Genomic DNA, 57,671 nt, shown 5'->3' on the forward strand with positions numbered 1-57,671 from the left:
TCGTCGTGCTCAATATCGGTTACGATCTTGGTGTTTTAACGCCTGAAATCTTTGCCATGATGGTGATTATGGCGCTTGTCACTACCTGCATGACCGGCCCGGCGCTTGATCTTGTCAACCGGTTCCTGCCCGAAAAAAATCCAGAGCTGCCAGAATCTGTGATCGAAACCGGTAAATATACTATTCTGGTATCTTTCGGCAGTCCGCAGCGCGGCAGATCAATGCTTCGTCTGGCACATAGTTTTATCAAAAAAGCACCGTCGAATGCAAGCATCACGGCTCTGCATTTGTCGCCGAGCAATGATCTGAACCAGTTTAATTCGGACGAATACGAACAGGAAAGTTTTGAACCGATCAAACAGGAGGCGAGCAAGCTGAATCTTCCGGTGGTCACGATGTTCAAACCTTCCCAGAATATCGACCGGGATATCATCGAAACAGCGAACGTGGGCAACTTCGATCTGCTGCTGGTCGGGATTGGGCACAACGTTTTTGAAGGGACCATTCTGGGCAAAGTACTTGGTTTCACTACCAAAATCATCAGCCCTGAAAGACTGTATGACACCATTACGGGTAAGGAAAGATTTTTTGATTACAGCGTTTTCGACGACCGTACCAAACATATCATCAAGTCGGTAAGAATTCCGGTTGGTATTTTTGTTGAAAAAGAGCTTACTAAAATTGAAAACATCTTCATCCCGATATTCTCCCTGAGCGATAGCTTCCTGCTGGTGTTTGCGCAGAAACTTATCCATCACAGCGAAGCCCGGGTGATTATTCTGGATGCAAGCGGGGTGATCCGGCAAAATCCCGAATTGAAAGAAACCATATCGGCCATTGAGCAGATTGCACCAAACCATATTGCCCTGTACCACGACAAAAAGATCGAAAAGGAATTCCTCGAACAGCAGGATCTGATGCTGATCAGCATGGACAGCTGGAAAAAAGCCGTTGAGACGCACAGTTTGTGGTTATCACATTCGCCGTCGGTGTTAATGATAAGATCCTGACATGAAGCCAAAAATCCATCCCGGCCGGGATGGATTTTTTTATTTGTAGTTTTTGAGAATGCCAATTTTTTCTACCGGCAAAGTTTGCCAGCCCGGAGGTGTCATCATTTGGGTGTCATCCGGAATAAAATGGCGACTGTCCATCATTTTCCAGTTATAGGGATAAACATCACCGACCCGATTGCTATCTGACCAGTTGTACCAGCTATCCTCCCCTTTTCGGGTTGTTTTCACTTTTACAAAAACGTTACTTTCAAAAAATAACCGCTTCGGCACCGACGGATACTGTTTCCAGTAGCTGGCAAGTTCGGGATACCGGGTTGCGTATGGCGGCTGATCAAATTTTACTGTATTTAACCGTTTTTCAATAATCCCATCTTTGGCAAGCGTAGCTCTCGACCAGTTCTGAAAACGGTTGTCTACGTGAATTCCCAGCGGACTGTCAATAAAGAGATTATTTCGGTAAACGATATCCTGGCCGCCCCCGATCAGCACCGGAATCGTACCGGCTTTGAAAAAAATATTGCCAAAAACCTCCATCCCGCAGGCACCATCGTCGTGGTATATGGCCGAAGTTCTGTGGTTATTTCCCAGGTGATGGAAATAGTTAAACCTCAGTTTGTGACCCCTTTCAGACGGATCACGGCCGTAATAAAACGCTCCCTGGTCATCAATTTCCCGGCAAACGTCATAGATATTATTGTATTCCAGCACATGATCATTCCCATGCAGCAAAATGGCCATGCTTGGCGCATTATAAATCTCGCAATTCAATATTTGGTTTCCAACCCCATCAATGCTCACCGCCGGCCTGTAAGATTTTTCGATACGGTTAAAATCATGAATCCGGCAATTTTCAACACTATTACCCGCAGGTGTTAATGTTTTTCTGTCTCCTCCTCCGAGACTGACGCCGCCTGCGCCGGTGTTGTAGATATGGCAGTTTACAATCCGGTTATTCCTGCCGCCCTGACGATTAAACGTAGTGTTTTCGTACAAATGCTGATCCAGACTTCCCAGCAGCCGGGATGCTTCCTGTCCGCTTCCTTCATGTTTCTGGCTTTCAAACGGTGTTATGCCTTTTCCAATAGAAACGGCAACAGAACCCAGGTTTCTGAAAACACAGTCCGAAATAAGGCAGCCTTCCGACCTTTCCAGATATACACCCATGCCGCGCGAAACCTCGAACGATATGTTTTTAATCGTGATATTCCTCGCGCCTTCAATGGCCACCATCGGCTCTTTCAGCAATGATAAATCCAGTTTTGTGATTAAAGACGGAAGGTAAAAAAACAGCAGGCCCAGTTCGCGATCCAGATAATATTCACCGTTCTGATCAATCTCTTCCTGCACATTGTAGGCATACCAGCGGTTCCAGGCTTTCCCCGATTCAAATCCGTAAAGGTGAGGTTGCACTGTTGTGAAAGTGCGGGCAATGGTATCAATTCCCGCCAGTTTAACGGCATCTTCCGCATAGCCATAATTGAAATATCCCGAGATCCAGATGTCATTGGAATGTTTCCAGGTGGCCGGCCTCGATACGCCGTAACCGAATTTTCCGCCGCGGTTGGTCTGGTCTCCGTTTCTCACAATGGACCCTTTATCGAGCACATTACCCATCATCACCGTCGAGTCATTCGGCCACCGGGCGAGCTGGCCAGGGTTATCGTTGATAAACAATTCCAGCCAGGAAGGGGCATAAGGTCTCGAAAAACCTACACTACGCAGGTCGCCGAAATCAGTGATACCGATCTCATTCAGATTTAAAACGCCTATTTTATTTTGCAAAAACTCGGGGAATTCATTTTTGTATTCCGTTCGCCCCAGTCTCAGCACCTTGGTAGGATTAACCGTGATGCCACCCGTAAAAACCACAGATTCTCCCTGCCAGGGCATAATGATCAGATCTTTATCACGCTCATTGAATTCCAGTGTCTGGCTAAAAACATAGGTCCCTCCTCTCAAATAAATAATGGTCGGCTGAGTTTTCGAGGCAAATTCCCTGGACGCATTTCTAGCACGGGCGATGGTAGCAAAGGGGCTTTCTTTTGTCCCGGCATTGTTATCGTTTCCATTTAATGACACAAAAAAGGTATCAGCAGCCCGGCTCGCTGAAAAAACGAGAACCAGCAAAAACATAAACACAATTTTATTACTCCCCGCACTGATACTTCTGTTCATAAAGGATTCTTTTGGACTTAAATCTTGTTAGGGTGTTCACACCTCGGGTACAAAATTCTATTACCCGGAGCGTTTCTGCAACTTTAAATTTTATTAACTACTCCGTGGTTCAATACTTATAACGATGTGCAGCAGCAAATGATACCGGATTTCAAAATTAAGTCAAACTTCTGAACAGATATGTCTAAGCTTTTTTCTCCGCTTGCAATTAAAAGTATTCAATTCAAAAATCGTATTACCGTTTCTCCCATGTGCCAGTACTCCTCCGTGGATGGCTTTGCTGACGACTGGCACCTCGTTCATCTGGGAAGCAGAGCCGTTGGAGGCGCTGGGCTTATTATCTCGGAAGCCACAGCGGTTTCACCCGAGGGACGCATTTCACCCGACGACCTGGGTATCTGGAAAGACGAACATATTGAAAAATTAAAACAGATAACCTCTTTCATCAACCAGCAGGGTGCCGTGCCCGGTATACAGCTCGCGCATGCCGGACGTAAAGCCAGTACTGCCGCAGCCTGGAAAGGACGTGGGAAAGTTGAGCCCGGGGATGGTGGCTGGACACCGGTTTCTGCTTCGGCGATTGCCTTTTCGGACACCTATCCCATGCCCGACGAGTTGGATCATTCCGGTATTGAAAAAATAATCCGGGATTTTACAGATGCTGCGAAACGCGCGCTGGCCGCCGGTTTTAAGGTGATCGAATTGCACGCGGCGCATGGCTACCTCATCCATCAGTTCCTGTCTCCGTTGAGTAATCAGCGGACCGATACATACGGCGGAAGCTTCGAAAACAGGACGCGTCTGTTAATGGAAATTATTGGTAATGTTAAAACGGTCTGGCCGTCAGATCTGCCAATTTTTGTTCGGATATCCGCCACGGACTGGGCGGATGGCGGTTGGAATCTCGACGACTCCGTCGAATTATCTCTACAACTTAAATCGGCAGGTATAGATCTAATTGATGTATCCACCGGCGGATTGGTTTCTTATGCTAAAATTCCGGTCGGCCCGGCCTATCAATTACCTTTTGCTTCGAGAATAAAAAAGGAAACGGGGATTTTGACCGGAACGGTGGGGATGATCACCAGTGCAACGCAGGCGGAAACCATTCTCGTAAACGAGGACGCCGATATGATCATTATGGCGCGTGAACTTTTAAGAAATCCCTACTTCCCGCTCCATGCAGCACATGAGCTGAGAGATCAGATCAACTGGCCAATCCAATACGACAGAGCAAAACACTAATTGACTTATTGCTAAGTAATTAAATTTATTTATGCTTCATCTTACAACCCAGACAGTTGCAAGATGAAGCATAAATATCCGATCAGTTATTTACATTCTTCTTCACAGCGGAATCTCCCTTCATACCCTGATCATTCTGGTAATAGAGGTAACCTTCCGTTTTATTTTCCGTGGTTTTAGCCTTTTTTGCCCTTCTTTCCATCTGCCGCGCGCACGACGAACACAGAAAACTCCCTGTTAATAAGGTCATTGCTAATATCAAAGTTATCTTTTTCATTGTGATATCAATTAAGAGTAAGTCTAAACACAGTAACCAAGCGTAGTCTTTACAGCAAAAAAGATACCATCACCATTTGCAGGGCGATTGGGGAAAACGGCCAGAAAAATTCCGGGAATAATTTTTTAACGGTTAAAATAAAAATTCAAAAACTTCATCAAAAAAAACCGTTATGTCTGAATTAATCACCTTTTTGCAGGTTATCGGAAACCTTTTTCTGGCGGCAATTATTTTTTCAGCGTTGATTTTTACCACATTCTACTACATAGTGGGATATGTGGTCAGGGAAATAAAAACGGCGCCATTTCATAAAAAAGGCGCCATTTTAAAAAGAAGATAACTGTTGCTCAAACATGCGCATTTCAATGGTAAGTGAGCCATTGAGCCGGTTGGACAATACCGTTTATGAAATCAGTTTTTGACGCAGCAAAAACTCAAGCTGATTGTTTGCATCGATCAGTTTTTCGAGTAAATCCCGGTTTTTCTCCCGCAAACTAAAAATTTCGTAAGCATTTTTGATGATAATCCGCAGCTGCTGCTCATCCCACGGTTTATTCAAATAGTAATAAATGTGGCCCTTGTTAACAGCGTCAATAACAGCGGTAATATCTGAGTATCCGGTCAATAGAATCCGGATCGGATCAGTGTATTCCTTTAATACTTCAATTAAGAAATCAACGCCGGTCATCTCCGGCATGCGTTGATCTGTGATAATGACATGTACCTTATTTGACTTAAGAACTTCCAGTCCCTCCTTGCCCGAAGTTACGGTTAGTACGTTAAAATCTCTTCTGAATGCTGCTTTAAAAGAATTCAAGTTATTTACTTCATCATCCACATAGAGGATACTTATTTTCTCGGGGCTTTCCATTTTTAAGGTTGTAAACTCTGAAATAAACTTATAAATTCATGTTTCTAAAAATACAAGATTATTTTCAAAATACGTAATAATATTTCTACGGTAATTTTAATGTATCCGTACAAATATATATGTTTGATTATAAATTAACATATTCTAAAAATAATAGAACTAAACAACGGTGCTATTGTTCTTAAAACAACATGATCCATTCTCTGAATCTTATTTGCACGATATGAAATACTTCACCAGCGGTTACCTTGCCGGGGTATTATTGGAATAACTTGTCCGCTAGATTATTGTTCTTCTAAAATTATGTTTAGATTGTCAGACCTAAGCGACTTTTTATGAAAATTTCCTGAAAATATAACTGCTCAACGCAAGCTTAAAAGATGTACCACGATTTAGAGTTAAGTAAAACCTATTTGCCTGTTTTGTTTGAATTGCGTCAGGAGGCTGATAAAGAAAAGTTCAACGAAATTATTTCAGCTAATACGGATAAGATAGTTCTTGATTTATTTTCTTCCCAAAAAAAAGAGTTATTTAAGATCAGAAACCCTAAACAAAGACTGAGCCCTGCGGATACTGATGCATTATATACCACATGGATTGAAGGAAAAGTAGCTGATCATGAAGGCGTTTGGGTTTACTACCCCTGGTTAAACCGCCTGATTCACATACTAAACAGGGAAGAGTTTATTGAGCTGAGAACCAGCCGTAATCAATTCAAAATAACACCGGCAGAGCAACAAAGCCTCTTCGGAAAAACCATCGGAATAATAGGACTTTCCGTAGGTCACGCCGTGGCGCTGAGTGTTGCCACGGAAAGAATATGCAGCAAGCTGAAACTTGCTGATTTTGACACGATTGAATTAAGTAACCTGAACCGGATCAAAACCGGAATTCAGAATATAGGATTAAACAAATGCGTGGTCACTGCGCGTGAAATCGCAGAAATTGACCCGTTCCTGGAAATCGAATGTTATCAGGAAGGGATTACGGATGATAACCTGGAAGCTTTCCTGCTCGAAGGCGGCAAACTGGATATCCTTGTTGACGAGTGCGACGGACTGGAAATAAAAATTGCCTGCCGCCAAATGGCAAAACATCACGGGATCCCGGTGGTTATGGAAACCAGCGACAAAGGCATGCTGGATGTAGAACGTTTTGATCTCGAAACAGACAGGCCTATCCTGCACGGATTTTTGAACGACATTCCGGCAGAAAAACTGAAAAATATTAGTCCCGAAGACCGAATACCACTGGTGCTGAAAATCATCGACGCCAGAAACAGTTCGCTCAGAGGACAGCTCTCGCTGATAGAATTAGGGCAAACGATAAGTACCTGGCCACAGCTGGCAAGCGCCGTGACACTCGGCGGTGGTGTGGTCACCGATGTTTGCAGAAGGATCCTCCTCGACCAGTACAATGAGTCGGGAAGATATTATGTAGACCTTGAAAAGATCATCGGCAACAAAAATACAGCCGGTAAATCTGACGAAAATGCCAATCCTTATGAGTCGTTTTCACTTGAAGAAGCGATCCAAGTCGCAGATTCCCTGCCTTCTCCTGACGACGCCTTCACGCCCGACACCAAAATCATCGCTGAAATTGTAGAAGCTGCCGGTTTGGCTCCTTCCTCGGCCAATGATCAGCCCTGGAAATGGTTGTTCAGAGGCAGCAGATTATATCTTTTTCACGATGCGCAGCGTTCCTTTTCATTTGCCAATTTCGGCGATATTCCCGCGCATATCTCGTTTGGGGCAGCGTATGAGAATCTTGTGTTGAAAACGCATCAGTACGGTCTGAAAATAAAAAGTGAGGTTTTCCCGCTGGAATCACACCAAAGCCTGATCGCGCTAATTGATTTTTATCAGGATGACGAGGATAAAAATTTCGCAACCGTGTACTCCCCGGAATCGGTTGCGTTTATAGCGGACAGGTCTTCAAACCGAAATGTATCCACACCAGTTGAAATTTCTCAAGAGGTTTTGAACAATCTGACAGAAGCGGTTCAAAGCGTAAACGGCAGTGAAATTCATTTCATTACAGACCGTGAGAAAATTAAAGCACTTGGGCAGATTATCGGCGAGAGTGAGCGATTGACGCTTCTGAACAGCGAAGGACATAAAGATTTTTACCAGCGGAATATCCGCTGGACACCTGATCATTCCGAAAAAACAGGCGATGGTCTCGATTTGCGGAACCTGGGCATGGCCCCCGCACAGATTGCAGCTTTTTCAATTATCAAAGACCCGAAAATTGCGGAAGTTCTGAAAACAATCGGAGGCGGTAATGCGTTGGTCGACGGGATGATCAGAACCACGAGCCTCGCCTCAGGAATAGGTTTGATCGCTTTCCCTGGTGCAAAACCAGCGGACTATTTTTCGGGCGGTGTGGCCATGCAGAGACTCTGGCTTATGGCCGAAAAATTAGGCTTTTCCATCCATCCGTTGAACGCTCCGCTGAATCTGTTTGCAAGATTAAGCGCCAATGGCAGTGGCGGACTTGACAGCCAGGAAATAGAAAATGTAAAAAAACTTCGGGAAAAATTCCTGGATATAATCCCGGTGGGAAGTAATATGGCAGAAACTTTTCTTTTTAAAATTGCCAAGGCTGATAAGCCGGCAATCAAATCAAAACGTCTACCATTATCTGAGATATTGTTTATTGAAAACAACAAATTGTAATGATAGCGAAAATCAGAGCTTTCAGGTCGCCGGATGATGTTGAAACAAGTCTCAAGTACGTAGACGGACATAGAAAAGTTTTAGAGTCATATGGTGTCAAAAAAGTGACATCAGCCAGTGTTGAATGGCTCCATGATCCGCAAACCTACGTTGTGCTGGTTGAATCGGAAGACGGCGAAAAAATATACGGAGGTGGCCGTATCCAAATCCGCACCCAGGAAATGAAAATGCCGATGGAAGACGCCATTGCCAAAATTGACAAGGGCATTTATCAGTACGTCGACAAAATCGGGAATGAAACGATCGCTGAATTTTGCGGACTTTTCAATTCAAAAGAGGTGGCAGGGTATGGCATCGGGAGTATTTTCCTTGGCCGTATCGGCGTAGCCATCGCAACGCAGGTCAATGTAAAGTATCTCATGGCGCTGTGTTCTCCCGCAACTTTAAGAAATTGTGCCCGTGTTGGCTTTGAAATTATAAGAGATTTGGGAAATAATGGTACCTTTTACTACCCAAAAGAAGGATTGATAGCAACAGCGCTCATTATCAAGGATATTCACAATTTACCCAGTGCGCACGAGGAGGAAAGGGAGCGGATCTTTGATCTTCGCCTGAATCCTGTCCAGGAAGCTATTGAAAAAGGTCCCAAAGGAGAAATGGATATTATTTATCATACTAAATTATAAAAGTCATTACGATGAATTTCATCAGAACCGTTTTTTTTACTTTTCTGCTCATTTCCTCTTTTCAGCTGAAAGCCGAGGAGGTGGATTTTCGGGGAAGAGATATTTTGATCGGTAGATACCTTGAAATTGCAGAAGATACTAAAAATGAATTTGTATTTCCCAACTTCCCTTCCTCAGCGAAATTTGAAAAAAGTAATGACGAAACACCCAATCTTGGGCTCAGCAAGTCAACTTACTGGATTCGTTTTACGGTAAAAAATCTAAGCGAAGAGTCCAAAGTATTTCTGGAACTCGCCTACCCCATGCTACATTCCAGCGAATTATATTCTCTGGATTCGGGGAAAATTGATAACAAATCGATTCTGGAAACTTATTCTTTCAACGAAAGAGAAGTCAACCATCAAAGCATTGTTTTCAAATTACAAATCGAGAAGGGCAGTTCTAAAACCTATTACCTTAAAATAAAAGGCGGCAGGCAAGTGGTGCTTCCGCTGATTCTGAGAACAGAAAACGGTTTCTTTCAGGCAGCGTTGCTGAGTGAAATTATTACAGGTATTTTCATTGGTATCATCCTTGTGATGATTCTTTACAACCTCTTTATTTACTTTTCAACGCGGGATAAAAGTTATCTTTATTACGTTTTATACATCTTTTTCATAGGTCTCGCGCAAACGACGCTAAACGGATATACTTTCAAATACCTGTGGCCGTCGGCACATTATTTCAATAATTCCGCGATTGTCTGGTTCTCGTCGCTGGCCGGGATTTCGGTTATTTACTTTATCCGGGAGTTTCTTCATATATCCGAACGTGCGCCGATATGGGGGAAACTTTTAAACGTTATCGTTGCGCTGTATGTGGTTGCAGTATGTCTGGTGGTCACAGGAAACGGAATATTAAGTTACCGCTTTCTCGATCTCGCTGGTTTCACGGGTGCTATTCTGACGTTCATTACCGCGTTGAAATTGTCATTGAAGGGATATCGTCCTGCAAAATTCTTCCTTCTGGCCTGGTCTATTTTCCTGCTGGGGCTGATCCTGTTTATCATGCGGAACCTCAACCTGCTTCAATATAATTTGTTCACGAATTATACGATGCAGTTTGGAACCGCCATTGAAGTTATTCTCTTTTCTTTCGCCCTTGCCGACAAGATCAATATCCTGAAAAAGGAACGGGAATTTTCTCAGGAACAGGCACTGCGTGTTTCTTTGGAAAACCAGAAAATTGTGAAAGAACAGAATGTCGTTCTTGAAAGAAGGGTTAATGAGAGAACCGTTGAATTAACACAGGCAAACACCGACCTGAACGATACGCTGAACAAGCTGAAAGATGCCCAGACACAATTGATCGAATCCGAAAAAATGGCTTCTTTAGGTCAGTTGACGGCCGGTATTGCGCATGAAATAAATAATCCGATTAACTTCGTGAGCTCAAACATCCGGCCATTGAGAAGAGATATCGACGATGTGATTGAAATTCTGGATGCTTATGATGAAATCCCCGGCATTGATTCCCTGGAAGGAGTGAAACAGAAAATGGTCCAGATCGAAAATCTGAAAAATGAGCTGGATTTGGAGTATATCAAAACAGAGCTTGGCCTTTTGCTGACGGGAATGGAAGATGGCGCGCGCCGTACAGTAGAAATAGTGAAAGGATTGAAAGTTTTTTCAAGAGTAGATGAATCAGACCTTAACTTTGTTAATATAAACGAAGGGATCGAGTCTACCCTGGTTATCCTGAATTATCAGATGGGAACGAATCTCACGCTGGTGAAAGATCTTGGCAGTATTCCGAACGTGGAATGTTACGGAGGTAAAATGAATCAGGTATTTATGAATATCCTTACCAATTCTATTTATGCCGTGCAAAAGGGTAACCTGACCGACAGAACACCGACGATCTGGGTAAGGACATTCCTGAAAGACAATGAACACGTAACCATCTCGATCAAGGATAACGGAATGGGAATGAGTGCCGCCGTTAAGGCAAAAATCTATGATCCTTTCTTCACTACAAAAGACGTAGGCGAAGGTACAGGATTAGGCTTATCAATCGTTTTCAAAATTATAGAAGTACATTACGGGACAATTGAAGTAATATCAGAAGTAAATCAGGGAACCGAATTTGTTATTACCCTTCCGATAACTAAAAAACTAGCCCTACCACAATCTCAATGAGTGATAGAAAAATACGCATATTATACATAGACGACGAAGAGCATAATCTGCAATCGTTTAAGGCATCATTCCGGAAACAATACGACATCACCACTACCATATCGGTTGTAGAGGCTGAGGAAATTATGGAGCAGCAGGAATTCCACGTGATTCTTGCCGACCAGCGGATGCCGGGTATGACGGGGGTTCAGTTTTTTGAAAAAATAAGAAGCAAATTTCCCGAATCAATCCGGATTTTGATCACCGGCCACACCGACATCAGTGCCGCCATTGACGCGATCAACAAGGGAGAAGTTTTCAGGTTTATCGACAAACCCTGGGATTACACGTATGTTGAGAATGCGATAACACACGCTTATGATATTTTCAAGACCAGAGCTGAATTAAAACAACGAAACCTCGACTTACAAAAAGCTTACGAGGAGCTGGATAAATTTGTGTACAGCGCCTCACACGACCTTCGCGCGCCGCTGATGTCGGTGCTTGGGATCGTTAACCTGGCCTTGATGGAAGACGACGTGCAGTCTCAGAATGAATATCTGGACCTGATCAAACAGTCTGTAAAAAAACTGGATACTTTCATTATCAACATCATAGATTATTACAAAAACGCCAGAGGTGTTCAGGCCATTGCCGAAATTAATTTCCAGCAACTGGTAAATGACGTAACCGAAGCGATTAAATTTTTACCGGAGTTCGGAAGAATTAACATGATCACCAATATCAACCAAACCGGCGTTTTTTATTCCGATGCCATGAAGTTGCGTATCATATTTAACAATCTGATTACGAATGCGGTTAAATTTCAGGATGTAAAAAAAGAAAACCCTTTTATCAAACTGACGATCAACGCAACACCCGAGCATACTAAAATCACTTTTGAGGACAACGGATTAGGAATCAAAAAAGATGATGTTGAAAAAATATTTAAAATGTTCTACCGCGCCGGCGCTACCAACAGCGGCTCAGGAATAGGACTATACATTGTTCATGAAGCGATCACGAAACTTGAAGGAACAATAAATGTGACATCGACACTTGGCGAGGGCAGTATTTTTCAAATAGATATTCCTTCAGTAAATAAATAGAAATTATGACTAATCAATTTGATTTTATCTTAATTGATGATAGCGCTTTTGATTTATTTATTTACGAGAAATTAATTTTAAAAAGTGGTATCGGCAATTCTGTAAAGCCTTTTAATGCAGCGCAGGATGCTTTGGATTTTCTTGTTGGCGAAGGTGACAACCTTCCTGAGACCGTTATTTTACTTGATCTCCAAATGCCGGGAATGAACGGTTTTGAATTTATTGACCAGTTCGATCTTTTACCCGAATCGTTAAAAAATAAAATCAGGATCTACATGCTTTCTTCTACAATCGATACACGCGATATAGAAAAAGCCAAAGCGAGCATCCATATTATAGATTTACTTTCGAAACCATTGGAAATCGGCTTGTTAAAGTCTATCTTGCAGGAGTAAAATCTCCGGCACGGTAGACTTTTGCAAAGTCTTACTGCTCACGCGCACACTTTCTCAACGCTTCCATATACACACAACGTTGTTATCTGGTAACTGCCGTATACGTTTTTAAACGGCAGAACTCCCGGTTTTTCCCAATTTGTAACTTAATGCAACACACCAGAGATACACTCTGATTATGTCCGGTTACATCGTTTTCCGTTTTATAACTAAACCACGTTTATTTATAAATAATTTCAAAAAGCAAATACATCCTCTTTATCAGGTATATTTTTAATAAGAGAATACTCTAATTAACATAAACCTTTAATTATTCATAACCCCGCATGAAAACTGACAGTCAAACCTTAACAGAGATTAAAAAATTACATGATCAGTACGTTCAGGAAGTAGAATTTAGTGGTATTAAACCCTTATCTATTGAGATTTACAAATCTCATTCCAAGAATTTTGTCAGGTGGATCGGAGGCGAATTTGTGCCCGGTTCTAAGTTAAAAAAGACGGCAGCCGGGATTGAAGCCCAGTCGGTGGACGGCCTTATTTAATGCAAATCTGACTAAAAGCTGGATTCTTAAAATCCGGTTTCTTCGTCATCCCGATTAATAGCTTACCGCGAGTAGAAATTATCAATTTCTTTACTTAGCTTTGAATAAGGATCTGATTTTACCTTATATCAGCGTTTAAAGACAAATTCAATACCAGGACCATGATACTCGCATTGCTTAACTTTTTTAAAGGACGTTTTGACAAAGAATCCGTTCAAGCTGCAAAATCCAGCGAAAAACGTATGTCGCGCCAGGAAGCATTCCAGCAAATGAGGGAACTTGCTAAAAAATCCGGCAAAAAATAATGGTTAATTATAGATCGTTAATGTACACCATCAACAATTTATAATTAACCATTATCAGTTAAAATATCAGCACCCCTGCCCGTAATAGGCATCCTTCCCGTGTTTACGGAAAAAGTGTTTATCAATCAGACTTTGTTTGATTCTCGTTACTGCCGGATTTATCTGCAAGGTCAGATATGCCATTTTGGCAATTTCCTCTAAAACAATCGCATTGTATACGGCCTTGGCAGGATCCTTCCCCCAGGTAAACGGTCCGTGGCAAGCCACCAGCACCATTTCAACTTCCTCCGGACTTAATGCTTCTTTCGTAAAAAGATCCAGGATCTGGTTGCCGGTTTCATGTTCATAATCTCCCTGAATCATCTCATCTGTCATTACCTCCGTCACCGGAACCGGTGATACCAGGTGGTCTGCATGCGTTGTGCCGAGGTTCGGGATCGCACGGTGAGCCTGTGCCCAGGCAACTGCATAGGTAGAATGTGTATGGCAAACCCCTCCGATCGATGGAAAATTTTTGTACAGCAATGTATGCGTTTTCGTATCCGATGATGGCCGCATGGAGCCTTCCACCAGCACATTATCCAGGTCGACGATTACAATATCTTCCACTTTAAGCCTGTGATAAGGCACTCCGCTGGGTTTGATGGCGATAACGCCGGCAGTACGGTCTATCCCGCTCACATTGCCAAAGGTGACGATAGCGAGCTCCTCCCTTGGAATTTCCATGTTGGCCTCATAGACCAGCTCTTTCAAATAAGTATATGACATTTTCTGTTTATTTGCCTTAGTCCGGTATCCGTTTCACTTGTAATACGCTTCACTCCACCGCAATTCATTTTTGAACTGACGGAGTTTTGTATCCTTGTCAATCACCACCAGCTCAACACCCACCATCTCGGCAAATGCCTCCATATGCTCAGTCGTCAGGTTTTGGCTGTACACCGTATGATGCGCCCCACCGGCATAAATCCAGGCAGCACAGCCCGTTTTCATATCCGGCGCAGGTTTCCAAAGTGCTCTTGCCACGGGCAGCTTAGGCAACGATTCTTCCACGGAAACGGCTTCCACCTCATTGACAAGAATCCGGAAACGATTGCCCATGTCAATAAGCGAAACATTGATTGCCGGTCCCGCTGGCGCATTAAACACCAGACGTACAGGATCGTCCTTACCTCCAATACCGAGTGCATGGATTTCACAGGAAGGTTTACCCGCTGCAATACTTGGGCAAATTTCCAGCATGTGTGAGCCCAGAACCAGGTTATTGGCCGGGTTAAAATGATAGGTATAGTCTTCCATGAAAGAGTTTCCACCTGGCAGTCCGCTGCCCATCACTTTTAGCGCGCGCACCATCGCGGAAGTTTTCCAGTCGCCCTCACCCGCATAACCATAACCCGCTGCCATAAGGCGCTGCGAGCCGATGCCAGGTAACTGTTTCATACCATACAAATCTTCAAAAGTGTTGGTATAACCTTTAAAACCACCTTCTTCGAGAAAGTACTTCATGCCCAGCTCAATGCGTGCAGCATCACGTAAGGCCGTATGTTTTTCACCCCCTTTGTGCAGCGATGCTACCAGATTGTAACTGTTTTCGTATTCTTCCGTAAGCAGATTAACGGCTTCATCCGAAACCTGATTGATAACCGAAACGAGATCGCCAACGGCATAGGTATTTACCGAAAATCCAAAAGCCATTTCAGCGGCGACCTTATCGCCGTCCGTCACGGCAACCTGGCGCATATTATCGCCGAACCGCGCAAATTTTGCACCTTTCATATCGTGTCTTGCCGCAGCCACCCTCGACCAGTCCGCGATTGCATCAATCACGTCATTTTGCTGCCAGTGGCCTACCACCACTTTTCTGTTGAGCCGCATCCGCGTCATGATAAAACCAAACTCACGGTCGCCATGCGCCGACTGGTTCAGGTTCATGAAATCCATGTCGATATCCGCCCACGGAATATCCCTGTTATACTGTGTATGCAGGTGCAGCAATGGTTTTTGCAGGATCTGCAAACCGCGAATCCACATTTTAGCCGGAGAAAACGTGTGCATCCAGGTAACAATCCCGATACAGTTTTCCGCCACGTTCGCTTCCTGACAAATCCGGTGTATTTCATCAGATGACTTTACCACCGGCTTAAAAATTACGCGAACCGGTATTTCAGCTTTCTGATCAAAAAACTCGCTGATGATCTTTGAATGTTCATCGACCTGACGAAGCGTTTCTTCCCCGTATAAATCCTGGCTGCCTGTGACAAACCAAATTTCAAACTGTTTTAAATCCAACATTGATAAGAAATATATATTTTAATAATCTGGAATGGAAAAGCTCCATTTATGCTGTTTTCAAATCGAGTACCTTTCGGGTTTTGGTTTCATTTTCAATGAATCCGCCAGCCAAAAGGTATTTTTTATACAACTTCTGATAAACTTCCGCAACCGCTGGTCGTGGGTGATATTCAGCATCAAACCCTGAGCTCATAGCCTGCTGAGCTTCCGGCAAAGTCGCATGAACACCGGATGCCACGGCAGCAAACATGGCCGCGCCCAAAGCACAGGCCTGATCCGAGGATGCTACCTTGATCGGCATATTCAGGACATCGGAAAGGGTCTGCATCACAAAAGCAGATTTTTTGGCAACGCCTCCAATGGCAATAACTTCATGGATGGGCACACCTTCGCTACGGAAACGGTCTACAATATTTTTTGAGCCATAGGCTGTTGCCTCCACCAGCGCCTTGAAAACACGTGTGCTGTCGCTCGCCAGATTCAACCCAAGGATGGCTCCTTTCAGCGTGTGATTGGCATCAGGCGTACGTCTGCCGTTCAGCCAGTCGATGGCGATGATATCATTTTCAGTAACCGGCAAAAGTGCGGCCTGCTCTGCCAGGTGCGGAAGCAGTTTGCCGGACAGTTCTTTGGAAGCCTCATCGCCTAAAAGCTGAGCGACCGGGGCAATGATCAGTTTGGAAAACCAGGCATAAATGTCGCCGAACGCTGATTGGCCTGCCTCCATCCCCAGCATACCCGGAACAATAGAACCATCCACCTGTCCGCAGATACCATGGATTAATAAGTGGCCGATCTCTTCGTTAGGCGCCACCAGCATATCACAGGTCGAAGTACCGATTACTTTACACAGCGAATACGGTTCAATCAACGCACCAACTGCGCCCATATGACAATCGAAAGCGCCCACCCCGATAACCACATCAGCCGGAATTCCTAACTTTTCAGCCCATTGAGTCGAAATCGTGCCCATTGCTTTATCGGAAGTTTCGGTTTGCGAGAATAACCGTCCGCGCAATCCGCCCAAAAGCGGATCTAGCGCGACAAAGAAATCCTCAGCGGGAAGTCCGTCAAAATCATTGTGCCATAGTGCCTTATGTCCGGCTGCGCATCGGGACCTGCGTATCGTTAAAGGATCCGTTTGCCCTGTAAGCTCTGCCGAAATCCAGTCACAATGCTCAACCCAGGAAAACGCTCTTTCCCGTACCGCCTCGTCCACGCGAAGCGTTTTCAATATCTTGGCCCAGAACCATTCCGAAGAATATATTCCGCCGACATACTTGGTATAATCGGTTTCCCAGCTGTGTGCAAGCTCATTAATTTCTTCGGCCTCGGCGTTCGCGGTATGGTCTTTCCAAAGGATAAACATCCCGTTGGGGTTCTCCGAAAATTCCGGCAGCATGGCCAAAGGCGTTCCCTGCTCATTCACAGCCACCGGCGTTGAACCCGTGGTATCAATGGAAATGCCGGTTATATTTTCCCGAACCTCGGCGCTTACATTTTTCAGTGCTTCCGTCACCGATGATTCCAGCCCTTCCAGATAGTCAAGCGGATGTTGTCTGAAAAGCGAGATCGAAGGATCACAGTATTTGCCCGCTTTCCAGCGGGGGTATTCAAAAACTGCGGTCCCGGCAGTTTCACCGGTCTGTGCATTGACGACCAACGCTCTTACGGAATCCGTACCGTAATCAATTCCAATTACATATTTATTTTTCATATCGAGCCACTGACCGCGAAATAAGGTTTATACAAAAACGATACGTTAAAACTTCCTGAGTGCTTTCCGGCAAGAGCCCCAAATTCGAAACACCGGCGCACTTTATAAAGCATAAAAGCTTTTATAAATAATCAGTTCGTAAATATAATATATTTTATTTATAGTGTATTATTGACACAATTAAAATTATTCTTTATCTAAAAAGCTAAAACGGTTTTTCAAACTATTAAAAAATAGCGTTTTCAGCAGAATCAGGATTGGGCCGGTTTCATGGAATCCGGCATAAAATTCCAGAAAGCGTGAAATTTCTCTTTGTAACGAACCGTATCAAGCTTGTACAACGTCGCTTTTTTAGTGGTCGAATTACTGTTTTTATGCCCTGTATCAATCAGCAAACCGGTAGAAAGCAGTTTACGGCTAAAATTACGTCGGTCGAGCGGTGTGTTGTAAATAGCTTCATACAGTTTCTGTAACTGAGGGATCGAAAAATATTCAGGCAAAAGCTCAAAACCAATCGGGTGCAACGCGGCCTTATAACGCAGGTGCTCGATGGCCCGCATAACCATTTGCTCGTGGTCAAAAATAAGCTGAGGCCGTTTATCCAGACTAATCCAGGAAGCATTGTGACTTCTGACAGCTTCTGCATCGTGCTCTTCAATCTGAATTAAAGCAAAAAACACAACGGAAACCGTACGCTCAGCCGGGTCACGGTTCACTTTCCCGAAAACTTCCAGCTGCTCCACATAAATGTCTTTCAGGCCGGTCAGGTCATACAGGATCCTGGAGGCACCTGCTTCCAGATCTTCTTCTTCTTTCAAAAAACCGCCCATCAACGACCATTTCCCCAATTCAGGTTCAAAATTCCTTTTGATAAGGAGCAATTTTATATCTTTCCCATCAAACCCGAAAATGATGCAGTCAATCGCCAGTAAGATTCTGGACGACAGAGGATAACTATACATATAATTCAAAACTTAAATCCGGACACATTATCCGGGCAAATTAAAAAGTAAATACCAGACTTACGAAATTGAACCAAAAAATTAAGCTTTATTAACCGAAAGTTATCCGATGACATAAAAACAAACCGATTTGTTAATACAAAATTTACCCGGGAGAAGATTATAACATTGATTTTTGCAAAAAATTTTGTCCGCTGACAATTCCTGTTGTTTTAATACCTGAATTTTAATTATTCTTACCGTCAAATCCTGACGCCTTTTTATTTATGAAATCCATTCGTTTATCTGTTCTGGCCTTATTTTTCACCAGCGCGGTTTTTGCACAGAGTCCGGTCCGTTATACCACCGCACAGGCGCATTCGCACAATGACTACGAGCAGAACATTCCTTTTTTACGTGCTTATTACCAGCAATTCGGCTCGATTGAAGCCGATATTTTTTTGAGAAACGACAGTATTTTCGTCGCACATGATCAAAAATATATCACGTTCAAAAATACCCTTGGCAACCTTTATTTAAAGCCACTGCTCGCACAGGTTGAAAAGAACAACGGACAAATTTATCCGGATAAAAAACTGAATCTGCAATTGCTCATCGATCTAAAAACGCCTGGTAAAGAAACCATTCCGGTCTTGATCAGGGAGCTGCAACCTTATTTGAAAGTATTCGCACCAACGGGTCCTGTCAGAATTGTTTTGAGCGGCGATGTTCCCACACCGCAGGAATTCAGCCAGTATCCTGATTATTTGTCGTTCGACGGAAGGCCTGAAATCGATTATTCCAAAACACAGCTTGAAAGGGTTGGCCTGATCAGCCAGTCTTTTGCCAATTATACCAAATGGAATGGCAAAGGAATACTGGTAAAAAAAGAAAAGGAAGCACTGGAAGCTGTCATCAGGCAGGTACATGACCAGGGTAAAAAAATCCGTTTCTGGGGAACGCCGGACAACATTAATGCCTGGAAAATGCTGATGAACATGGGCATCGACTATCTGAACACAGATAAAGTGGAAGAGCTTGGCCCCTATCTGCGAAACCGTGCCGACGCAGAATATATTTCGCCGACAGTCCAGCCCGTTTATAAACCTACCTATCGCAACAATGATAAACTTTCCAAAGTAAAAAACATCATTTTGCTGATTGGCGACGGCATGGGACTAACCCAGATTTATTCGGGGCTGACTGCAAATCATGGCGAGCTTAATCTTTCACAATTTCTCAACATTGGATTTTCAAAAACCAGTGCCGCCGACAGTTATATTACCGATTCTGCTGCCGGAGCCACCGCGATGGCTACCGGTAAAAAAGCCAGAAACCGGGCAATTGGCGTCGATACGAACAATATTCCATTGAAAAACCTGCCCGACATCATCAGACCGCTGGGTATTAAAACAGGATTGATCTCTGCCGGAAGTATTACCGATGCAACACCGGCGGCGTTTTATGCGCATCAGCCGGAGAGAAGTCTGGACAGTCTGATCGCTCATGATTATTTGAAATCTTCGGTAGAAATCATGATCGGCGGAGGAGCTGATATGTTCAACAAGGAAAAGGTTTCCGACTCGCTTCGTGCCAAAGGTTTTCAGGTTTCCAACCACTGGCAGGATCTGGCGTCGTTAAAAGCGCCCTTTGTATTGCTCGACGATGCCAAAACCGTGTCGATGCTGAAAGGCCGGGGTAATTTCCTGACCGAGGCATTTACCAAAACCCAGCAAACGTTATCTAAAAACCCAAAAGGATTTTTCATGATGGCGGAGGGCGCACAGATCGACTACGGCGGACACGTCAATAAGGTACCGTATGTGGTGACCGAAATGCTGGATTTTGATCAGTTGATCGGGGAAGCACTGCGCTTTGCAGACAGCAACGGGGAAACACTCGTGATTGTAACGGCTGACCACGAAACAGGCGGTTTGACCCTGCTGGACGGTGATTTGAAAAAAGGTTATGTGGACGGACATTTCAGCACTAACGACCACACGGCTGTGATGGTGCCGGTTTTCGCCTATGGTCCACACGCATTGGATTTCCGGGGCGTTTACGAAAACACCGAAATTTTCAACAAGATTCTTGCCATTTTTAATAAATACAATAAAAAGTAATACCCGCCCAAATTTCCAAAATTACAGAAGAGGATGTTTCGCTGAGAGACATCCTCTTTTGTTTACCACGGAATATCACCAGTTTTAATCTCGTCAAAATATTTACATTATTTCACTATTTATAGACTATACATAAAGCTAAAACGATTTATTAATTAAAATTATCTTTCTGTTAAATTTCGGAGGTTTCTTAATAAAATCATAATACGAATAAGCAGTTGGGACGGGGTTGGTCAAAATACCTTTGATGAAAATTTATTTTATCAATACCAACCTATGTTAACATCATTACGTAACAAGCCAATCCAGTGGGATAAAATGACCCGGATCGGTTTGATGCATTTATTGTCAACGGCTCTTATAACCGGGGCCGGTTACGCTAACGCTTCGCCTTTTTCTACCAAAAAGGATTTCACGCAAAATTCATCAGAGAGTATCCGACAGTCGGTTGACCGCGGACAGGAAATAAGAATACAGGGTAAAGTTGTTGCCTCCGATGGCAGCGGCGCATTACCGGGAGTCAGTGTCGTTGTTAAAGGAACTGCACAAGGTACTACAACCGACGGCGAGGGGGTTTTCCAGATATCTGTCCCGTCTCCCGAATCTCTGCTGATATTTAGTTTTGTTGGCTATGAACCGCAGGAAGTAATGGTCGGAAATCGTTCTTCTGTTGACATTACCTTAAAACCGGATACCAAAGCGCTTAATGAAATTGTTGTCGTTGGCTACGGCACACAGAAAAAAGCAAACCTGACAGGAGCTGTTGATCAGGTGACGAGCAAAGTGCTGGAAAACCGTGCATTGCCCAACCTTTCACAGGGTTTGCAAGGGGTTATTCCAAACCTTAACCTGACCATGGGTGACGGAAAGCCGACGCAATCTCCGGCATTTAACATCCGCGGTACCACTTCGATCGGACAAGGCGGAAGTGCTTTGGTACTGATTGATGGCGTGGAAGGCGATCCAAGCCGTATCAACCCAAATGACGTGGCCAGCGTTTCTGTCCTTAAAGATGCGGCCTCGGCAGCGATTTATGGAGCAAGAGGTGCGTTTGGTGTGGTTTTGATCACGACCAAAACTCCGCAAAAGGATAGAACAACGGTTAATTACTCGTTCAATCACGCGGTTAAAAGTCCGATTACCGTACCGGATTTCGTGACCGACGGATACACATTTGCCAAAATGTTCAACGAGAGCTGGAGTGCCTGGAATGACTATTCGCAGACTCCCCAGAACGTTAATAAAACAGTAAAGTTCTCTCCGGCTTATCTGGCCGAGTTTGAGAAACGTTCGAAAGATCCAAGTCTGCCGAAAACAGATATTGACCCGGCAACCGGCGAGTATGTTTATTACGGAAATACCGACTGGTACAGCGAGCTTTACAAGAAAAATACCAGCGCGACCGAACACAATTTATCGGTATCCGGTGGGACTGATAAGGCTGACTTTCTGGTAACAGGCCGTTATTTCGGTCAGGATGGGCTTTTCAAGTACAACTCCGATGATTACAAAATCATGAGTTTACGTGTGAAAGGTTCGGTTCAGCTTTACAAATGGCTTAACGTGGCCAACAACGCCGACTTTTCTTCGATGAAATATCACAATCCGCTGAACGTTGGTGAAGGTGGCTCGATCTGGAGAAACATTTCGGACGAAGGCCATACCATGGCGCCGATGTTTAACCCGGACGGAACCCTTACCTATTCCGCAGCTTACACGGTTGGTGATTTCTGGTATGGCAAAAACGGAATTGACATGGATAAGCGTGTTTTCAGAAACACGACCAGTTTTGCCTCCCAGTTTTTCAATGATATATTGAGGATCAAAGGAAATTTCACGTATCAGAATACGGACAATAACGAATACCGCCGTCGTGTTCCCGTTCCTTACAGCCGCAAACCGGGCGTAATCGAATACGTTGGAACCAACTATAATGACCTTCAAAACCTGTTGCGCAATACGCAATACACCGCAACGAATATTTACGCCGAGTTTGAACCAAAAGTGGGTGCGGATCATTACTTCAAAGTTCTGGCAGGTTTTAACCAGGAACAGTCGAAATACCGCGGTTTGCAGGTTGTTCGTAACGGACTTATTTATGAAGATGCGAGCGACATTAACCTGGCACTTGGCCAGTCGATCACAACGGGTGGTGGTTACGAAAAATGGGCTATTGCCGGTGGTTTCTATCGTTTGAACTATTCTTACAAAGAAAGATATCTGGTAGAATTCAATGGCCGGTACGACGGTTCCTCAAAATTCCCGTCCAGCCAGCGTTACGCATTTTTCCCTTCCGTTTCGGCAGGTTGGAGAATCTCCAACGAATCGTTCTGGAAAGCTTCTCCTAAGTTGATTTCTGAACTGAAACTTCGCGGATCCTACGGCTCGCTTGGAAACGGGAATATTGCTTCGTACGCATTCCAGGAGAAATTCGGGATATCGCAATCGGGCAGAATTCTGAACGGCGTTCGCCCTCAGCAGTCAGGGCAGCCAAACGTATTACCAGACGGGCTTACCTGGGAAACTTCCAGCACGGCTGATTTCGGTCTGGATTTATCGATGCTTTCCAACCGTTTGACCTTGAACGCAGATGCCTACCAGAGAAAAACAACGGGCATGTTTACGCAGGGAATGACGCTGCCGGCCGTTTTCGGTACCGATGTACCAAAAGGAAATTATGCCGACCTGACAACACGAGGGTGGGAAGCAGCTATTACCTGGAAAGACCAGTTTACAGTAGGCGCCAAACCATTGAACTACTCTGTTCGTTTGACAGTGGCCGATTACACGGCGAAAATTGACAAGTTTAACAACATCGACAGAAAACTTACCAATTACTACGCAGGTCAGAAAGTAGGAGAAATCTGGGGTTTTGTTACTGACCGATATTTCACCTCAGCAGACGACATCACAAACTCTCCTAAACAGATTTTGTACAAGGCTTCCACAACCGGCAAGCTGCTTCCGGGTGATATCAAATTCCAGGATCTAAACGGCGATGGAGTTATTGACAATGGTGACAACACGGTTGACAAGCCGGGCGACCGGAAAGTGATCGGAAACTCGCTGCCACGTTATACTTATGGCGTGACGCTTGCTGCGGACTGGAATAACTTCTTCATCTCGGCATTTTTCCAGGGTGTTGGCAAGCAGGACTGGTTCCCTGGCTCGGAAGCGGGTAATTTCTGGGGACAGTATAACCGTCCTTATAACAAGATTCCTACCTGGCAGCTTGGAAATATCTGGTCCGAGGAAAATCCTAATGCTTATCTGCCTCGCTACCGTGGTTACACGGCTCAGAATGGTTCGGGAGAACTTGCCCAGGCGCAGACGAAATACCTTCAGAACGTGGCTTACATCCGTATGAAGAATATCCAGATCGGCTATAACCTGCCACAGACTTTGATCAGCAAACTGAAAATGTCCAGTGCGCGCGTTTATGTTTCCGGAGATAACCTCTTTACCTGGTCGCCGCTTTACAAAATCACGAAGGATATTGACGTAGAAAATATCGGCAGATCCGACGCTGTTCTGAACCCCTCAGACGATCCTTCTGACCCGAACAAAGGAAACAGTGGTAACGGTAATAACTACCCGATTTTAAAAGGTTTCACGATGGGATTGTCTGTGACATTCTGATCAGGAGCCGACTTTAAGAATACTATTAAAAACAAATGACAATGAAATTTAAAATTATAGGACTGTTATTCGCGATCGGCCTTCTGGCTGGCGGATGTCAGGAACTGGACCAGGTTCCCCAGTCTACTGCTGATAACAATGCTGTTTTCGGAAGTGAAAAAGGTTTGGATCTGTACAGCAATTCATTTTATGATATCCTGCCTACTGGCAATGACATTATTCGTTCAGACGAAATGAGTGATTTTGGCGCGCGCTCTTCTGTACCTGATTTCCTTCGTGAAGGTGCATATGGCCCACGTCAAAGTACCGGGTGGACGTGGACTGCTTTACGTAACATCAACTATTTCATCGAAAACAATAACCGCCAAACGGTTCCTGCTGATGCAAGAAAACACTACACAGCGCTTGCACGTTTTTTCAGGGCCTTGTTTTATTTTGAAAAAGTAAAACGTTTCGGTGATGTGCCCTGGATTAACAAAGCCGCTGCGGTGGACGATCCTTCTCTTTTCAACGGCCGTGATCCACGTACGATGGTGATGGATTCCGTTCTTGCCGACCTTAACTATGCCTGTGAGAACATCCGTACTACTTCGGACGCAACCAGAAGTCTGATCACAAAATCGGTTGCCTATGGTTACAAATCACGGATCTGTCTTTTTGAAGGTACATTCAGAAAATACCAGACAACGTACAATCTGCAATCAACGTCTGACAAATGGCTGAATGAATCCATTTCTGCATCCGAAAAAGTGATGAAGGAAGGTGGTTTTTCTTTAAATGAAACAGGAGGAAATGAAAAATCTTACCGCCAGATTTTCACCAACAATACGCCTGTGACCAACGAGGTCATGTTGTCCTTTATCTGCGATCCTGCCCTGAGCGTTTACAATGACGCCAACTGGTGGTGGACAAGTGCTACTTATGGTGCGCGTCTGAGCTTTACCCGTACGTTTGTCAATACGTATCTGAATGCGGACGGAACACCTTTCACGAACAAAGCAGGATATCAGACGATCACGTTTGCCGACGAGGTAAAAGGTCGCGATAAACGCCTTCAGCAGACGATCCGTATGGGAAGTTACAAAAGGATTAATGGAGGAAAAGAAGAAGCCGCGCCGCCTGTTTTCTCTTATACCTACACAGGATACCAGCCAATCAAATGGTGCCTTGACGATACTTATTATGACGGCGGAACAAGAAATATCAACTCGATTTCGATCATGCGTTATGCCGAAATCCTGCTGAACTATGCAGAAGCAAAGGCTGAATTAAACAAACTGACGGATCAGGACTGGGCTTCTACCGTGGGGGCCTTACGCAAAAGAGCAGGTATTACCGGTGGTGTCTCGGCGGTTCCAACCGTCGTAGACCCTTATCTGCAAACAAATTATTTCCCAGGCATTTCAGATGCCGCTATTTTGGAAGTTCGTCGTGAGAGAGCGACTGAATTGTGTCTGGAAGGTTTCCGTTTTTACGATATCGTGCGCTGGAAACGCGGCCCGTTGATGGAGCAGAAATGGAATGGATTTTATGTTCCGGCGTTAAATCAGCCGATGGACCTTAATGAGGACGGTAAAATGGACGTTGCGTTTGTAAAAGGTACACCCGCAAATCCGGTTGCCGGCGTAACGTACATCAATGTTGCCGAAACGATCAGTGCCGGTGCCAATCCACAGCGGTTATCCAATGACACATCAGGCGAAATTACCTGGCTGAACACTGTACCGCGCAAATGGGAAGAGAAACATTACCTCTATCCTATTCCCGAGTCCGATCGTTTGTTCAATACTAAATTGGGACAAAACCCAGGCTGGTAATTTTTGAGCTGTCAATTGGCATTTTCCAAGCGACTGAGCTGAAAAGTGTTAGGTAATTCCAATTTTGACATTTACAGCCAACTCAAAAAAATACTGAGTAAAGAGTAATAAAATTTTACTCTTTACTCAGTACCCGTTTAAATTTGTACCGTTTTCAATACTAAATATTAATCAATGAAAAACACATTCCTAACCCTGATCGCTGTTGCGCTTATCGCCACGGCTGGTTTTGCACAAAAAACTTCCACCATTAATATCGCTTCCTATAACCTGCGTTACAACACTCCGAACGACGGAATTAATGCCTGGCCAAACCGTAAGGAAAATGTAAAAGGACTGATACGTTTCCATGAGTTCGATATTTTCGGAACACAGGAAGTGCTGATCGGACAGCTGCGTGATGTAGCCGAACTTAACGAATTTGCTTTCCTGGGAAAAGGTCGCGATGACGGAAAAGAAGGTGGGGAACACTCGGCTATTTTTTATAAAAAAGACCGTTTTAAAGTACTGAAATCCGGTGATTTCTGGTTGAGCGAAACACCTGACAAACCTGGCTTAGGCTGGGATGCAACCTGCTGCAACCGCATTTGCTCCTGGGCGAAATTTCAGGACCTGAACACCAAAAAAGAATTTTACTTCTTTAACGTACACTTTGATCACCAGGGCGTAGAAGCACGTCGCCAGTCGGGACATTTGATGGTAAAGAAAATGAAGGAAATCGCTGGGAACGCTCCAACAATCTTAACGGGCGATTTTAACTCTACACCTGAAACAGAGCAAATCAAAACCATCCAGACTTTGTTAAACGATTCGCACGAGGTAACTGAACAGCCTGCCTATGGCCCGGAAGGAACTTTCAACAGCTTCAAATTTGACGCAGCAATGGACAAACGTATTGACTACATTTTTGTCAGCAAACCAATCAAAGTTCTAAAATACGGTGTGTTGACGGATGCGAAAGAGCAGCGTTACCCATCGGATCACCAGCCGGTTGTGATTAAGGCGGTTATCAATTAATGCAATTCCCGCTTATTTAGTAAGTAGCAAAAGCAGTTAAAATCCTTGTGATGATTGAGACGGTCTCAATTATTACAAGGATTTTTTCATAACATGACATTAAGAAGAGATTTTTTGAAAAAAGCAGCGCTGGGCGGTGCGGTGGGTTTGTTAACACCGGATATCTTATCCGCGGCAGCTTCCTCCGATCCTGTTACCTCCCAAAACGAAAAGAAAGGATACACCTTCCTGTTTCAGGGCGATTCCATTACGGACGGCAACCGGACGCGCAACACCGACTGGAACCACGTGATGGGCCATGGCTTTGCTTACCTGATCGCGAGCCGGTTATGGTTTGATTTCCCCGAAAAAGAATTCCATTTTTTCAACCGGGGAATCAGCGGTAATAAAATTACGGATCTGGCTGCGCGCTGGCAAGCCGATACGCTGGATCTAAAACCTGATCTTCTTAATATACTCGTTGGCGTTAACGACACGGAAGCTACCGTAAAAGGCAATAAAGAAGCTACGCCGCAACAATTTGAAACCGACTACCGTGCGCTTCTCGAAAAGACCCGACAAACGCTTCCGGATATCCAGCTTGTTCTTTGTATTCCCTTTTTACTACCCGTGGGCAGGGTGAAAGACAAGTGGGAAAGTTATCAGGAAGCATTAAAACCAAGACAGGAAATTGTCCGGCGCCTTGCGAAAGATTTCAACGCCATTGCCATCGATTTTCAGCAGGGTTTTGATGAAGCATTAAAAAAAGCACCGGCAGATTACTGGATCTGGGACGGCATCCACCCGATGCCGGCTGGCCACGAGCTAATAACCCGGATCTGGATTAAAGAAGTACACAAAAAACTGAAATTTGTGAGGTCATAAAAAACGATAGCCGGGTATTTCCCGGCTATCGTTTTTTCATATGTATTGAAACCTGTTTTATCTGCTGATCCAGCTGAATTCATATTCCAGCTCTGGAATACGGGTACGGTCAGCGATACGGCGCAAACGCGCGGGCAAGGCCATCAAATAATCACGTGCTTTTTCCGCACCTGAATTAATATCTCTTATGGCTCCGATTTCCCACTCTGCAAGCAAAGATTCAAGGATTTCGATATAATCCATTGTTGTGTAAACCCCCAGACGCTGGGCAGCATCTGAGAAGTGAGAGAATGTATCACCCATTTTAACTCCGGTTTCACGAAGGAAGTGGGCAGGCATTACAATTTTTTTCTTCATCATATCTTCCAAAGCAAGCAAAAGCTCGGATGGATCCACAGCCAGAATACGGCTTACAAAAGCTTTATAAGCTTTGGCATGACGCATCTCATCCGCAGCGATCACACCGCAGATTTTAGACAAATGCGGGTTTCCAAATTGTTTCGCCAGCGTGGCAGTACGACGGTGGGAAACATTCGTAGCCAATTCCTGAAAAGATGTATAAATGAAGTTGCGGTAAGGATCACGGTCGGTACCGATATCAAAACCATCCGCAATCAGATACTGCGTGGAAACTTCCATCGCACGCATGTTCACACGACCGGAAAGATATAAATACTTGTTTAAAAGGTCACCATGGCGGTTTTCTTCCGCTGTCCAGGCTCTTACCCAACGGGACCAGCCAGAAGGATTATCAACCTGATCCACACCAATTACATCCATCAACCAGGACTCATAGGTTGGAAGTGCCTCCTCGGTAATTGTATCCCCAATCAATACTGCTATATAATCGTACGGTAAATCCCTGCAACTTTCCTGCAATAATTTCACTTCACTGAAAAAGTTCTCCTTACTGGAATCCGGTAAAAAATCTGTTGGCTGCCAATTCTGGTCAATCGGTTTCAGGTATTCTGCTATCAGGGCATCGAGGTCCTTTCCTACATGTTGCATGACTTCAAGCCGTGCTGCTGAAAGTGCGGTTTCCATTGTTAATTCAATTTAATCTCACATTATTATTTCACAAAGTACGTGAATTTAATGTAAGTTCTACATGACAAATCTCATTTCCTGCTTTACAAATTTTCACAATCGGTGTACATTTGGGTTATTATTGTGTAAAAAAGGGAATGAAAAAAATTATAGACTACCTCCTAAGCATCGTTTACCTCATTCATTTCGGACTGACTTTACTTGTTTTCCATGCGCTGCAAGTGGTGGCACTCAACATTTTCGGTAAAAAGGCACACGAAAAAGTAGTCGATTATCTCAATTTCTTTCTTACCTACGGCCTGTACCTCACCGGTTCAAGTGTAACCCTCAAAAATCGCGCCATAATCCCCGATGACCGCCCTATCATTTTTGTGGCCAACCACCAAAGTACGTTTGACATACCGGCGCTGATCTGGTTTTTGAGAAAACGTCATCCACTATTTGTTTCCAAAATCGAACTTGCCAAAGGCATTCCAAGTATTTCATATAACCTGCGTAAAAGCGGGGCGGCACTTATCAACCGGAAAGATGGCAAACAGGCTGTCAGTGAAATTTTACGTTTAGGCAAGCTGATCCATGACACGACAGGTGCTGCCATTATTTTCCCGGAAGGAACGCGGACAGCCAGTGGAATTATGAAGCCTTTTATCCCCGGCGGTGTTGCTACTTTGTTAAAGAAAGCACCCGATGCCCTGATCGTGCCTGTGGCCGTAGACGGAACCGGAGCCTTTAACCCCAAAGGAATTTTCCCGTTAAAATCTTTCTCAAAATTGTCGTGGACGGCATTGCCTCCAATCGAACCCGCAGGAAGAAAAGTAGAAGAAATTTTAGCAGAAGCGCAAGAGGCGATCCGAATAGAATTGGGGTAAGGTTTATAGTTGATCGAATCTATCCGTTTGCTATAATACCTGGCAACCTTTCAGGCTTGATGAACCCGGATTTCTAGAAATCGCTGCAATCCCGAAGGGATGATAGTATTATAGAAAAACCAATAACCCAGCATCCCGTAACCCGGAACGGGTGACACAACGCGCCCAACAAATTTATGAATCGAGCGATCGCTACAAGATACGTCGCCCTTTCAGGGCTTCAATGACTGCCTTAACACGTCCTTTGCTATAATACTATCAGCCTTTCAGGCTTGAATAAAACCGGATCCATAGAAAATCTCGCCAATCCCGAAGGAATGATAGTATTATAGAAAAACCAATAACCCACCATCCCGTAACCCGGAACGGGTGACACAACATGCACAACAAATTTATGAATCGAGCGATCCCTACAAGATACGTCGCCCTTTCAGGGCTTAAATAACTGGCTTAACACATCCTTTGTTATAATACTGTCAGCCTTTCAGGCTTGATTAAATCGAGATCCTTTGAAAATCGCTGCAATCCCGAAGGGATGATAGTATTATAGAAAAACCAATAACCCAGCATCCCGTAACCCCGAACGGGTGACACAACATGCACAACAAATTAATGAATCGAGCGATCGCTACAAGATACGCCGCCCTTTCAGGGCTTAAATAACTGGCTTAACTTATCCTTTGTTATAATTCTGTCTGACTTTCTGGCTTGATTAATTCGAGATCATTTGAAAATCGCTGCAATCCCGAAGGGATGATAGTATTATAGAAAAACCAATAACCCAGCATCCCGTAACCCCGAACGGGTGACACAACATGCACAACAAATTAATGAATCGAGCGATCGCTACAAGATACGCCGCCCTTTCAGGGCTTAAATAACTGGGCTTAACCCATCTTTTGCTATAATACTGTCAGCCTTTCAGGCTTGAATAAAACCGGATCCATAGAAAATCTCGCCAATCCCGAAGGGATAATAGTATTATAGAAAAACCAATAACCCAGCATCCCGTAACCCCGAACGGGTGACACAACATGCACAACAAATTTATGAATCGAGCGATCGCTACAAGATACGCTGCCCTTTCAGGGCTTAAATAACTGGCTTAACCCATCTTTTGCTATAATACTGCCAGCCTTTCAGGCTTGACTAAATAGAGATCCCTTGAAAATTGCGGCAATCCCGAAGGGATGAAAGTGTTATAGAAAAGTTAACATCCCTCATATCGGATAACCCGGAACGGGTGACACAAGACCGCCTAAACAACTGCAATGCCGACGACAATCAGGCACGAGGCCAATCACGAAATAAATTCTAAAATATTTTCTCTTCCGCATTTCGCGGCCATTCTTCTCATAATAAACCTGTTACAAAACTTCAAAAACTCCAACTTAATCTACTTTAATTCACTTAACAATCGTTAACATATCCCAATTAAACCTATGTCGGCGATATGCCTCTAACCTACGAAACTTAAAAAACTACTACCATGAAAAAGATACTTTTTGTAGCCGCAATTTTAGCACTTGGTTTTACTAACGCATCAGCGCAATACGGAGGACGTGACCGCGATTACCGCGACGATAACTACCGGAACAACCCACGGGAATACCGTGATTATGGAATCAACGGTTTACAGCGGGAGGCACGTGAGCAGATCTCAATGGGTATTCGTCGTGGAACCTTAAACTCCCGTGAGGCAGCCATTCTTATGAACGAATATGACCGCATTGCCGAACGCGAAAGAAGATACAGCGCTCATGGACGTCTTTCTAACAGAGAAGCACGAAAATTGACCGAAGATCTTGAAAGATTAATGGCCGACACCCGCAACATGAGCCACAGACGTGGTGGCGATGGCTGGGCAAGAAATCCAAGAGGAAGATATTAAAAATCAGTTGAAGGTTTAGGTAATGTAAAAAAGCATTTCTCGGTTTGAGAAATGCTTTTTTTATATACAATCAAAAATATCTGACAAGCTTCACGTGTGATTTCTTAAACCCTTCTTTCTGATAAAACCTATGTGCATTTTCCCTGACATTATTGGACGTAACCTCAATCTGCTGCGCTGACTTACTTTTTGCAAAAACAACCAGTTGTTCCACCAGCGCCTTGCCTATTTCCTTTGAACGATGTTCTGGTCTGACATACATTTCCTGGATCTCGGCCACCATGCAAACATGATGCAGCAAAGGCTGCACATGACAACTTCCCATACCAACAGCTTCACCATCAAGATCGGCAATCAGATAACAGATATGGTCATTTGCCAAATTCCGATGGAAAACGTAGTTGAAGTCCTGTCTGTTTAGTGATTTGCTTTCGAGATCACAGATCATATGATAGACAGTTTGTTCATCATAAAGGGTTGCCAGACGAATATGAAGTGCTGCGGAGACCATCAATAATGATTTAGAACTGCTGCAATTCAGCAGAATCATGAACAAATAAACCTTTTTGCGGAAGCCGGGCCAGATTCACCATAGCATTGGCCACTTTTCCGGCCTCAATAGCAGCATATTTTTTCAACGGCCCGATCATAATCGGGTTAACAATCCGCGACAAAACTTCGCCGATTTTTTCTCCCAAACGTGTTTCGCCTCTATCACCCAGCAATAACGAAGGCCGTAAGATATGAAGCGTATTAAATTGCAGATCGGTCAGCTCCTTTTCTACTTCTCCTTTTACACGGTTATAAAAAATCATCGATTTGGAGTCCGCGCCCATGGAAGTCACAATAAGATATTTATCGGAACCATTAAGCTTGCCCGCCCTGCCAACCTGCACGGGATAAAGAAAATCAACTTTTCGGAAACCTTCTTCCGATCCGGCCTTCTTGATTGTCGTTCCGAGACAGCAGAAAATGTCATCCGCTTTGACCAGCGACGCATCCGGATTATCGAAATCGAAGAAAATTTCGGTGAGTTTTTTGTGCTGAATTCCTGTTGCTTTCCGGGTCAAAATTTTAACCTCTTTATATACATCCGAATTCAGTAAATTTTGAAGTACTTGTTTACCGACAAGCCCGGTTGCTCCTGTTAATAATGCAGTTTTAAGTGTTGGGTTAGTCATAGCATAACGTTTAGAAAATGCAATTTAAAAGGATAGCGTCAAGTTGACAACTATCTCGCTAAATCTATTCTTAACGCTTAAAAATGAATGAACAGCATATCACAAGTGCGACGGCATAAAATTATTCCGGCCAGATCACTTTTCTTTTGCCACCAGTCCCCCAGATGTTGTCCTGATATTCCCGAAGTTCTTCCTGAGAATAACTGCTCATGTCAAGCCGGGAGCCATCGCAGAAATAACTTATGCAACCGATGCACGACATATAACTGACATAATAATTAAAAACAGGCCGACCTTTTACTTCCACGAGCGTGATGGTGGTGATGTTTTGCTCTTTTTTAGCTTTCACATCCTCAATGATTTTTTTCAGCCAGGGCAATTCGTTAACCGGGTCTTTGATATCACAGACATCAACTTTTGCTCCTTTTGCCTCGTCCTTGCTGTCCGCGTTGACGCTATCTTTTTTGCAGGAAAAAGCAAAGAGCACTACAATTAAAATCAGAAAAGCTCTCATCGTATTTTTGTTTAGGGATAATTATATGACACCAGTTTTATATAAAGCGTTGGAAAGCAGTATATAAATAATTTACACGAACGCACTTTCACCCGTTATCGCCCTTCCGACAATCAGAGAATTTATTTCCTTTGTGCCTTCATAAGAATAAATCGCCTCTGCATCGGCAACAAAACGGGCGATATCGTATTCAAGCAAAATACCATTTCCGCCAAAAAGTTCGCGCGCGTGATCTACTATCGAACGCATCCTTAACGTACAGAATACCTTCGCCAGCGAAGCATGTTCGTCGGTAAGCTGTCCGCCATCCTGCAATTGCGAGAGACGGTAAACCATCGTCTGCATCGCTGTAAGATCGCCAAGCATAGTGACCAGTAAGTCCTGAACCAGCTGAAAACCGGCGATTGGGCGGCCAAACTGTTTTCTTTCCATAGTATATTTCAGAGCCAGCTCATAGGCCCCGCGTCCGCAGCCCACGGCCTGCCAGGCAACACCGGCACGTGTCATTCGCAATACATTGGCGGTGTCTTTGAAAGAATTGGCATTTTGTAAACGGTCAGATTCCGGCACTTTACAATCCGTTAAGGTGATCAAGGCGTTCTGCACCGTTCTCAGCGCCATTTTATCCTCCATCTTTTTAGCTTCGAAGCCCGGATTATCTTTTCTTACGATGAATCCTTTCACCTGATTATCATCCAGATTGCGTGCCCAGATTATTGTAATGTCAGAAAAAGTAGCATTTCCAATCCATTTTTTCTGTCCGTTCAAAACCCATTCGCCATCGATTTTCTTACACGTCGTAGTTAATCCTCCGGCAACTCCTGAGCCCACCTCGGGCTCCGTTAATCCAAAAGCACCGATAACTTCCATTTTTTGCATGATCGGAAGCCAGTATTGCTTTTGTTCCTCGGAGCCGCAGAGGTAAATGGAACCCATCGCGAGCCCGCTGTGAACCCCGAAAAATGTAGAGATTGAAGAATCTACCCGCGCCATTTCCATGGCCAGAAAACCTTCCAGCAACGCTGACTTACCTCCGCAACCGTATCCGTGATAAGTAAGTCCGCAAATATTGAGTTTGGCCATCAACGAAATGATGTGCATTGGAAAATGTGCTTTGTTCCAATACTCATTTGCAATAGGGCGAATTTCGGTTTCCATGAAATCCCTCACTTTTAGCAAAATTTCCCTTTCCTCGGCTGTCAGCGTTTTGTCCAGTTCATAAAAATCGCCGTTAACGGGTGGTTTTTCTTTCTTCTTTCCACTGCCGGCCTGAAGTAGTTTCAGCATCTTTCCCAGATCCTCATCATCCATTTTGGAAACGGTTGCCATCAATTTGTTCAGGTCCACTTTCTTCGAAAGTTTGATCACTGCATTTAAATCAATGGTTTTTAAAAGTGTTCGTATCTGTGAAAGTGATTCTAATAAACCCATAAGATTAGCTTTTTAGTTGCTGCATGATGACTTATGTAAAAGGAGAAGCGACATCAAATCTATTCCCCTTCGTGAAATGAATATCGTCAGCAGATAAGTTGCGGTATCTTAGGTTAATAACTTTCCCCAAACTTTTTAACGATTCGTCCCTCCATCCAAAGTGTAGAATTTTATAACCATCCCGTGTTATCCCCTCCCTTTTTCTTCGAAAATCATAACGGTATACATTTTGAACAGGATTTCAAAAAAGCACTTCCGTCATGAGCAAGGAAAACAAAAATAAAAACGTGGAAGGCGGGTCCCCTTCCCGATCGGGGCCTGACGACGATACTCTTCAAAGCGATGACAGCAAAAAACCGTCGAAGCAGATCAAGCAGGAAGCCATACGGCAATCTGAAAGCGAGAATATGACGCACAAAAGGGGTTATAATGAAACCGATCCCAAAGTACCGGTAAAGTAGGTCAGGAAGTAATCACATGAGTTCAAACCACCAGGACAAAAATGGCGCTTTTTGAGGCGCCATTTTTGTTAATCTTCTTATATTTCACTTCCCCGACAAAGCTTCCACAGCTACCGCGAGATAGACAAACGGCGCGTTCCAGTTAATCGCGATTTCATTGGATGCGTAGGAACAGTCCGCATCGACAAAAGATTCGTCTGCAAATTTATTCGGATAACCTTCGCATTTGTCCTGCTGTCCCGGATTGGGGCCGCCGGATAAAAGTCCGGGCACAGGTTCCGCAATGCCGTCCGCAATGGAAGGACGGTGGTGCGGATGCAAAACCTGTTTGGACCCAAAACCTGTCAAAAAGGAATAACCGGTTGCATTTCTTCCGAGCAGATAATCCAGGTTTCCCAGTGCTCCGTTCAAATATTTTTTGTCCTTCGTCAGCTTGTAAGCCTGTATCAGAGCAATTCCCTGATTAGCTGCAACCGCACTGCTTCCCCACGCGTAATCCCTGGCCGTTTTCCCCATAACCGTATGATAAGGCTGAGTATTCAGGTCGGCCAGCAAATCATCCGAAAAATTAATCACATTCTTTTTGATCGACCGCAGATACTGCTGATCCACGGGCCCCAGCAGATTTTCATTTCTCAATATCGTGTAATAGGCCAGCGCTTTCACCTGGCTCCACGACGGCAGCGGCATGGGTTTATGCGTTTCAAAAGATAAATTTTTAAGGTAATCCTCGTTCTTCGTAGTGATATACATTTCAGCCGCCGCCCATATCCACTCGTCCGTTCCGTCTTTGTCCTCATACCCACCCGTGACCACATCCGGATCCAGGTTTTTATTCATTTCATTCTGTCGATATTCCAGCGTCGGATTTCGTTTGGCCCAGGCCCATCCCTTCAAGGCCGCAGTTTTGCAGGAGTCAGACAAGCCCGGCAGTTCCCTTTCAAATCCCTTAAAAACCCTGCTCGCCTGCGCCATTACAGCAACAAAATCAAGGGTGGCTATTGTGTTTTTTTGTACAACGTAACGTGGATTTTTACAGGCATCCGGCATAATCATACCATCAAACCGCGGATTGGTTAATTTATGATAAACACCGCCGTCATTCGGATCTTGCATGGTAAGCATCCAGCGAAGGTTCCACAAAACCTCATCAAGCAGATCAGGAATGGCATTTCCACTCTCCGGAATATTGGTATTCAGCGTTTTGAAATACCCTGGAAAATCCTCGTAAACAGAGAGCAGCGTCGCCATCGTAATCCCCGAATTCACAATGTATTTGTTATAGTCACCCGCATCGTACCAGCCACGCGGCGAACTGATTACCGTCATTTCGGGTCGTTCGGGAGAGGCAGCAGAAGGATGTATTAAAATTTTGTCATCAGGATGTCCCGCCGCACGTGCCCATTTCCCGGCAAATTTTTCCGGCAAGGCAATCGAAGCGCGTTGATAATAGTAACCGCGAATGGCCGCAACCGCAACATTTTTATGTACCTCAGGTTTTATCTCAAAAGGGTATGAAGTCTCGATCGTCGTTACTTCAAGGACATAATTTCCTTTTTTTTGAAAGGAAGAAAAATCCGCAATCCGGCCTTCCTTACCCGAATACTGGCTTTTCCTGCTTTCTCCCAATTTCCCTTTAAAAACAACTTTTTTGGATTTAACGTCTTTCAGTACAAATTCCTGTCCGCCGTTTCCCAGAACCACTGCCCTTTTTTCTGCCTCAGGATAAAATCCTACCTGATTCAAACGTATCGGTTCAGATGCTGTTTGAGCCAAAGTCAGCCTGGCGAATAAAAGCAGGGCGAACGAACTGTAAAATAATTTTTTCAATACAATCATGTTTAATCGTTAATAAACCTGTATGATAAATTTCAGATCCCTTTTATTTTGAAGTCGACTGATCGTTTCCGGTAATAACTCCTTGCTTCCCAACCCCATCGCAATCAGGATAGGAATTTTCCACTTTCCGCTCACGACGTCCAGTGCATCACGCACCGGCAGAATCATTTCCCGGCACTCAGGATGGTCGTTAATTTTTAACATGTCACTAACACCAAGTATAGCGCTATACTATTGTATACTACTTACGATTGTATAGTTATTATTCCGAAATTTGTATTGTCAATTTGGAAAGAGACAAACATACGGGTTGTCAACACTGAACAAAGTAGAGTTGCAGAAATCCTTACTCATATCCAACTGACCTTAAAAGCTAAAACACAAAACCATGAAAAGCAGGGAAATATCGAAAGTCGTATTCGCAAGTGAACACGCCATGGGAGAAATCATGGTAAGACAGCCGCTTCCATCGCAGAAAGTAGATTATCTGGATCCATTTGTATTGTTGCACCACGCAGAAAATGATGTACCGGAAGACCTTAATCTCAGACATTCAGGCGTTGGCCCTCACCCACACCGGGGATTTGCTCCTGTTACCTTTGTTTTCGAGGGAGGAATTTACCATCAGGACAGCCGCGGGAACACCGGGACTGTTTTCACCGGCGGCGTGCAGTGGATGCATGCCGGCATGGGAATTATTCATAGCGAGCGGCCATCCGTGAGCGGGCACCAGGAATTTATTCAGATGTGGATCAATTCGCCTGCAAAACATAAAATGGATCAGCCAACCTATTATCCACTGACCGCCGAAAATACGCCGCAGGTATGGAGCGATGATAAAAAAATTAGGCTATCCGTCGTGAGCGGGAATATTCTGGGAGCAAAAGGTCCGATACCCACATTAAGCCCGATTAACTCAGCGATGATATGGGGCGAAAAGACCGGGAAGGTTTTTATTCCATTTAAAGCCAGCCATAACGCTTTTATTTACGTGCTGACCGGGAAAGTAAAAATTGGAGATCAGGAAGTTTCGGCTCAAAACATGATTGTACTCGATCATGACGGCGAAGGTGTTCAGCTGGAAATACTGGAAGATACCAAAGTGCTTTTCATGAGCGGCGAACCTATTGGCGAGGCCATCATCGCACAAGGACCTTTTGTAGTCAATCACGAGATCCAGATCACAGAAGCTTACCGGGACTACCGGATGGGCAAAATGGGGATTCTGATTGAAGAATAAAAGCTTAGCTATCGTTTCATATGATAAAAAACCGGCGGAATAACCGGGTTGATACAGTTATGGGCTTCGAACCCAAAACTGCGTCAACCGGGTAATTCTGCCGGTTTTATTGTCTTGATTAACTAAACTTTTTTCGGTCCCACAGAATCATAAATGACCACCTTTTCCCAAAGATGCGCGTAATTGTTCCTGAATTCATCGTGAATCGGATGTGTCTGGTATAACTCCTCCTCGATGATATTATCGAAAAAACACATCCATGAAAAACTATAATCTTTAACGATTACCGAACGGCTTGTGGGCGCGGGTTTGCCGATGTTCACATATTTGATATGCGGAACTTTGGCCAGTTTTTTTAGCCCTTCCAGCAATTTCGCTTCGTCCTGCGCATTGTTTGGATCTTTCAGATAAAAAAGGACATGGTGTATAAAAACTTCCTTTACCCTTTCCGGTTCGGCAGCCACCGGTGCCACTGCAACCAAGGAAGCCAGTCCGGCATTTTGCAAAAATTTACGTCTCGATGAATCTTCCATAATTTGGGTGTAAACGAATTGATAATGGTATGGGTATTAGCCCCTGATATTCAAAAAGCTTTGGGGAGTTAAGACCGCAATAGTACTTGATTTGTAATCTTTAACATTCCGGGTAATCACGGCATTGATTCCTCCGTAATCAACGGCTGCAAAGTTTTGCAAAGAATCTTCAAAATCCGAAAAAGTGGAGTTGAGGGCCTGTAAAACAACAGCCTTGTCCATCGCCAGAACATCCGTTATATAAAATAGCTGTTTTAACTGATCTACCACAAATTGATGGCTGGCGGTTTTTCTCAGGATATCATATGCATTGCTGTAAATAACCGGAGTGACAAATCCTTTAATTTCCCCTGATTCACATAATGCCAGTATTTTAGCAGCGTCCTCTGAAAAAGGCTGACGATCAAAGAAAAAATCTAAAATGACATCGGTATCAATTAATACGTTTTCCACGTTACTGATATTTTTCTGTCAAACTTTTTTTCAGTTCCTCTTTATAGTCAGTTCCGTTTCATCGTGCGGAGAAGCCGCTGTCACCGCTTTTAAGTAGTTTTCGACAAGATCTGACAGACTTCGACCTTCCTGCCGGGCATATTGTTTTGCCTTATCGACAATAGCGTCATCAATTGTTAATGTCAGTTTCGTATTCATCGTTTTCCGGGTCTGATGTATATGCAATTTACAATTTTACACGTATAAAAACATCCTCTAAAATACGTGTAACATACTCAGGCATCCGGTGTTACCATCCTCACCAGCTCATTAACCGTTTTCCAGTTTCGCGTCGTCGCTGTTACTTTCAGTTTCTTTTCGAAAAAGTTGTTGTTGAGTTTTGTGTTTCCGTAACCCGTGGGACAAAAAAGATATATGGCCTTCCCCTCCACGCTCCATTCATCGGGCAAAAACTCGCCAGTTTCCTTTAATTTGTCCACAAGAACTTTTTCCGGCTCCTCGCCCAGAAAAGTAACATGAAGTTTCAACACATCTTCACTCCTGTTTTTCAAAAACGGGTTATGCTGTTGAATCCGGGTAAGTTCCATTTCATCAAGGACAATGACGGGTACATCAAAGGAAAATGTTTTTTGAATTGCGTTATGAATTCGTTCTTGCAGCGCTTTATCGTTTTCCGGTTTCGTGCTGAACGCCACATTTCCGCTCTGTATATAGGTTTTCACATTTTCGAAATGAAGGTCCTCAAACATTTTTTTGAGCTCAGTCATTTTGATCAGGTTCCGGCCACTCACGTTGATTCCCCGTAAAATTGCCACGTATGTTTTCATAAGCTTTTTCAAAATTTTGCAGGAAAGTATAAAGGCTAAAAGTTTGTCTTCTAAGTACTTTACGAACCGACTTATCAGATCCCAATACGATGATAACGAAAAGAGACCTTTCTGTTGCAGCCATTACGATGGGCCTGACATTAACCTTCGTCATTGCAAATTCAAAAATCAACAATCTCGATTCCTCCATTTATGACTGGAACGATATTGCTGTCAAAGAAACCAAAGTCGGTGCAGTACGAACATTCTTTCGTTCCCCAACTGCAACCCTCGACGAGCTCGAATGCCACGTCACAACGCTAAACCCGAATGAAACCTCCCATCCTCCGCACAAACATCAGGAAGAAGAAGTGATCATCATCAAGGAAGGTACGCTGGAAGCTTTGGTCAATGGCACGATGAAACGTGTCGGGCCGGGATCGGTCATTTTTCAGGCGTCAAACCAGATGCATTCCATCCGTAATGTTGGTGCCACGCCGGCAACTTATCACGTGTTCAGCTGGCATTCACCGGGAACGATGAAATCCGTTAAATAATTATTAAAACCGGAAACCGAAGTTAAAAGCAAACTCGCCTGTTACCCGCATTCCATCGTTATAATAATTGGAAGACGAACTTGCCCGGTCCAGATAACGCATTCCCAGTCCACCATTTAAGCCGAGGTTTATTTTGGACGTGATCTGGAAATTCAGGTAATTGTTGATGATCAGCCCGAGACGAAAACTATTTCGTTCCTCATAATCATAATACCCGCTAGTGCCGGTTGGAACATACCGGCTATCTCTGTCCTTGTTAAAACCGAGCATAATATTTGGCCCCACGGCATAAGTAACTTTCCGCTGCCCGAATGGATAAATTTTCACCCCGGGCGATACGTAGAAATTAGTATAATAATGATTGCTCAGGTCAATGCTTGAACTGTAAACACTGTACTCTTTAAAGATAAAAGCCACGGGTAAGATAATACCAATATACTGGTTTTCGCCAACCAGCCTTTCATAGCTAAAACCAAGACCCGGACCGGAATCAAGTGCTTTAAAGGGCGAAATTGTTAAAATATTTCTACCATAATCCGTGCCATAACTTCGTCTGGCAGGCTCTTCTTTTTTAACCGAAGCGCGTTCAGAAATTACAAAAACCTCTCCGTTTGCAAATTCTATACGTTCCAGTTCTGCCTTGCGGATTACAAATTTGGCACTGTTTGGATCCTGACTGGTTTGATAGCGTATCTCCTTAACACCCACTTCCGTAACCTTACCTTCAAGGATACGCCCGTTTCGCTTGATCAGTTTATCCTGCGCATGTGAAGACAACACAAAGACCAATAATAATATCAGAGACAATAAAATCCTTTTCATGACTGTCGGTTTTAAATGGCTAATGTTACGCAAAGCTATGACAAATCGGTGACATCGAATGTAAAACATAATGAACGATAAAAATAGTATCTCTGTTATCCGTACAACCTGAAAAGGTTTCTTAATACTATTTCGGCTCTGTTTATACTTAAAGCTATACACATGGGCAGCTTAAAACAACCAAATGACATTTCAAGAATTAAACCTCATTGAGCCGATTAGAAAGGCTCTGACAGAAGAAGGATACACCACTCCCACCCCAATCCAGGCAAAAGCAATCCCTATTATATTGCAACACAGAGATTTGCTGGGTTGTGCGCAAACAGGTACCGGAAAAACAGCAGCTTTTGCTATTCCGATGCTTCAGATATTAGAAGAAAAGGCGAAGACAAGACATGAAAAAGGCCCGATCAGAGCACTTATTCTGACACCAACGCGTGAATTGGCTATCCAGATCGGAGAAAGCTTTGCAGCTTATGGCCGGTTTACCAATATCACACATACCGTTATTTTTGGTGGTGTTGGTCAAAAACCGCAGACAGATGCGTTGAGAAAAGGTGTCGATATCCTTATCGCAACACCAGGCCGTTTATTGGACCTTATCAATCAGGGTTTTGTACATTTAAAACAACTTGAACTTTTTGTTTTGGATGAAGCAGACCGTATGCTGGATATGGGTTTTGTGCATGATGTAAAAAAGATCCTGCGCTTGCTTCCTGCAAAACGTCAGTCGTTGTTTTTCTCTGCAACGATGCCGCCTGTTATCATGACGCTTGCCGATACGATCCTGACAAATCCTGCAAAAGTTGAAGTGACACCCGTTTCTTCAACCGCCGATACGATTAAACAATCGGTGTTTTTTGTTGATAAATCAGACAAGAACAGCTTGCTGCTGCATATTCTGAAAGATGATAACATTGCTACGGCGCTTGTTTTTACGAGAACAAAACATGGTGCTGATAAAGTGGTAAAAGTTTTGCGTAAGGCTGGTGTGACATCAGAAGCCATCCACGGCAACAAATCGCAGAATGCACGTCAGAATGCATTGAAAAATTTCAAAAGTCAGGTGACCCGTGTACTTGTCGCAACGGATATTGCCGCGCGTGGTATCGATGTGGACGACCTGACGCACGTGATCAACTACGAAATCCCGAATATCCCCGAAACTTATGTACACCGCATCGGTCGTACAGGTCGTGCGGGAGCCAAAGGAACAGCTTTTTCTTTCTGTGATTTAGACGAAAAAGCATATCTGAGAGATATTCATAAACTGATCGCCAAAAACATTCCGGTTGTTAAGGATCATCCTTACTCCAACGGACGGTAATTTCAGTTGAGCCGACTTATGTACAAAAATACATATTCCGATATAAGCATGGCCCAGATGAATGAACTTCGTCAGCAACCCGATTCTGTGGTCGTTGACGTGCGTGAAACCTGGGAATTTGAGGAGTTTAACGAAGGTGGAATCAATATTCCCCTGGCAGAAATAAGACAGCAGAGAGATCTGCTGTCACCTTATAAAAACATTATTGTGCTTTGTACAAATGGTGTACGAAGCAAAGTAGCAGCACTGGACTTTTGCAGGGTGCCCGAATGGCATGAAAAGAAAATCTTTCATTTGCATGGTGGGATTCTGGAAACGGAGTAGCTAACGGTTGACACGGATTGCAAATCGGTGTTAACGTCGCATCAAACAACAAAAGGCTGCCCTTTCGGACAGCCTTTTGTTGTTTTTAAATTCTATCGTTACTAGTTGAAGATATAACGGATACCAATTTGTGCCTGCCAAACGTCGTTGATTGTTTGTGATTTCACAAACGAATCCGTCAGCAATACAGGAACATTGTTCACCGTTTGATATCCCATCCTGTAACTTGGCACACCGTCTTTAACGCCTGCAAAATTCAGGGCGTTTGAAGTTGTTGTGGTGGTAGAACCTGTCACAAGATTTGCAACACCCCATTTGTTATTGATCAGGTTGCCTATGTTAAAAATATCAGCTCTCAGACGGATGATATTTCTCTTGTTTTTGGCTCCCACTTTTACGTAGAAATCTTGTTCGACCGTAAAGTCAAAACGTGTCAGCCATGGATAAGCGGCAGCATTACGTTCTGCAAATTTACCTCTGCGTTTCGACAGGTATGGATTGTTATCAATAAACTTATCCAGTGCAGCGGCCTGTGTTGCGGCGTCAAAGGTGTACGTTTTAGTAGTACCATCAGTCTGTTTGATAGGCACACTAAGTGTCGCAAAAGATAACTCAGAAGCGCTTTTTGGTACATACATCAAGTCATTGACCTGATTGTCGCCATTCATATCAGTCGACGATACATACGAAATCTTCGAACCCAGACCACCACTGTTGGAAACACCACCCAGCGTAAACATGGTAGCTCCACCGAACTTGCCACCATATTCTTTACGGTATGACACATAACCTACAAAACGGTGGCGCAAATCATTTCCTGAATAAGCCAGATCCAAACGGTTCAAACCATTAATACCAGGTACATTGGCTTCTACCGTACTGGATACCGAAGAAAGGTCCTTCGCCATACCATAGGTATAACCGATCATTCCACCGAAACCTTTGGTAGCCGCTTTTTCCAGTTTACCCGTAAATGTGTAAGAATACCCTTTATTCGTATTGGTCAAAACGTAAACACTTGAAACTCTTGAATTGATCAAACGTGCCGCAGTGGCTGCGTCTCCGCTAAGGCCCGCCGCCGGGTAAAGGTCACGTCCGTCCGGTGCTGCAAAATCTGCTGTCGGTGCTTTCAGGTTAACATCAATGTAACGCAAAGCATTAAAGTTCTTGTTAAAGATTGCCTCTACCGTTGCTACAACACCCCATGGCAACTGTCGGTCAATACCGATATTGCTTTTCCAGATCTGTGGAAATTTCAGATTTTCATCCGAAGCATTTACCGTATAACCAGGAATCGGCACTGGTGTTGTAGGGTTGTAAACAGACGGATCCAAGGTGAAAGGATATTTCGTTGAGTTATTCGCTGAAATCGTTGCCGAGTTAACTCCATTGTTACCAAGCTGGTTCGAAATCAACACATAAGGTATGCGGGACAAGAACAAACCTGTTCCACCACGAACCTGTGTAGTACGGTCACCTTTTACATCCCAGTTAAAGCCCAGACGTGGTGATAGATAAACCCGTCCGCCTGGCACATGTCCTGTATTCACATGGTAATCTGCCCCTTTATTGTCTTTAAAAGTCAGACCCGCAACTTCCGCGTTATAATATTGTTCTGATGTGTTAGGTATCGTGATATAATCAGCACGCAGACCGGCAGTAACTTTAAAGTTTTTAGTGGCCTGGAACTCATCTTGCAAATACAAACTGATATTCTGAGTCTTGAACGTCTGCCATGGCGCAGCACCACCCGGAAGTAACGAATAACGATAGTTGAAACGAGCCAGCTCCACCGGAGAAGTTGTCAGATTCGGGTTGTCCAGATAAGCCTGCGCAGCTGTTTTGAAATCGGCAATGGATTTGAAAACATAAACACCATTCGATGTTGGGAAGAAAAGGTTGTTCGATTTGAAATACTCATACGATGCACCCAGTGTGAAAGTATGCTTTCCTGCAAAATAGGTCAGGTTATTCGTAAAGTTTAAAGTAGAATAATCCAGACGGTTATTAGGCGTAAAAGGATCAGAACCGATTGTCGTGTAGGTAGATCCATCTTTCTGAATTTCAATCGTTGGGAAAATCGGAGCCTTATACTTTCTGTCTTCGATCTGTTTGTTGAACGTCCCAATGAAATTATTGGCGAATTTTCCGCCAAAATTTGAGTTAAGTTCTGCAACCAGCGAGCGGGTATTGTCCTGAATAATATAACCTGTATTCTCAGGAGAAATAGCGCTTCCCGAATTTGTCCGGTTACCAAATCCCGCCGTTGCGCTACTGTTGCTGTTACTGATGATAACATCCGACTGAGAATCGTGATGCGAGTAACGAACCGTTAATTTATGGTTGTCATTGATGTTGTAGTCGATACGACCAAGAAACTTATTACTCTTGTTTTTATTGTTAAACCCATCGATCGATCCAACATTATAGTTGAATTTATCTTTCATAAACTGGCTAAGATCTTCCAGATCTGCTGCTGTTGTACGGGATTCGTTTGATTTCCCCAATCCGCGGTTTGCTACGTAGTCAAGAGCCGGAGCCGTACGTTTTACAAATTCACCGTTAACGAAGAAGAAAAGTTTATTCTTGATAATGGGTCCACCCAGACGGAAACCAGTCGTTTTTTCACTAAAATCGTTAAAAACAACCTTATTTCCATTCGGTTTTGAACCAGCCAGATTCTGATTTTTGAAAAAATGAAAAACAGATCCCGACAATTCATTCGTACCCGAACGGGTCACCGCGTTGATACCGGCACCTGCAAAACCTGACTGGCGTACGTCATAAGGCGCAATGTTAATCTGTACCTCTTCGATGGCATCCAGCGAAATAGCCGACGATCCTGTACGTCCGCCAGCGGCCGCCTCCGTTCCTAATCCAAAACCGTTGTTAAATACCGAGCCGTCAATCGTGAAGTTATTGTAACGGCTATCCTGCCCTCCGAACGATTTTCCGTTGCTGTATGCGTTATACTTTGTGATATCATTCAGCGTACGGCCAAGCGTAGGTAAACTCGTAATGAGTCCTTTGTTGAAGGTTGTAGCAGCACCTGTACGGTCCGAGCTGAAAATATCGTTTCCCGATCCGGTGACCACCACTTCCTGAAGCTGGGTACCACCGTCTTTCAATACGAAATCAACGTTGGCCACTGTCCCCAGGTTGGCATAAACATTCTCTTTTGCCTGATCTGAAAAACCGATAAAAGTTACTGTTACCGTATAAGGACCGCCAACGCGTACAGCCGGGATATTATAAAATCCTTTTTCATTGGTAATAGAGCCATAACGCGATCCTGATGATACGTGAACCGCTACCACAGTGGCGCCCGGCAAAACCTCGCCTTTGCTGTCTGTTACCTGCCCACTAATGGCAGACGACGTCACCTGAGCTTGTACCTGCCTGCTCACTAAAGACAATAAAATTACGAGCAGCGTACAACACGCTGACCTGAAAAGTAGACTTTTCAATTGCATAAATTTTCGGGGATTTAAGTAATGGAGTTAGATGAGTCATTCAGCTTTTTGAATGAATATTTACGTAAAATAAAAGGTTTTTTAATTCTAAAACAAAGTACCATTTCCTACTAAAATGCTATACTAAATTTCACAACTGACTGATTTATAGAAATAATACATTTTATTAAATCAATAATGAAATAACAGACACACTACATGAACTTATCGTTAAGATTAGTACAAAAAAGCATTTTCCCGTTTTTAAAAATCCTTCCCAAAAAGAAAAATCCGGGCCCATACAGACCCGGATCTTTACCACAAAAAACTATTTCCTGAAAACTTAGAATGAGTAACGCACCCCAAGCTGTGACTGCCAGCGAGAAGAGAAATCACTTACACTGTAAGGTCTTCTTGTTCCTTTGATATCAGTCATGCTGTTAACATTGAATTGAAAAGCAGGTGTTGCTGCTGTTGGATTGGCAACTGCTGTTCCATTCTGAGTTTGCGCACCCGAATTAACAACAGTGAACAAAAGAACATTCTGATTGGCTGGCGATTGATTAGACGCAACATAACTTCTGCCCCAATCGCTGTTTAAAAGATTTCCTACGTTAAGAACGTCAAAGAAAACCTGTAATTTGTTTCTACCCAGGATGAAATCCTGAGCGATACGCAAATCAAAGTGATGCTCAAAGGGAGCTCTGTCCTCATTACGTTTTGTAACCTTACCCAGATTATCACCAATGTATTTATTGTTGTTAGCAAATGCCTCGAAGTCCTTCCATTGCTGAGCCGCAGTAGCGCCATTTCTGATGTCTACAAAATTTGCCTCAGCTGCGGTTGTCGGAAGATAAACCATGGTATTAATTCCCGCTGACAAATCATCTCCGGTAATGGTTCTGCTGTACAGATAAGATAGTCTTTGACCAGATTGACCTGTATAAATCAGTGTGAAAGTCGTAGCAAGGTTTTTCGAATATCTGATTTCCTTACTGATTGTACCAACAATACGAGAACCCATATCGAAATTAGAGTTAGCCAGATCCAGGCGGTTCAATCCGTTGGTCGTATAAGCAAAACGCCAGTTTGAAGCAGCCGTAGAGCTGGTTAAGTCAGTTAGGGATTTCGATCTACCGTACGTGTAAGCTATAAATCCTGACCATCCGCGGCTATATGGTTTTTGTAGTTGAGCAGTCAGGTTATAACTGTATCCTTTATTAGTATTTGTCAACATCAATACATCCGCAAATGCTGTGCTCACTCTTTTTGTCCACAAAGGCCTTGTCGTAGAACCAATTTTCACAGTTGATTCGCCATCTTCACTGATATTGATGTTCTGGTAATTGGCATTATTCACAGTCTTTGTAAAAATACCTTCCAGACTACCCACCAAACCCCAAATTCCCAGCTTTTGATCAACAGCCAAATTAGCCCGGAACACCTGAGGAAATTTAAAATTCTTGTCTGTTACGTTAATAGCAGAAACTGACTTGCTAGCCGTAGCTGGTCTGTATGCACCGGCATGCGCATCATTCGGATCGAAGTTAAACTTGATATTAGCAAGCTCAGCAGCACCCGTTGCAGGGAAATAACCTACGTTCGTAACACCCGTATTGGATACCTGATTTGAAATCCACACAAAAGGAACACGTCCCGTAAACAATCCTGCGCCCCCGCGAAGCTGCGTGGTCGCATCTCCTTTCACATCCCAGTTGAAACCAACACGTGGTGAGAACAGAAGTTTCGATTTTGGCATGTTCTGAGTTTGTACATCGTACGCTGCAAAAGCAGGATCTGTGTTAAATGTCGCATTCTCAGCAGGCGTATTGAAGAAAACAGGCAAGTCTAACCTTAAACCATAAGTCAGTTTAAAGTTTGGTTTCACAGACCACACATCCTGACCATAGACACTAAATTGCGCTGCACTTAAATCTGCCTGAGCTTTGTCAGTTGGATCAGAGCTCGTCGAATAGTTTGTGGAATATTGCGATAAACCCCTGTTAAGTTTAAAATTCGCTATGTTGTTCGCATTTGTATTTCCAGCTGTACCATAAACGTAGTTTCCGTAAAAACCTTGAAGAAACAGGTTTTCACTGCTAAAAAATTCATTATTGGTACCAAACGTCAGAGTATGCTTTCCTTTGTACAACGTGAAGTTATCCGTGATGGTAAGAATATCCTGATTAAGACCATTTACCTGCGAAGAGTTATCAGAACCGAGGTTATATTGAATTGTCCTCCCTTTCGCTACATCATAATTATTGATCGTCAAAGCGGGGAACAAAGCGCTGGTTCTCTTATCGCGAACCGTGTTGTACGTCACGCGTAAAACGTTCGAAGAATTTGCAGAGAAACTACTGTTTAATTCAAGAACCGTAGAATTTTGTTTACTTAGAAACTTGTAGCCTCCGTTTGAAAAAACAACAGCATCTACATTTCTTGACCTGATATCATTACTCCCGTCAACGTAGTTATGTCGAAGCGTCAAAGTATGTTTCTCGTTAATATTCCAGTCAAGACGGCCAAATAAGGAAACCGATTTGTTTTCATTATTGATTGCTCCGAAACTACCCGGATCGAAACCGTAAGTCTCCGTAAGGAAATTTCTCAGCGATTGAAGCGTATCAACATTTGCATTGGAACCCGATCCTGCGATCGTCGGATCAAAGGGCAAAGGTGTTGATTTAATATATCTTTCAGCATTCAGGAAGAAGAACAGCTTGTTTTTAACGATCGGTCCGCTAAGGCTGGCTCCGAATGTTTTATTACTGAAATCAGGATATTTATTTCTTGTTACCACATCGTTGTAAGCAGGACTTTTACCAATGAAACCTTCATTTTGTAATTGTCCGTAAACCGAACCATGGAACTGGTTCGCACCACTTTTCGTAACCGCGTTAATACCACCACCTGTAAAACCACCTTGTGTTACATCGTAAGGTGATAACACAATCTGCATTTCCTGAATCGTTTCAATCGAGATCGGGTTAACGTTCGCCTGGCCACCGTTGGTACCGCTTGAACCAAGACCGAAACCGTCCGTTGCATTAGCACCATCAATGGTAAACTGGTTGTAACGGTTGTTCTGCCCGCCGAAAGAAACACCACTGCCTGCTGTATTGGCCTGTGGTGTCAAACGTGCAAAATCCGAAACGCTTCTGCTGATCGTAGGCACACTTTGCATCAGTCTGGATGAGATGAAAGTCGAAGCACCGTTTCTTGAAGTACTGATCAGGTTTCCTTTGCCACCAGAAATCACGACTTCATTTAAAGTTTGTGACGCATCTTCAAGCGCTACGTTGACAGTCAGTGGAGAACCCAAAGTCGTTACGACGTCAGCGATTTCCTTTGTAATCAATCCAATGAAAGTAACCGTGATTTTGTAAGGACCACCTACACGTAAGTTGGGCAGGGTGTATTGTCCGTTGTCTGATGAAATTGTGGAATAGACCGTTCCGGTTGGTTCGTGAAGCGCCTTGATGGTTGCACCTGGTAATGTTTCACCTTTGGTGTCTGTGATCCGGCCGCTGATTAATGATGAAGTAACCTGGGCTTGTACTTTTCCGCTTAGGAAAGACAAGGAAAATACGAACAGCATAAGACTTGCTGCTCGGAAAAGTAAACTTTTCCTGTTCATGGAATTGGGGGATTTGATGAATTTTAGTAGTAGGTTCACTAAAAAGTGATTGCTGATATTGACCGTAAAATAAAAGTTTTTTTATTTGTAAAACAATATTTGTAGTCCTACCAAAGTACTATACTTCATATCGCAACTGCCTGATTTGTTGAAAACATGCAGATTAACATCTAAAAATTAGCACATTTTCAATATTAAGATTTTGTTAACATTTCGGCGCTTTTATTTTTTTCTGTCAAAGAAATCCTGACGATCTTTGCAATATCATACGAATAAGGAAGAAATGGTGACATTCGGTTACTACTTCGTATATTATCTAATTCACTATCTTCGGTAAAATTCTTAAAAAATAGATTTTTTCAATTTTTGTAAAAAAAATGCAGCTTAATTATAAAAAGATTGGCGAAACCGGGAAACCGCTCGTTATCCTGCACGGTGTTTTCGGTTTTTTGGATAACTGGCTTACCATTGGCAAAACAATTTCTGAGCAGGGCTTTATCGTGTATCTGGTCGATCAGCGGCATCATGGCCGTTCGCCGCATGAGGGCACACTCGACTTCCCTACCCTGGCTGCCGATTTGAAAGAATTTCTGGATCAGCAAAACCTGGAATCTCCGATTCTGATCGGGCATTCGATGGGTGGCAAAACGGTTATGGAATATGCCGTCCATTATCCGGATACTTTCGAAAAACTGGTGGTGGTTGACATCGGCCCCAAGCAATATCCTATTCATCACACCAGAATCCTGAAGGGGCTCAATGCTTTGCCCGTGGAAGAGATTGAAAACCGCCAGCAGGCTGATGACTTTTTAAGCACTTACGAACCGATTCTTTCTGTTCGGCAGTTTCTTCTGAAAAACCTTTACAGAAAAGAGGAAGGCGGATTTGACTGGCGTTTCAATTTAACGGTGTTAACCCGGGATATGGCAAAGGTGGGGGCACCCATCGAGGCAACAAAACTCGTTGAGACCTCTACCCTTTTTATTCGTGGAGAAAAATCGGATTATATTCTGGATGAAGACTGGGATGGCATTTTGAAAATATTCCCGAACGCAGAACTGGAAACCATAGCCAATGCGGGACACTGGGTTCAGGCGGAACAGCCGAAAGCTTTTGTGGAGCATTTGCTGGCATATCTTAATGCCTGAGGAGATATTAAAACGAATTGAAATTGCAGCTTTTCGGGAGTAGGTTAAAAATCAACTTATTCCCGAAATAATGCCAGGTAAAAGATGATATTTCTTGCCTTTCGGCAGATCGGTATAAAATTTACGATTTCACATCCTTACTTATTTCCGCACATATTTAGCCCTTGGCGTCTGGCATTTTGAGATAACCATGACGTCCCCTTTCAGCTCGATATCCCAAACCGGACAAGACCCGCAAAATATCTGGGAACAATCCTGAGTGTAATTGACCGGCTGCTGCGGTTTGATCTCAAATGCCTTGTTGTTGACATTCAGGATCTGCGGCGAACAACAGCTTGCCTCTTCTTTTTCATTCAGAATCACGCCGTCGGAACGAAAAATAATGTATTCCGGCTGCACGACATTCGCCGACTGCCAAACCTGTTTTCCATTGACTGTCTGCTCCGTCTCCGTCAGGAGCCATTTCCCCGGCACCGACTGCGTTGCAAAGTCCATAGGCACCGCATCAGTATCATTCTTGCAGTTCGACAGAAATAACAGGATTACGGAAAAGTAAAGTAATCGTTTCATAATGCTTCTTTTAAAAATTACTTCATCCACCCAATGCGTGCTTAACACATACCTACGCCGTTTACGTAACATCATTATAAATCAAAAATTTGGTCAGTTTCTTACATATTTAACTCTTTGTCCACCAGAAAAAATCATTACATTTTCGCTTACATCGACATTCAAAGGAGGAACCTCGCCGCAAAGAATCGCCGGGCATGGACGTGTACTGGCGGCAGTAAATTTGATATTGAACAAGACCCCATTAACTATCATAGCCGATGAAGGACAACAACCCGGTTCGCTATCCATATTTAGCGTTTTCCCGTCAAAACCAAATGAGATCTCCAACTGATCTTTAACAGCTACCGGTCGCCACTTTTTCTCCTCCAATATCGTCTCCTCAATCTCGATCAAACGCCACTTCCCGATGATCTGTGATAAAATTTCACTTTCATCAGCCTTATTATTCTTACAATTCGACAGAAAAAGCAGAAATAAAGAAAAGTAAAGTAGTTGTTTCATAACGCTTCCAATCAAACTGCGGTCAGTTTCTTACGTATTTAAGTCTCCTTCCATTGGTAATAATCATTACATCTTCATTTAAGTCAACAAGTAAGGGCGGGACATTTCCGCAGCGAACCGCCAGACAAGAGTAAGCATTGGCGCTTGTCGACTTAACATTGAACAACGTTCCGTTAACCTCTATGGCTGATGGAGGACAACAAACGGGTTCACGTCCCATGTCTAGCGTTTTCCCGTCAAAACCAAATGAGATCTCCACCTGATCTTTAACAGCTACCGGCCGCCGCTTTTTCTCCTCCAATATCGTCTCCTCAATCTCGATCAAACGCCACTTCCCGATGATCTGTGATAAAATTTCACTTTCATCAGCCTTATTATTCTTACAATTCGACAGAAAAAGCAGAAATAAAGAAAAGTAAAGTAGTCGTTTCATAGCTTTGCTTTTTTATTTATAGATTCACTTTTCCGGCAAATGGTTGGAAAGGGACCAAAAAACAACTTATGAGCCAATCTGACATAACCCTGTACCTCATTCCGACCGTACTTGCAGAAGGAACCAACGACCAGGTGTTGACACCGCAGATTAAAGATGTGATTGCAAATGTTGACGTCTTTTTTGTGGAAAATATAAGAACCGCACGCCGCTTCATCAGCAGTCTCAAATTGGGTAAAGTGATCGATAACATCACTTTTTACGAGTTGCACAAAGACACGCCGCGTGGCGAGACACGGGAGCAGATCAAAGGGCTGACACAAAATGCCGGTGTCATTTCAGAAGCCGGATGTCCGGGTGTTGCCGATCCGGGATCGGTCGCGGTTGACTTTGCGCATCAAATCGGTTTAAAAGTGGTACCGCTTGTAGGGCCGTCCTCTATTTTACTGGCACTGATGGGATCGGGCATGAGCGGACAGTCCTTTGTATTTCACGGATATCTCCCCATCGATAAGGCTGAAAGGAAAGCGACGATCAAACAGCTGGAAATTGACGTCATTCAGAAAAACCAGACGCAGATTTTTATGGAAACACCTTTCCGGAACAACTCCTTTCTGGACGCCCTACTGGATATTTGTCAGATCGATACCCTGCTTTGCATCGCTGCAAACATTACCTCTGAAGACGAGTTTATTGAAACACATCCGGTGAAATACTGGAAAAAGAACAAGCCTGACCTTCATAAGCAGCCCACGATATTTCTTATCGGATAATTTTAATTCTGAACGCATTAACAGTCAGCTTAAAAGCGCAGCTTAAAAAAAACTTCGCACCGTTTTTCCAACCAACGGCCGGGAACATGAATCTTGATGAGCAGTAGTCAATTAATTTTCAATGTACCAAAAGTTGTTTTAAGCTATGAAAAAATGGATGATTTTAGGCGGGTTAGCCCTGTCTGCGGGTTTAAGTTTGGTTTCTTGCGATGATAACAATGAAATCGTCAGATCGGGTCTTGTCATCACCTCCGATTTCGAAAGAGATGCAGATGGCTGGGCTGGTGAACTGGCCGAGTATAGCAAGGATACCGATACTTCCATTATCGAATTCAGGTTCAGACGCGCGGCATTGCCAGCTCCGCTTGACAGGAAAAGAAACGGTTTGCTGCTGCAAAGCCACAACCGGAGCGACGATATGTTTATGTTTTTGAAAAAGAAAGTGACCGGATTAATACCAAATCAGACTTACAACGTTGTATTTGATATTGATCTGGGAACCAACGCACCCATCAAGGGCATTGGCATAGGCGGATCACCCGGCAGCTCGGTATATCTGAAAGCCGGTGCATCGCCTAACGAACCGGTTAAAAGGCTTGAAAATAATTTTTACACTTTCAATCTTGACAAAGGTGCACAGTCAGAAGGAGGCAAGGAGCTATTTGTGCTGGGAAATATCGAAAACGGACTTGAAAAAGATGATTACAAAATTGTCAAACGCGATAACCTGGCCAAACCGGTGGAAGTGAAAGCGAATGCAAGCGGTGAAATCTGGCTCTGCGTGGGAACCGATTCGGGTTACGAAGGATTAACGGCACTTTATTACGACAGAATTAAAACTTCAATTACTGAAAAGGTAATCAATTAGTCAGTCGTCTCCATAATTTCGACTAGTTTTGTCTACTCAAAGCAATTTAATTTTGATGAAGAAATATTTGAAGTGGGCAAAACTAGTCGTATTGATAGGCCTGTCAGCCTGCAACAGTGAGGAAAGAAACAATGTGGACCCTGTGCGGACGATGATTTCTGAATTCGAAACGGGCACAGAAGGCTGGACGGCAGATTACGCCCTGTACAACCGGGCCGATACCACTAAAATTGCATTTAAAATGGAACGCGACTCCCTCCCGGCCGTTATCGATTCGTTGAAATGGAGCCTGAGAATGGAGGGAAATAACGTAGGAGACAGCATTTTCATGTTTCTGAAAAAGAAAATTGTCGGCCTGAATCCCGACAAAACCTACAATGTTTCCTTTGACATCAATCTGGCAACCAACTATCCCGACCTGCCGAGCGGATCCGGCAAGACAATCAACCTGAAAGCCGGAGCTTCTCCCACGGAGCCGGTTAAAACTCCTACCGACAAATTCTATTATAATTTATCGATCAAAAAAGGACTTTGGGATCAGGATGGAGCAGAAATGTCTGTTTTGGGTGATTTTACCAATACCGCCACAAGGTCGGTTTATGCACTGATCAACCGTAACAGCAACGCAAAAAACATTACCGTTAAACCCAATTCGAAGGGAATTATCTGGGTTTGCATAGGAGAAGATACCCGTTATAAAGGAAAAACCGTTTTCTATTACGACAATATCAAGGTCACGTTAACGGAGCAATAAATTAAGTAAGCCAAAAGGGAATTGCAATAGATGAAAAATTGGATATTATTCGGATGTTTGATCATGACGGTTTATCTCGCTGCCTGCAAAAAAGCAGCGGATCCACTGCCCATCCTATTTTTCGACAGCACTTTTCAAACCGGAACGGACGACTGGACGGGTGATTTTGCATTTTACAAAAGCGGACAGGATAGTGCGGTCAAGTTTTTGGTCAAACAGGACAAAATTCCTGAACGAACCGACAGCACAGCGCTCGGATTACGCGTAGAAGGCGTGAATACCGGCGACAGCCTTTTCTGGTTTATCAAAAGAAAAATTACCGGACTCAACCCGGCGCTAACCTACAAGGTTGCCTATCGGATCAATCTGACGACGAGTTATACCGACACCGTTGGCGGGGCCGGACAAATTACCTATATCAAAGCGGGTGCCTCCACCGAGGAGCCTAAAAAAATCCTTGCTTCGAATTTCTATAATGTTTCCATAAAAAAGGGATCATTGGGCAAAAGCGGAACCGAAATGTTATATCTCGGCGATGCCGGAAATAATATCGACTCGGTTGCTTACAGGGCCATCGTACGGGACAATGCCAATCTGGCAGTAGAAGTAAAACCAAACGCTGCCGGTGAAATCTGGCTTTGTGTGGGTACCGAAACAACTTATAAGGGAAGGATCCAGCTTTTCTTTGACAGGATATATGCCGCCGTTAGCGAAAAGAAGACGCTGTAAGCCCACTTTACAATCTGTTTCGTAACTTAGCGATTATATATCGCGGGAGCATGCTCCTATTTTTACGTTTGAAATAATGATACAGATTAAATCTTTTGTCTTCAATCCTTTTTCTGAAAATACCTATCTGTTGTACGATGAGACCGGCGAGGCAGTTATTATCGATCCGGGTTGTTATGACAAGGCTGAGTATAAACAACTTTACGACTTCATTGAAAGTAATGCGTTAAAGCCCGTCCGCATCATCAATACACATGCGCACATTGACCATGTGCTGGGTGTGGCGGCTGTCAAAACGAAATATAATATTCCTTTTTCCCTGCATAAAATTGATGAACAGCTTCTTAAAGCCGTCAAATCGTATGCCTCCAACTACGGTTTTTCAGGTTTTGATGAACCTGAAATAGACGCCTATTTTGACGAAGGCGATACAGTAACTTTCGGAAATTCATCGCTAAGGATACTTTTTGTACCGGGTCACGCGCCAGGGCATGTTGCTTTTGTCAATGATGAGCAACAGTTTGTTATCGGCGGCGACGTGCTTTTCAGACAAAGTATCGGGCGCACCGACTTGCCCGGCGGCGATTTCGAAACACTTATTACCAGCATCAAAACCAAACTTTTTACACTGGCTGATGGTTACACTGTTTACGCTGGTCATATGCAGCCAACCACGATTGGTTTTGAGAAAAAGAACAATCCCTTTTTGAAATAAAGTTTACCGCAAAAAGGCAAAAACGGTCGTACTGATTCTGCTTTTTTGAAAAGTACCCAAACCCTGTATTGAAAATTAAAATGTTTCTTCGACATATTCCTAATGCACTTACCTGTCTTAATCTGCTCTGCGGATGTGTGGGCGTGGTGGAGGCGTTTCACAATAATCTCATCATTTCCTGCGGACTGATCGGCATTGCCCTTATTTTCGATTTTTTTGACGGATTTGCTGCCAGACTTTTAAAAGTCAGTTCCCCGATCGGGCGCGACCTGGATTCCCTGGCCGATATGGTTACGTTCGGACTTCTGCCGTCCATCATCATTTATCAGCTGCTGATGCAGAGCATCCCTGACCTGATGGGTATCTGGAAAGCGTACGGAGCCTTCCTGATTGCCATTTTCTCCGCAATCCGTCTGGCAAAATTCAATAATGACCCGAGGCAAAGTGATTCCTTCATTGGTGTCCCGACGCCTGCCAATGCACTGCTGATCGCGTCGCTGCCGGTGATTGTTTTTCAGGACGAAAGCTGGAAACCGCTGATCGTCAACACCACCAATCTCATGATACTGACAGTCGTCATGTCATACCTCCTCGTGGCCGAAATAAAACTGCTTGCGTTGAAGTTTAAATCGTTTGGCTGGCAGGGAAATGAAATACGTTACTCCTTCATCATCGTGACGGTGCTGCTGCTGGCATTCTTCAAAATTCTGGCTATACCGCTGATACTGATCGTCTATATCGGTTTATCGGTTACGGCAAATTTGGTTAAAAAGGATGCCTGAATTGGTAACAAGAACTTTTTGTTGCAAATTTGCGCCAATCCCAACGGATTTATCGTTTGACAAGTAAACTGACGTACAGTCTTTTGGGATAACAAACAGTTAAATTTTGCCTGATTAAACCGGGCTTTTGTACAAAATAA

The 57,671-nt window shown here is 43.7% G+C and carries 53 protein-coding genes (1 of these 53 only partly in view); 29 read left to right on the plus strand and 24 right to left on the minus strand.

Features of this window, described 5'->3' with window-relative positions; genetic code table 11:
• On the plus strand, window positions 1-1,010 hold the 3' end of the coding sequence (locus M1L62_RS25755; protein ID WP_254562530.1) for a cation:proton antiporter domain-containing protein. Its footprint begins 1,264 nt before the window's first position; only the last 1,010 of its 2,274 coding nucleotides appear in the window; the start codon falls outside the window, past its left edge; the stop codon is at window positions 1,008-1,010.
• A gap of 39 nt (window positions 1,011-1,049) precedes the next feature.
• On the opposite strand, the gene M1L62_RS25760 is transcribed toward M1L62_RS25755, so the two are convergent.
• Window positions 1,050-3,191 (minus strand): right-handed parallel beta-helix repeat-containing protein, encoded by a 2,142-nt coding sequence (locus tag M1L62_RS25760; RefSeq protein ID WP_254562531.1) that lies wholly within the window; start codon window positions 3,189-3,191, stop codon window positions 1,050-1,052.
• Between the two features lie 180 nt (window positions 3,192-3,371).
• Between M1L62_RS25760 and namA the strand changes: the two genes are divergently transcribed.
• A complete protein-coding gene (gene namA / locus M1L62_RS25765; RefSeq protein ID WP_254562532.1) occupies window positions 3,372-4,436 on the plus strand; it encodes an NADPH dehydrogenase NamA in 1,065 nt (354 codons plus the stop codon).
• Window positions 4,437-4,518: 82 nt separating this feature from the next.
• On the opposite strand, the gene M1L62_RS25770 is transcribed toward namA, so the two are convergent.
• The gene (locus M1L62_RS25770; protein ID WP_254562533.1) at window positions 4,519-4,713 is read right to left on the minus strand and encodes a hypothetical protein; all 195 of its coding nucleotides are present in this window, start codon (window positions 4,711-4,713) and stop codon (window positions 4,519-4,521) included.
• Between the two features lie 172 nt (window positions 4,714-4,885).
• On the opposite strand from M1L62_RS25770, the gene M1L62_RS25775 reads away from it, so the two are divergent.
• Window positions 4,886-5,053: a hypothetical protein gene (locus tag M1L62_RS25775; RefSeq protein ID WP_254562534.1), complete on the plus strand. Its 168-nt coding sequence runs from the start codon at window positions 4,886-4,888 to the stop codon at window positions 5,051-5,053.
• Window positions 5,054-5,116: 63 nt separating this feature from the next.
• Here the strand turns inward: M1L62_RS25775 and M1L62_RS25780 are convergent, their stop codons facing one another.
• The gene (locus M1L62_RS25780) at window positions 5,117-5,584 is read right to left on the minus strand and encodes a response regulator (RefSeq protein WP_090335046.1); all 468 of its coding nucleotides are present in this window, start codon (window positions 5,582-5,584) and stop codon (window positions 5,117-5,119) included.
• A 380-nt stretch (window positions 5,585-5,964) separates the two neighbouring features.
• Between M1L62_RS25780 and M1L62_RS25785 the strand changes: the two genes are divergently transcribed.
• The 7 genes from M1L62_RS25785 (at window position 5,965) to M1L62_RS25815 (ending at window position 13,458) form a co-directional block, all read left to right on the plus strand.
• On the plus strand, window positions 5,965-8,262 hold the full coding sequence (locus M1L62_RS25785) for an Rv1355c family protein (protein WP_254562535.1): 2,298 nt from the start codon (window positions 5,965-5,967) through the stop codon (window positions 8,260-8,262).
• Window positions 8,262-8,948: a hypothetical protein gene (locus M1L62_RS25790; RefSeq protein WP_254562536.1), complete on the plus strand. Its 687-nt coding sequence runs from the start codon at window positions 8,262-8,264 to the stop codon at window positions 8,946-8,948. The genes M1L62_RS25785 and M1L62_RS25790 overlap by 1 nt, the downstream gene beginning before the upstream one ends.
• Before the next feature lie 11 nt (window positions 8,949-8,959).
• On the plus strand, window positions 8,960-11,125 hold the full coding sequence (locus M1L62_RS25795) for a sensor histidine kinase (protein WP_254562537.1): 2,166 nt from the start codon (window positions 8,960-8,962) through the stop codon (window positions 11,123-11,125).
• Window positions 11,122-12,213: a hybrid sensor histidine kinase/response regulator gene (locus tag M1L62_RS25800; RefSeq protein ID WP_254562538.1), complete on the plus strand. Its 1,092-nt coding sequence runs from the start codon at window positions 11,122-11,124 to the stop codon at window positions 12,211-12,213. Before M1L62_RS25795 ends, M1L62_RS25800 begins: the two co-directional genes overlap by 4 nt.
• A gap of 5 nt (window positions 12,214-12,218) precedes the next feature.
• A complete protein-coding gene (locus tag M1L62_RS25805; protein WP_254562539.1) occupies window positions 12,219-12,608 on the plus strand; it encodes a response regulator in 390 nt (129 codons plus the stop codon).
• Window positions 12,609-12,934: 326 nt separating this feature from the next.
• On the plus strand, window positions 12,935-13,153 hold the full coding sequence (locus M1L62_RS25810; protein WP_254562540.1) for a hypothetical protein: 219 nt from the start codon (window positions 12,935-12,937) through the stop codon (window positions 13,151-13,153).
• Between the two features lie 161 nt (window positions 13,154-13,314).
• Complete coding sequence (locus tag M1L62_RS25815; protein WP_254562541.1) at window positions 13,315-13,458, plus strand: hypothetical protein; 144 nt, start codon at window positions 13,315-13,317, stop codon at window positions 13,456-13,458.
• A gap of 66 nt (window positions 13,459-13,524) precedes the next feature.
• Here the strand turns inward: M1L62_RS25815 and M1L62_RS25820 are convergent, their stop codons facing one another.
• From M1L62_RS25820 to M1L62_RS25835, 4 genes are all read right to left on the minus strand, one after another.
• Window positions 13,525-14,226, minus strand: coding sequence for an L-ribulose-5-phosphate 4-epimerase (locus M1L62_RS25820; protein WP_254562542.1), 702 nt, complete (start codon window positions 14,224-14,226; stop codon window positions 13,525-13,527).
• A gap of 33 nt (window positions 14,227-14,259) precedes the next feature.
• The gene (gene araA, locus M1L62_RS25825; RefSeq protein WP_254562543.1) at window positions 14,260-15,750 is read right to left on the minus strand and encodes an L-arabinose isomerase; all 1,491 of its coding nucleotides are present in this window, start codon (window positions 15,748-15,750) and stop codon (window positions 14,260-14,262) included.
• Window positions 15,751-15,796: 46 nt separating this feature from the next.
• Window positions 15,797-17,467 carry a ribulokinase gene (locus M1L62_RS25830; RefSeq protein WP_254562544.1) on the minus strand — a complete coding sequence of 557 codons (1,671 nt, stop codon included), beginning with the start codon at window positions 17,465-17,467 and terminating at the stop codon, window positions 15,797-15,799.
• A gap of 251 nt (window positions 17,468-17,718) precedes the next feature.
• Complete coding sequence (locus tag M1L62_RS25835; RefSeq protein WP_254562545.1) at window positions 17,719-18,429, minus strand: NUDIX hydrolase; 711 nt, start codon at window positions 18,427-18,429, stop codon at window positions 17,719-17,721.
• A 266-nt stretch (window positions 18,430-18,695) separates the two neighbouring features.
• Between M1L62_RS25835 and M1L62_RS25840 the strand changes: the two genes are divergently transcribed.
• From M1L62_RS25840 to M1L62_RS25860, 5 genes are all read left to right on the plus strand, one after another.
• On the plus strand, window positions 18,696-20,531 hold the full coding sequence (locus M1L62_RS25840) for an alkaline phosphatase (protein ID WP_254562546.1): 1,836 nt from the start codon (window positions 18,696-18,698) through the stop codon (window positions 20,529-20,531).
• A 276-nt stretch (window positions 20,532-20,807) separates the two neighbouring features.
• Entirely contained in the window at window positions 20,808-24,170 is a 3,363-nt protein-coding gene (locus tag M1L62_RS25845; protein ID WP_254562547.1) for a SusC/RagA family TonB-linked outer membrane protein, read from the plus strand.
• Window positions 24,171-24,205: 35 nt separating this feature from the next.
• Window positions 24,206-25,987 carry a RagB/SusD family nutrient uptake outer membrane protein gene (locus M1L62_RS25850; RefSeq protein ID WP_374760324.1) on the plus strand — a complete coding sequence of 594 codons (1,782 nt, stop codon included), beginning with the start codon at window positions 24,206-24,208 and terminating at the stop codon, window positions 25,985-25,987.
• A 174-nt stretch (window positions 25,988-26,161) separates the two neighbouring features.
• Window positions 26,162-27,004, plus strand: a complete 843-nt coding sequence (locus M1L62_RS25855) for an endonuclease/exonuclease/phosphatase family protein (RefSeq protein ID WP_254562549.1) — start codon at window positions 26,162-26,164, stop codon at window positions 27,002-27,004.
• 93 nt (window positions 27,005-27,097) lie between these two features.
• On the plus strand, window positions 27,098-27,868 hold the full coding sequence (locus M1L62_RS25860) for an SGNH/GDSL hydrolase family protein (RefSeq protein ID WP_254562550.1): 771 nt from the start codon (window positions 27,098-27,100) through the stop codon (window positions 27,866-27,868).
• A 57-nt stretch (window positions 27,869-27,925) separates the two neighbouring features.
• Here M1L62_RS25860 and M1L62_RS25865 read toward each other — a convergent pair whose 3' ends face one another.
• Window positions 27,926-28,912 (minus strand): acyl-ACP desaturase, encoded by a 987-nt coding sequence (locus M1L62_RS25865; protein WP_254562551.1) that lies wholly within the window; start codon window positions 28,910-28,912, stop codon window positions 27,926-27,928.
• 140 nt (window positions 28,913-29,052) lie between these two features.
• Here M1L62_RS25865 and M1L62_RS25870 point away from each other — a divergent pair, with 140 nt between their 5' ends.
• A complete protein-coding gene (locus M1L62_RS25870) occupies window positions 29,053-29,784 on the plus strand; it encodes a lysophospholipid acyltransferase family protein (RefSeq protein ID WP_254562552.1) in 732 nt (243 codons plus the stop codon).
• A gap of 1,489 nt (window positions 29,785-31,273) precedes the next feature.
• Complete coding sequence (locus tag M1L62_RS25875; RefSeq protein WP_254562553.1) at window positions 31,274-31,675, plus strand: hypothetical protein; 402 nt, start codon at window positions 31,274-31,276, stop codon at window positions 31,673-31,675.
• A gap of 70 nt (window positions 31,676-31,745) precedes the next feature.
• Here the strand turns inward: M1L62_RS25875 and M1L62_RS25880 are convergent, their stop codons facing one another.
• The 4 genes from M1L62_RS25880 to M1L62_RS25895 all read right to left on the minus strand — a co-directional run bounded on the left by M1L62_RS25880 (window position 31,746) and on the right by M1L62_RS25895 (window position 34,801).
• Window positions 31,746-32,225 (minus strand): GNAT family N-acetyltransferase, encoded by a 480-nt coding sequence (locus tag M1L62_RS25880; protein ID WP_254562554.1) that lies wholly within the window; start codon window positions 32,223-32,225, stop codon window positions 31,746-31,748.
• Window positions 32,197-32,856, minus strand: a complete 660-nt coding sequence (locus M1L62_RS25885; protein WP_254562555.1) for an SDR family oxidoreductase — start codon at window positions 32,854-32,856, stop codon at window positions 32,197-32,199. The genes M1L62_RS25880 and M1L62_RS25885 overlap by 29 nt, the downstream gene beginning before the upstream one ends.
• A 121-nt stretch (window positions 32,857-32,977) precedes the next feature.
• Window positions 32,978-33,370, minus strand: coding sequence for a hypothetical protein (locus tag M1L62_RS25890; protein ID WP_254562556.1), 393 nt, complete (start codon window positions 33,368-33,370; stop codon window positions 32,978-32,980).
• Window positions 33,371-33,442: 72 nt separating this feature from the next.
• Window positions 33,443-34,801, minus strand: coding sequence for an acyl-CoA dehydrogenase family protein (locus M1L62_RS25895; RefSeq protein WP_254562557.1), 1,359 nt, complete (start codon window positions 34,799-34,801; stop codon window positions 33,443-33,445).
• A 260-nt stretch (window positions 34,802-35,061) separates the two neighbouring features.
• On the opposite strand from M1L62_RS25895, the gene M1L62_RS25900 reads away from it, so the two are divergent.
• Complete coding sequence (locus M1L62_RS25900) at window positions 35,062-35,262, plus strand: hypothetical protein (RefSeq protein WP_254562558.1); 201 nt, start codon at window positions 35,062-35,064, stop codon at window positions 35,260-35,262.
• 84 nt (window positions 35,263-35,346) lie between these two features.
• Here the strand turns inward: M1L62_RS25900 and M1L62_RS25905 are convergent, their stop codons facing one another.
• Window positions 35,347-37,101, minus strand: coding sequence for a glycoside hydrolase family 9 protein (locus M1L62_RS25905; protein ID WP_374760325.1), 1,755 nt, complete (start codon window positions 37,099-37,101; stop codon window positions 35,347-35,349).
• Between the two features lie 9 nt (window positions 37,102-37,110).
• Window positions 37,111-37,305: a hypothetical protein gene (locus M1L62_RS25910; protein WP_254562560.1), complete on the minus strand. Its 195-nt coding sequence runs from the start codon at window positions 37,303-37,305 to the stop codon at window positions 37,111-37,113.
• 184 nt (window positions 37,306-37,489) lie between these two features.
• Here M1L62_RS25910 and M1L62_RS25915 point away from each other — a divergent pair, with 184 nt between their 5' ends.
• Entirely contained in the window at window positions 37,490-38,341 is an 852-nt protein-coding gene (locus M1L62_RS25915) for a pirin family protein (protein WP_254562561.1), read from the plus strand.
• A 122-nt stretch (window positions 38,342-38,463) separates the two neighbouring features.
• On the opposite strand, the gene M1L62_RS25920 is transcribed toward M1L62_RS25915, so the two are convergent.
• The 4 genes from M1L62_RS25920 to M1L62_RS25935 all read right to left on the minus strand — a co-directional run bounded on the left by M1L62_RS25920 (window position 38,464) and on the right by M1L62_RS25935 (window position 40,154).
• Window positions 38,464-38,874 carry a Dabb family protein gene (locus tag M1L62_RS25920; protein WP_254562562.1) on the minus strand — a complete coding sequence of 137 codons (411 nt, stop codon included), beginning with the start codon at window positions 38,872-38,874 and terminating at the stop codon, window positions 38,464-38,466.
• Window positions 38,875-38,910: 36 nt separating this feature from the next.
• A complete protein-coding gene (locus M1L62_RS25925) occupies window positions 38,911-39,327 on the minus strand; it encodes a PIN domain-containing protein (RefSeq protein WP_254562563.1) in 417 nt (138 codons plus the stop codon).
• A 30-nt stretch (window positions 39,328-39,357) separates the two neighbouring features.
• Window positions 39,358-39,525: a DUF6364 family protein gene (locus M1L62_RS25930; RefSeq protein WP_254562564.1), complete on the minus strand. Its 168-nt coding sequence runs from the start codon at window positions 39,523-39,525 to the stop codon at window positions 39,358-39,360.
• 77 nt (window positions 39,526-39,602) lie between these two features.
• A complete protein-coding gene (locus tag M1L62_RS25935; protein ID WP_254562565.1) occupies window positions 39,603-40,154 on the minus strand; it encodes a DUF1697 domain-containing protein in 552 nt (183 codons plus the stop codon).
• Between the two features lie 89 nt (window positions 40,155-40,243).
• On the opposite strand from M1L62_RS25935, the gene M1L62_RS25940 reads away from it, so the two are divergent.
• Window positions 40,244-40,690, plus strand: coding sequence for a cupin domain-containing protein (locus tag M1L62_RS25940; RefSeq protein ID WP_254562566.1), 447 nt, complete (start codon window positions 40,244-40,246; stop codon window positions 40,688-40,690).
• A 3-nt stretch (window positions 40,691-40,693) separates the two neighbouring features.
• Here the strand turns inward: M1L62_RS25940 and M1L62_RS25945 are convergent, their stop codons facing one another.
• Window positions 40,694-41,512 (minus strand): hypothetical protein, encoded by an 819-nt coding sequence (locus tag M1L62_RS25945; protein WP_254562567.1) that lies wholly within the window; start codon window positions 41,510-41,512, stop codon window positions 40,694-40,696.
• 184 nt (window positions 41,513-41,696) lie between these two features.
• Between M1L62_RS25945 and M1L62_RS25950 the strand changes: the two genes are divergently transcribed.
• Window positions 41,697-42,839, plus strand: coding sequence for a DEAD/DEAH box helicase (locus tag M1L62_RS25950; protein ID WP_254562568.1), 1,143 nt, complete (start codon window positions 41,697-41,699; stop codon window positions 42,837-42,839).
• 18 nt (window positions 42,840-42,857) lie between these two features.
• Window positions 42,858-43,163, plus strand: coding sequence for a rhodanese-like domain-containing protein (locus tag M1L62_RS25955; protein ID WP_254562569.1), 306 nt, complete (start codon window positions 42,858-42,860; stop codon window positions 43,161-43,163).
• A 101-nt stretch (window positions 43,164-43,264) separates the two neighbouring features.
• On the opposite strand, the gene M1L62_RS25960 is transcribed toward M1L62_RS25955, so the two are convergent.
• Complete coding sequence (locus tag M1L62_RS25960) at window positions 43,265-46,636, minus strand: TonB-dependent receptor (RefSeq protein WP_254562570.1); 3,372 nt, start codon at window positions 46,634-46,636, stop codon at window positions 43,265-43,267.
• A 322-nt stretch (window positions 46,637-46,958) separates the two neighbouring features.
• Entirely contained in the window at window positions 46,959-50,255 is a 3,297-nt protein-coding gene (locus tag M1L62_RS25965; protein WP_254562571.1) for a TonB-dependent receptor, read from the minus strand.
• Between the two features lie 377 nt (window positions 50,256-50,632).
• On the opposite strand from M1L62_RS25965, the gene M1L62_RS25970 reads away from it, so the two are divergent.
• Window positions 50,633-51,403, plus strand: coding sequence for an alpha/beta fold hydrolase (locus M1L62_RS25970; protein ID WP_254562572.1), 771 nt, complete (start codon window positions 50,633-50,635; stop codon window positions 51,401-51,403).
• Between the two features lie 141 nt (window positions 51,404-51,544).
• Here M1L62_RS25970 and M1L62_RS25975 read toward each other — a convergent pair whose 3' ends face one another.
• From M1L62_RS25975 to M1L62_RS25985, 3 genes are all read right to left on the minus strand, one after another.
• The gene (locus tag M1L62_RS25975) at window positions 51,545-51,973 is read right to left on the minus strand and encodes a hypothetical protein (protein WP_254562573.1); all 429 of its coding nucleotides are present in this window, start codon (window positions 51,971-51,973) and stop codon (window positions 51,545-51,547) included.
• 93 nt (window positions 51,974-52,066) lie between these two features.
• A complete protein-coding gene (locus M1L62_RS25980; protein WP_254562574.1) occupies window positions 52,067-52,477 on the minus strand; it encodes a hypothetical protein in 411 nt (136 codons plus the stop codon).
• Window positions 52,478-52,499: 22 nt separating this feature from the next.
• Window positions 52,500-52,910, minus strand: coding sequence for a hypothetical protein (locus tag M1L62_RS25985; RefSeq protein ID WP_254562575.1), 411 nt, complete (start codon window positions 52,908-52,910; stop codon window positions 52,500-52,502).
• A 68-nt stretch (window positions 52,911-52,978) separates the two neighbouring features.
• Here M1L62_RS25985 and M1L62_RS25990 point away from each other — a divergent pair, with 68 nt between their 5' ends.
• From M1L62_RS25990 to pssA, 6 genes are all read left to right on the plus strand, one after another.
• Window positions 52,979-53,683, plus strand: coding sequence for an SAM-dependent methyltransferase (locus tag M1L62_RS25990; protein ID WP_254562576.1), 705 nt, complete (start codon window positions 52,979-52,981; stop codon window positions 53,681-53,683).
• A gap of 145 nt (window positions 53,684-53,828) precedes the next feature.
• The gene (locus M1L62_RS25995; protein WP_254562577.1) at window positions 53,829-54,551 is read left to right on the plus strand and encodes a hypothetical protein; all 723 of its coding nucleotides are present in this window, start codon (window positions 53,829-53,831) and stop codon (window positions 54,549-54,551) included.
• A 55-nt stretch (window positions 54,552-54,606) separates the two neighbouring features.
• Window positions 54,607-55,305 (plus strand): hypothetical protein, encoded by a 699-nt coding sequence (locus tag M1L62_RS26000; protein WP_254562578.1) that lies wholly within the window; start codon window positions 54,607-54,609, stop codon window positions 55,303-55,305.
• Between the two features lie 30 nt (window positions 55,306-55,335).
• The gene (locus M1L62_RS26005) at window positions 55,336-56,034 is read left to right on the plus strand and encodes a hypothetical protein (protein WP_254562579.1); all 699 of its coding nucleotides are present in this window, start codon (window positions 55,336-55,338) and stop codon (window positions 56,032-56,034) included.
• 76 nt (window positions 56,035-56,110) lie between these two features.
• Window positions 56,111-56,749, plus strand: coding sequence for an MBL fold metallo-hydrolase (locus M1L62_RS26010; RefSeq protein WP_254562580.1), 639 nt, complete (start codon window positions 56,111-56,113; stop codon window positions 56,747-56,749).
• Window positions 56,750-56,829: 80 nt separating this feature from the next.
• Window positions 56,830-57,531: a CDP-diacylglycerol--serine O-phosphatidyltransferase gene (gene pssA, locus M1L62_RS26015; RefSeq protein ID WP_254562581.1), complete on the plus strand. Its 702-nt coding sequence runs from the start codon at window positions 56,830-56,832 to the stop codon at window positions 57,529-57,531.
• Window positions 57,532-57,671 lie beyond the last annotated feature (140 nt).

It is taken from the genome of Dyadobacter diqingensis, from assembly GCF_024220585.1.
GTDB classification, from domain to species: domain Bacteria; phylum Bacteroidota; class Bacteroidia; order Cytophagales; family Spirosomataceae; genus Dyadobacter; species Dyadobacter diqingensis.

Coding starts and splice junctions, on each gene's coding strand:
- M1L62_RS25760 (WP_254562531.1), bottom strand. CDS start 3,191: ATGAACAGAAGTATCAGTGCGGGGAGTAATAAAATTGTGTTTATGTTT.
- namA (WP_254562532.1), top strand. CDS start 3,372: ATGTCTAAGCTTTTTTCTCCGCTTGCAATTAAAAGTATTCAATTCAAA.
- M1L62_RS25770 (WP_254562533.1), bottom strand. CDS start 4,713: ATGAAAAAGATAACTTTGATATTAGCAATGACCTTATTAACAGGGAGT.
- M1L62_RS25775 (WP_254562534.1), top strand. CDS start 4,886: ATGTCTGAATTAATCACCTTTTTGCAGGTTATCGGAAACCTTTTTCTG.
- M1L62_RS25780 (WP_090335046.1), bottom strand. CDS start 5,584: ATGGAAAGCCCCGAGAAAATAAGTATCCTCTATGTGGATGATGAAGTA.
- M1L62_RS25785 (WP_254562535.1), top strand. CDS start 5,965: ATGTACCACGATTTAGAGTTAAGTAAAACCTATTTGCCTGTTTTGTTT.
- M1L62_RS25790 (WP_254562536.1), top strand. CDS start 8,262: ATGATAGCGAAAATCAGAGCTTTCAGGTCGCCGGATGATGTTGAAACA.
- M1L62_RS25795 (WP_254562537.1), top strand. CDS start 8,960: ATGAATTTCATCAGAACCGTTTTTTTTACTTTTCTGCTCATTTCCTCT.
- M1L62_RS25800 (WP_254562538.1), top strand. CDS start 11,122: ATGAGTGATAGAAAAATACGCATATTATACATAGACGACGAAGAGCAT.
- M1L62_RS25805 (WP_254562539.1), top strand. CDS start 12,219: ATGACTAATCAATTTGATTTTATCTTAATTGATGATAGCGCTTTTGAT.
- M1L62_RS25810 (WP_254562540.1), top strand. CDS start 12,935: ATGAAAACTGACAGTCAAACCTTAACAGAGATTAAAAAATTACATGAT.
- M1L62_RS25815 (WP_254562541.1), top strand. CDS start 13,315: ATGATACTCGCATTGCTTAACTTTTTTAAAGGACGTTTTGACAAAGAA.
- M1L62_RS25820 (WP_254562542.1), bottom strand. CDS start 14,226: ATGTCATATACTTATTTGAAAGAGCTGGTCTATGAGGCCAACATGGAA.
- araA (WP_254562543.1), bottom strand. CDS start 15,750: ATGTTGGATTTAAAACAGTTTGAAATTTGGTTTGTCACAGGCAGCCAG.
- M1L62_RS25830 (WP_254562544.1), bottom strand. CDS start 17,467: ATGAAAAATAAATATGTAATTGGAATTGATTACGGTACGGATTCCGTA.
- M1L62_RS25835 (WP_254562545.1), bottom strand. CDS start 18,429: ATGTATAGTTATCCTCTGTCGTCCAGAATCTTACTGGCGATTGACTGC.
- M1L62_RS25840 (WP_254562546.1), top strand. CDS start 18,696: ATGAAATCCATTCGTTTATCTGTTCTGGCCTTATTTTTCACCAGCGCG.
- M1L62_RS25845 (WP_254562547.1), top strand. CDS start 20,808: ATGTTAACATCATTACGTAACAAGCCAATCCAGTGGGATAAAATGACC.
- M1L62_RS25850 (WP_374760324.1), top strand. CDS start 24,206: ATGACAATGAAATTTAAAATTATAGGACTGTTATTCGCGATCGGCCTT.
- M1L62_RS25855 (WP_254562549.1), top strand. CDS start 26,162: ATGAAAAACACATTCCTAACCCTGATCGCTGTTGCGCTTATCGCCACG.
- M1L62_RS25860 (WP_254562550.1), top strand. CDS start 27,098: ATGACATTAAGAAGAGATTTTTTGAAAAAAGCAGCGCTGGGCGGTGCG.
- M1L62_RS25865 (WP_254562551.1), bottom strand. CDS start 28,912: ATGGAAACCGCACTTTCAGCAGCACGGCTTGAAGTCATGCAACATGTA.
- M1L62_RS25870 (WP_254562552.1), top strand. CDS start 29,053: ATGAAAAAAATTATAGACTACCTCCTAAGCATCGTTTACCTCATTCAT.
- M1L62_RS25875 (WP_254562553.1), top strand. CDS start 31,274: ATGAAAAAGATACTTTTTGTAGCCGCAATTTTAGCACTTGGTTTTACT.
- M1L62_RS25880 (WP_254562554.1), bottom strand. CDS start 32,225: ATGATTCTGCTGAATTGCAGCAGTTCTAAATCATTATTGATGGTCTCC.
- M1L62_RS25885 (WP_254562555.1), bottom strand. CDS start 32,856: ATGACTAACCCAACACTTAAAACTGCATTATTAACAGGAGCAACCGGG.
- M1L62_RS25890 (WP_254562556.1), bottom strand. CDS start 33,370: ATGAGAGCTTTTCTGATTTTAATTGTAGTGCTCTTTGCTTTTTCCTGC.
- M1L62_RS25895 (WP_254562557.1), bottom strand. CDS start 34,801: ATGGGTTTATTAGAATCACTTTCACAGATACGAACACTTTTAAAAACC.
- M1L62_RS25900 (WP_254562558.1), top strand. CDS start 35,062: ATGAGCAAGGAAAACAAAAATAAAAACGTGGAAGGCGGGTCCCCTTCC.
- M1L62_RS25905 (WP_374760325.1), bottom strand. CDS start 37,101: ATGATTGTATTGAAAAAATTATTTTACAGTTCGTTCGCCCTGCTTTTA.
- M1L62_RS25910 (WP_254562560.1), bottom strand. CDS start 37,305: ATGTTAAAAATTAACGACCATCCTGAGTGCCGGGAAATGATTCTGCCG.
- M1L62_RS25915 (WP_254562561.1), top strand. CDS start 37,490: ATGAAAAGCAGGGAAATATCGAAAGTCGTATTCGCAAGTGAACACGCC.
- M1L62_RS25920 (WP_254562562.1), bottom strand. CDS start 38,874: ATGGAAGATTCATCGAGACGTAAATTTTTGCAAAATGCCGGACTGGCT.
- M1L62_RS25930 (WP_254562564.1), bottom strand. CDS start 39,525: ATGAATACGAAACTGACATTAACAATTGATGACGCTATTGTCGATAAG.
- M1L62_RS25935 (WP_254562565.1), bottom strand. CDS start 40,154: ATGAAAACATACGTGGCAATTTTACGGGGAATCAACGTGAGTGGCCGG.
- M1L62_RS25940 (WP_254562566.1), top strand. CDS start 40,244: ATGATAACGAAAAGAGACCTTTCTGTTGCAGCCATTACGATGGGCCTG.
- M1L62_RS25945 (WP_254562567.1), bottom strand. CDS start 41,512: ATGAAAAGGATTTTATTGTCTCTGATATTATTATTGGTCTTTGTGTTG.
- M1L62_RS25950 (WP_254562568.1), top strand. CDS start 41,697: ATGACATTTCAAGAATTAAACCTCATTGAGCCGATTAGAAAGGCTCTG.
- M1L62_RS25955 (WP_254562569.1), top strand. CDS start 42,858: ATGTACAAAAATACATATTCCGATATAAGCATGGCCCAGATGAATGAA.
- M1L62_RS25960 (WP_254562570.1), bottom strand. CDS start 46,636: ATGCAATTGAAAAGTCTACTTTTCAGGTCAGCGTGTTGTACGCTGCTC.
- M1L62_RS25965 (WP_254562571.1), bottom strand. CDS start 50,255: ATGAACAGGAAAAGTTTACTTTTCCGAGCAGCAAGTCTTATGCTGTTC.
- M1L62_RS25970 (WP_254562572.1), top strand. CDS start 50,633: ATGCAGCTTAATTATAAAAAGATTGGCGAAACCGGGAAACCGCTCGTT.
- M1L62_RS25975 (WP_254562573.1), bottom strand. CDS start 51,973: ATGAAACGATTACTTTACTTTTCCGTAATCCTGTTATTTCTGTCGAAC.
- M1L62_RS25980 (WP_254562574.1), bottom strand. CDS start 52,477: ATGAAACAACTACTTTACTTTTCTTTATTTCTGCTTTTTCTGTCGAAT.
- M1L62_RS25985 (WP_254562575.1), bottom strand. CDS start 52,910: ATGAAACGACTACTTTACTTTTCTTTATTTCTGCTTTTTCTGTCGAAT.
- M1L62_RS25990 (WP_254562576.1), top strand. CDS start 52,979: ATGAGCCAATCTGACATAACCCTGTACCTCATTCCGACCGTACTTGCA.
- M1L62_RS25995 (WP_254562577.1), top strand. CDS start 53,829: ATGAAAAAATGGATGATTTTAGGCGGGTTAGCCCTGTCTGCGGGTTTA.
- M1L62_RS26000 (WP_254562578.1), top strand. CDS start 54,607: ATGAAGAAATATTTGAAGTGGGCAAAACTAGTCGTATTGATAGGCCTG.
- M1L62_RS26005 (WP_254562579.1), top strand. CDS start 55,336: ATGAAAAATTGGATATTATTCGGATGTTTGATCATGACGGTTTATCTC.
- M1L62_RS26010 (WP_254562580.1), top strand. CDS start 56,111: ATGATACAGATTAAATCTTTTGTCTTCAATCCTTTTTCTGAAAATACC.
- pssA (WP_254562581.1), top strand. CDS start 56,830: ATGTTTCTTCGACATATTCCTAATGCACTTACCTGTCTTAATCTGCTC.